Source organism: Agromyces sp. NPDC060279, from assembly GCF_042726785.1.
Lineage (GTDB): Bacteria > Actinomycetota > Actinomycetes > Actinomycetales > Microbacteriaceae > Agromyces.
Window position 1 is genome coordinate 112527 of record NZ_JBHXBK010000006.1, and the last position, 54177, is coordinate 166703.

The 54177-nt window shown below is 73.6% G+C and carries 56 protein-coding genes and 1 tRNA gene (2 of these 57 running past the window's edge); 24 read left to right on the forward strand and 33 right to left on the reverse strand.

Features of this window, described 5'->3' with window-relative positions; translation table 11 throughout:
• Positions 1 to 472, forward strand: the 3' end of a protein-coding gene (locus ACFWE1_RS15140) for a P1 family peptidase (RefSeq protein ID WP_376934236.1). Its footprint begins 671 nt before the window's first position; only the last 472 of its 1143 coding nucleotides appear in the window; its start codon lies beyond the left edge, outside the window; it ends in the stop codon at positions 470 to 472.
• Here ACFWE1_RS15140 and ACFWE1_RS15145 read toward each other — a convergent pair.
• From ACFWE1_RS15145 to ACFWE1_RS15165, 5 genes are all read right to left on the reverse strand, one after another.
• On the reverse strand, positions 469 to 1113 hold the full coding sequence (locus ACFWE1_RS15145; protein ID WP_376934237.1) for a hypothetical protein: 645 nt from the start codon (positions 1111 to 1113) through the stop codon (positions 469 to 471). The two genes, ACFWE1_RS15140 and ACFWE1_RS15145, sit on opposite strands and share 4 nt — an antisense overlap.
• Positions 1110 to 1781, reverse strand: coding sequence for a hypothetical protein (locus ACFWE1_RS15150; protein WP_376934238.1), 672 nt, complete (start codon positions 1779 to 1781; stop codon positions 1110 to 1112). The genes ACFWE1_RS15145 and ACFWE1_RS15150 overlap by 4 nt, the downstream gene beginning before the upstream one ends.
• A gap of 94 nt (positions 1782 to 1875) precedes the next feature.
• Complete coding sequence (locus ACFWE1_RS15155; protein WP_376934239.1) at positions 1876 to 2619, reverse strand: winged helix-turn-helix transcriptional regulator; 744 nt, start codon at positions 2617 to 2619, stop codon at positions 1876 to 1878.
• Between the two features lie 10 nt (positions 2620 to 2629).
• The gene (locus tag ACFWE1_RS15160; protein ID WP_376934240.1) at positions 2630 to 3067 is read right to left on the reverse strand and encodes a VOC family protein; all 438 of its coding nucleotides are present in this window, start codon (positions 3065 to 3067) and stop codon (positions 2630 to 2632) included.
• 102 nt (positions 3068 to 3169) lie between these two features.
• Positions 3170 to 4804 carry a PucR family transcriptional regulator gene (locus tag ACFWE1_RS15165; protein WP_376934241.1) on the reverse strand — a complete coding sequence of 545 codons (1635 nt, stop codon included), beginning with the start codon at positions 4802 to 4804 and terminating at the stop codon, positions 3170 to 3172.
• A gap of 104 nt (positions 4805 to 4908) precedes the next feature.
• On the opposite strand from ACFWE1_RS15165, the gene ACFWE1_RS15170 reads away from it, so the two are divergent.
• The 3 genes from ACFWE1_RS15170 (at position 4909) to ACFWE1_RS15180 (ending at position 9442) form a co-directional block, all read left to right on the forward strand.
• Positions 4909 to 6459 carry a CoA-acylating methylmalonate-semialdehyde dehydrogenase gene (locus ACFWE1_RS15170; RefSeq protein ID WP_376934242.1) on the forward strand — a complete coding sequence of 517 codons (1551 nt, stop codon included), beginning with the start codon at positions 4909 to 4911 and terminating at the stop codon, positions 6457 to 6459.
• Between the two features lie 29 nt (positions 6460 to 6488).
• Entirely contained in the window at positions 6489 to 7895 is a 1407-nt protein-coding gene (locus tag ACFWE1_RS15175; protein WP_376934243.1) for an aspartate aminotransferase family protein, read from the forward strand.
• Positions 7896 to 7999: 104 nt separating this feature from the next.
• Entirely contained in the window at positions 8000 to 9442 is a 1443-nt protein-coding gene (locus ACFWE1_RS15180) for an FAD-dependent oxidoreductase (RefSeq protein WP_376934244.1), read from the forward strand.
• On the opposite strand, the gene ACFWE1_RS15185 is transcribed toward ACFWE1_RS15180, so the two are convergent.
• The 7 genes from ACFWE1_RS15185 to ACFWE1_RS15215 form a co-directional block, all read right to left on the reverse strand.
• Positions 9339 to 10127: a Pr6Pr family membrane protein gene (locus ACFWE1_RS15185; protein WP_376934245.1), complete on the reverse strand. Its 789-nt coding sequence runs from the start codon at positions 10125 to 10127 to the stop codon at positions 9339 to 9341. The genes ACFWE1_RS15180 and ACFWE1_RS15185 overlap by 104 nt on opposite strands.
• A gap of 30 nt (positions 10128 to 10157) precedes the next feature.
• A complete protein-coding gene (locus ACFWE1_RS15190; protein WP_376934246.1) occupies positions 10158 to 10991 on the reverse strand; it encodes an amino acid ABC transporter ATP-binding protein in 834 nt (277 codons plus the stop codon).
• Positions 10978 to 11643 (reverse strand): amino acid ABC transporter permease, encoded by a 666-nt coding sequence (locus tag ACFWE1_RS15195; protein ID WP_376934247.1) that lies wholly within the window; start codon positions 11641 to 11643, stop codon positions 10978 to 10980. The genes ACFWE1_RS15190 and ACFWE1_RS15195 overlap by 14 nt, the downstream gene beginning before the upstream one ends.
• A 13-nt stretch (positions 11644 to 11656) precedes the next feature.
• A complete protein-coding gene (locus tag ACFWE1_RS15200) occupies positions 11657 to 12478 on the reverse strand; it encodes an amino acid ABC transporter substrate-binding protein (protein WP_376934248.1) in 822 nt (273 codons plus the stop codon).
• Between the two features lie 124 nt (positions 12479 to 12602).
• Positions 12603 to 14051, reverse strand: a complete 1449-nt coding sequence (locus ACFWE1_RS15205) for an aldehyde dehydrogenase (NADP(+)) (protein ID WP_376934249.1) — start codon at positions 14049 to 14051, stop codon at positions 12603 to 12605.
• Positions 14052 to 14066: 15 nt separating this feature from the next.
• A complete protein-coding gene (locus ACFWE1_RS15210; RefSeq protein WP_285464782.1) occupies positions 14067 to 15275 on the reverse strand; it encodes an acyl-CoA dehydrogenase family protein in 1209 nt (402 codons plus the stop codon).
• Positions 15272 to 16438 carry a CaiB/BaiF CoA transferase family protein gene (locus ACFWE1_RS15215; protein WP_376934250.1) on the reverse strand — a complete coding sequence of 389 codons (1167 nt, stop codon included), beginning with the start codon at positions 16436 to 16438 and terminating at the stop codon, positions 15272 to 15274. Before ACFWE1_RS15215 ends, ACFWE1_RS15210 begins: the two co-directional genes overlap by 4 nt.
• Positions 16439 to 16511: 73 nt before the next feature.
• Here ACFWE1_RS15215 and ACFWE1_RS15220 point away from each other — a divergent pair, with 73 nt between their 5' ends.
• Both ACFWE1_RS15220 and ACFWE1_RS15225 read left to right on the forward strand, forming a co-directional pair.
• The gene (locus ACFWE1_RS15220; protein WP_376934251.1) at positions 16512 to 17270 is read left to right on the forward strand and encodes a GntR family transcriptional regulator; all 759 of its coding nucleotides are present in this window, start codon (positions 16512 to 16514) and stop codon (positions 17268 to 17270) included.
• Positions 17263 to 17985, forward strand: coding sequence for a hypothetical protein (locus tag ACFWE1_RS15225; protein WP_376934252.1), 723 nt, complete (start codon positions 17263 to 17265; stop codon positions 17983 to 17985). The genes ACFWE1_RS15220 and ACFWE1_RS15225 overlap by 8 nt, the downstream gene beginning before the upstream one ends.
• 28 nt (positions 17986 to 18013) lie before the next feature.
• On the opposite strand, the gene ACFWE1_RS15230 is transcribed toward ACFWE1_RS15225, so the two are convergent.
• The gene (locus tag ACFWE1_RS15230) at positions 18014 to 18412 is read right to left on the reverse strand and encodes a TA system VapC family ribonuclease toxin (protein ID WP_376934253.1); all 399 of its coding nucleotides are present in this window, start codon (positions 18410 to 18412) and stop codon (positions 18014 to 18016) included.
• Positions 18409 to 18639: a hypothetical protein gene (locus tag ACFWE1_RS15235; protein WP_376934254.1), complete on the reverse strand. Its 231-nt coding sequence runs from the start codon at positions 18637 to 18639 to the stop codon at positions 18409 to 18411. The genes ACFWE1_RS15230 and ACFWE1_RS15235 overlap by 4 nt, the downstream gene beginning before the upstream one ends.
• 181 nt (positions 18640 to 18820) lie before the next feature.
• On the opposite strand from ACFWE1_RS15235, the gene ACFWE1_RS15240 reads away from it, so the two are divergent.
• Positions 18821 to 20185, forward strand: coding sequence for an NAD-dependent succinate-semialdehyde dehydrogenase (locus tag ACFWE1_RS15240; protein ID WP_376934255.1), 1365 nt, complete (start codon positions 18821 to 18823; stop codon positions 20183 to 20185).
• Positions 20186 to 20257: 72 nt separating this feature from the next.
• Here the strand turns inward: ACFWE1_RS15240 and ACFWE1_RS15245 are convergent, their stop codons facing one another.
• Genes ACFWE1_RS15245 through ACFWE1_RS15255 form a run of 3 tightly spaced genes read right to left on the reverse strand, consistent with a single transcriptional unit; the run spans position 20258 to position 22165 of the window.
• The gene (locus ACFWE1_RS15245; protein WP_376934256.1) at positions 20258 to 20617 is read right to left on the reverse strand and encodes an iron chaperone; all 360 of its coding nucleotides are present in this window, start codon (positions 20615 to 20617) and stop codon (positions 20258 to 20260) included.
• Between the two features lie 31 nt (positions 20618 to 20648).
• A complete protein-coding gene (locus tag ACFWE1_RS15250; protein WP_376934257.1) occupies positions 20649 to 21263 on the reverse strand; it encodes a bifunctional 4-hydroxy-2-oxoglutarate aldolase/2-dehydro-3-deoxy-phosphogluconate aldolase in 615 nt (204 codons plus the stop codon).
• Positions 21260 to 22165 (reverse strand): sugar kinase, encoded by a 906-nt coding sequence (locus ACFWE1_RS15255; protein ID WP_376934258.1) that lies wholly within the window; start codon positions 22163 to 22165, stop codon positions 21260 to 21262. Before ACFWE1_RS15255 ends, ACFWE1_RS15250 begins: the two co-directional genes overlap by 4 nt.
• 95 nt (positions 22166 to 22260) lie before the next feature.
• Between ACFWE1_RS15255 and ACFWE1_RS15260 the strand changes: the two genes are divergently transcribed.
• The 6 genes from ACFWE1_RS15260 to ACFWE1_RS15285 all read left to right on the forward strand — a co-directional run bounded on the left by ACFWE1_RS15260 (position 22261) and on the right by ACFWE1_RS15285 (position 28390).
• A complete protein-coding gene (locus tag ACFWE1_RS15260) occupies positions 22261 to 23535 on the forward strand; it encodes a hypothetical protein (protein ID WP_376934259.1) in 1275 nt (424 codons plus the stop codon).
• 13 nt (positions 23536 to 23548) lie between these two features.
• Positions 23549 to 25156, forward strand: coding sequence for an amidohydrolase family protein (locus ACFWE1_RS15265; protein WP_376934260.1), 1608 nt, complete (start codon positions 23549 to 23551; stop codon positions 25154 to 25156).
• Complete coding sequence (locus ACFWE1_RS15270; RefSeq protein ID WP_376934261.1) at positions 25156 to 25887, forward strand: IclR family transcriptional regulator; 732 nt, start codon at positions 25156 to 25158, stop codon at positions 25885 to 25887. The genes ACFWE1_RS15265 and ACFWE1_RS15270 overlap by 1 nt, the downstream gene beginning before the upstream one ends.
• 49 nt (positions 25888 to 25936) lie before the next feature.
• On the forward strand, positions 25937 to 26320 hold the full coding sequence (locus ACFWE1_RS15275; RefSeq protein ID WP_376934262.1) for a RidA family protein: 384 nt from the start codon (positions 25937 to 25939) through the stop codon (positions 26318 to 26320).
• Positions 26321 to 26458: 138 nt separating this feature from the next.
• On the forward strand, positions 26459 to 27970 hold the full coding sequence (locus ACFWE1_RS15280; protein ID WP_376934263.1) for an APC family permease: 1512 nt from the start codon (positions 26459 to 26461) through the stop codon (positions 27968 to 27970).
• Between the two features lie 126 nt (positions 27971 to 28096).
• Positions 28097 to 28390: an acylphosphatase gene (locus ACFWE1_RS15285; protein ID WP_376934264.1), complete on the forward strand. Its 294-nt coding sequence runs from the start codon at positions 28097 to 28099 to the stop codon at positions 28388 to 28390.
• Positions 28391 to 28469: 79 nt separating this feature from the next.
• Here the strand turns inward: ACFWE1_RS15285 and rplA are convergent, their stop codons facing one another.
• The 5 genes from rplA to ACFWE1_RS15310 form a co-directional block, all read right to left on the reverse strand.
• Positions 28470 to 29159 (reverse strand): 50S ribosomal protein L1, encoded by a 690-nt coding sequence (rplA, locus tag ACFWE1_RS15290; protein ID WP_376934265.1) that lies wholly within the window; start codon positions 29157 to 29159, stop codon positions 28470 to 28472.
• Between the two features lie 123 nt (positions 29160 to 29282).
• Positions 29283 to 29711, reverse strand: coding sequence for a 50S ribosomal protein L11 (gene rplK, locus ACFWE1_RS15295; protein ID WP_376934266.1), 429 nt, complete (start codon positions 29709 to 29711; stop codon positions 29283 to 29285).
• 156 nt (positions 29712 to 29867) lie between these two features.
• Positions 29868 to 30794 (reverse strand): transcription termination/antitermination protein NusG, encoded by a 927-nt coding sequence (gene nusG, locus ACFWE1_RS15300; protein ID WP_376934267.1) that lies wholly within the window; start codon positions 30792 to 30794, stop codon positions 29868 to 29870.
• A 71-nt stretch (positions 30795 to 30865) separates the two neighbouring features.
• The gene (secE, locus tag ACFWE1_RS15305; protein WP_230768106.1) at positions 30866 to 31141 is read right to left on the reverse strand and encodes a preprotein translocase subunit SecE; all 276 of its coding nucleotides are present in this window, start codon (positions 31139 to 31141) and stop codon (positions 30866 to 30868) included.
• Positions 31142 to 31180: 39 nt separating this feature from the next.
• A tRNA-Trp gene (locus tag ACFWE1_RS15310) sits at positions 31181 to 31253 on the reverse strand.
• A gap of 158 nt (positions 31254 to 31411) precedes the next feature.
• Between ACFWE1_RS15310 and dgt the strand changes: the two genes are divergently transcribed.
• Together dgt and ACFWE1_RS15320 are read left to right on the forward strand one after the other, a co-directional pair.
• Positions 31412 to 32929: a dGTP triphosphohydrolase gene (dgt, locus tag ACFWE1_RS15315; protein WP_376934268.1), complete on the forward strand. Its 1518-nt coding sequence runs from the start codon at positions 31412 to 31414 to the stop codon at positions 32927 to 32929.
• Between the two features lie 64 nt (positions 32930 to 32993).
• The gene (locus tag ACFWE1_RS15320) at positions 32994 to 34220 is read left to right on the forward strand and encodes a pyridoxal phosphate-dependent aminotransferase (protein WP_376934269.1); all 1227 of its coding nucleotides are present in this window, start codon (positions 32994 to 32996) and stop codon (positions 34218 to 34220) included.
• 27 nt (positions 34221 to 34247) lie between these two features.
• Here ACFWE1_RS15320 and ACFWE1_RS15325 read toward each other — a convergent pair whose 3' ends face one another.
• Positions 34248 to 35147, reverse strand: a complete 900-nt coding sequence (locus tag ACFWE1_RS15325) for a LysR family transcriptional regulator ArgP (RefSeq protein WP_376934270.1) — start codon at positions 35145 to 35147, stop codon at positions 34248 to 34250.
• A gap of 71 nt (positions 35148 to 35218) precedes the next feature.
• On the opposite strand from ACFWE1_RS15325, the gene ACFWE1_RS15330 reads away from it, so the two are divergent.
• Complete coding sequence (locus ACFWE1_RS15330) at positions 35219 to 35959, forward strand: LysE/ArgO family amino acid transporter (RefSeq protein ID WP_376934271.1); 741 nt, start codon at positions 35219 to 35221, stop codon at positions 35957 to 35959.
• A gap of 38 nt (positions 35960 to 35997) precedes the next feature.
• On the opposite strand, the gene ACFWE1_RS15335 is transcribed toward ACFWE1_RS15330, so the two are convergent.
• Complete coding sequence (locus ACFWE1_RS15335; protein ID WP_376934272.1) at positions 35998 to 36786, reverse strand: hypothetical protein; 789 nt, start codon at positions 36784 to 36786, stop codon at positions 35998 to 36000.
• A gap of 136 nt (positions 36787 to 36922) precedes the next feature.
• On the opposite strand from ACFWE1_RS15335, the gene ACFWE1_RS15340 reads away from it, so the two are divergent.
• The 4 genes from ACFWE1_RS15340 to ACFWE1_RS15355 are packed head-to-tail and all read left to right on the forward strand — an operon-like array spanning position 36923 to position 40553.
• Positions 36923 to 37852: an ABC transporter ATP-binding protein gene (locus ACFWE1_RS15340; protein ID WP_376934273.1), complete on the forward strand. Its 930-nt coding sequence runs from the start codon at positions 36923 to 36925 to the stop codon at positions 37850 to 37852.
• Positions 37849 to 38712 (forward strand): ABC transporter permease, encoded by an 864-nt coding sequence (locus ACFWE1_RS15345; protein ID WP_376934274.1) that lies wholly within the window; start codon positions 37849 to 37851, stop codon positions 38710 to 38712. Before ACFWE1_RS15340 ends, ACFWE1_RS15345 begins: the two co-directional genes overlap by 4 nt.
• A 21-nt stretch (positions 38713 to 38733) precedes the next feature.
• Complete coding sequence (locus ACFWE1_RS15350) at positions 38734 to 39912, forward strand: sensor histidine kinase (protein ID WP_376934275.1); 1179 nt, start codon at positions 38734 to 38736, stop codon at positions 39910 to 39912.
• The gene (locus ACFWE1_RS15355; RefSeq protein WP_376934276.1) at positions 39909 to 40553 is read left to right on the forward strand and encodes a response regulator; all 645 of its coding nucleotides are present in this window, start codon (positions 39909 to 39911) and stop codon (positions 40551 to 40553) included. Before ACFWE1_RS15350 ends, ACFWE1_RS15355 begins: the two co-directional genes overlap by 4 nt.
• Positions 40554 to 40577: 24 nt before the next feature.
• Here the strand turns inward: ACFWE1_RS15355 and ACFWE1_RS15360 are convergent, their stop codons facing one another.
• The 3 genes from ACFWE1_RS15360 to ACFWE1_RS15370 form a co-directional block, all read right to left on the reverse strand.
• Positions 40578 to 43271 (reverse strand): phosphoenolpyruvate carboxylase, encoded by a 2694-nt coding sequence (locus ACFWE1_RS15360; protein WP_376934277.1) that lies wholly within the window; start codon positions 43269 to 43271, stop codon positions 40578 to 40580.
• 126 nt (positions 43272 to 43397) lie between these two features.
• Complete coding sequence (locus tag ACFWE1_RS15365) at positions 43398 to 44069, reverse strand: LuxR C-terminal-related transcriptional regulator (RefSeq protein ID WP_376934278.1); 672 nt, start codon at positions 44067 to 44069, stop codon at positions 43398 to 43400.
• The gene (locus ACFWE1_RS15370) at positions 44062 to 45261 is read right to left on the reverse strand and encodes a PspC domain-containing protein (protein ID WP_376934279.1); all 1200 of its coding nucleotides are present in this window, start codon (positions 45259 to 45261) and stop codon (positions 44062 to 44064) included. The genes ACFWE1_RS15365 and ACFWE1_RS15370 overlap by 8 nt, the downstream gene beginning before the upstream one ends.
• A 115-nt stretch (positions 45262 to 45376) precedes the next feature.
• Between ACFWE1_RS15370 and ACFWE1_RS15375 the strand changes: the two genes are divergently transcribed.
• Positions 45377 to 47023, forward strand: coding sequence for a PspC domain-containing protein (locus tag ACFWE1_RS15375; protein ID WP_376934280.1), 1647 nt, complete (start codon positions 45377 to 45379; stop codon positions 47021 to 47023).
• Positions 47020 to 47511: a hypothetical protein gene (locus tag ACFWE1_RS15380; RefSeq protein ID WP_376934281.1), complete on the forward strand. Its 492-nt coding sequence runs from the start codon at positions 47020 to 47022 to the stop codon at positions 47509 to 47511. Before ACFWE1_RS15375 ends, ACFWE1_RS15380 begins: the two co-directional genes overlap by 4 nt.
• Here the strand turns inward: ACFWE1_RS15380 and ACFWE1_RS15385 are convergent.
• From ACFWE1_RS15385 to ACFWE1_RS15410, 6 genes are all read right to left on the reverse strand, one after another.
• Positions 47439 to 47810: a hypothetical protein gene (locus ACFWE1_RS15385; RefSeq protein ID WP_251203613.1), complete on the reverse strand. Its 372-nt coding sequence runs from the start codon at positions 47808 to 47810 to the stop codon at positions 47439 to 47441. The two genes, ACFWE1_RS15380 and ACFWE1_RS15385, sit on opposite strands and share 73 nt — an antisense overlap.
• Positions 47811 to 47862: 52 nt before the next feature.
• Positions 47863 to 49053, reverse strand: a complete 1191-nt coding sequence (locus ACFWE1_RS15390) for a UDP-N-acetylmuramate dehydrogenase (RefSeq protein ID WP_376934282.1) — start codon at positions 49051 to 49053, stop codon at positions 47863 to 47865.
• Complete coding sequence (locus ACFWE1_RS15395) at positions 49050 to 49499, reverse strand: MaoC family dehydratase (RefSeq protein WP_376934283.1); 450 nt, start codon at positions 49497 to 49499, stop codon at positions 49050 to 49052. Before ACFWE1_RS15395 ends, ACFWE1_RS15390 begins: the two co-directional genes overlap by 4 nt.
• On the reverse strand, positions 49499 to 49945 hold the full coding sequence (locus ACFWE1_RS15400; protein WP_376934284.1) for a MaoC family dehydratase N-terminal domain-containing protein: 447 nt from the start codon (positions 49943 to 49945) through the stop codon (positions 49499 to 49501). The genes ACFWE1_RS15395 and ACFWE1_RS15400 overlap by 1 nt, the downstream gene beginning before the upstream one ends.
• A gap of 34 nt (positions 49946 to 49979) precedes the next feature.
• Positions 49980 to 50606, reverse strand: coding sequence for a DUF937 domain-containing protein (locus ACFWE1_RS15405; RefSeq protein WP_376934285.1), 627 nt, complete (start codon positions 50604 to 50606; stop codon positions 49980 to 49982).
• A gap of 110 nt (positions 50607 to 50716) precedes the next feature.
• The gene (locus ACFWE1_RS15410) at positions 50717 to 51331 is read right to left on the reverse strand and encodes a TetR/AcrR family transcriptional regulator (RefSeq protein WP_376934286.1); all 615 of its coding nucleotides are present in this window, start codon (positions 51329 to 51331) and stop codon (positions 50717 to 50719) included.
• Positions 51332 to 51509: 178 nt separating this feature from the next.
• Between ACFWE1_RS15410 and ACFWE1_RS15415 the strand changes: the two genes are divergently transcribed.
• Together ACFWE1_RS15415 and ACFWE1_RS15420 are read left to right on the forward strand one after the other, a co-directional pair.
• Positions 51510 to 52787, forward strand: a complete 1278-nt coding sequence (locus ACFWE1_RS15415; RefSeq protein WP_376934287.1) for an MFS transporter — start codon at positions 51510 to 51512, stop codon at positions 52785 to 52787.
• Positions 52784 to 54177, forward strand: the 5' portion of a protein-coding gene (locus ACFWE1_RS15420) for an amidohydrolase (RefSeq protein ID WP_376934288.1). Its footprint extends 229 nt past the window's final position; 1394 of the gene's 1623 nt are visible here — the first part of the coding sequence; it begins with the start codon at positions 52784 to 52786; the stop codon falls past the right edge of the window. The genes ACFWE1_RS15415 and ACFWE1_RS15420 overlap by 4 nt, the downstream gene beginning before the upstream one ends.

Sequence of the window (54177 nt, forward strand, 5' to 3'; positions counted from 1 at the left end):
CCGGCCGCTCGGCCGGGAGTCCGCCGCCCCGAAGCCGATCGAGGACGACGACTGGTTCGTGCGGGACGGCGAGCGCACGAAAGCCGCTGCGGGCGCCGGCAGCGTCATCGTCGTGGTCGCGACGGATGCCCCGCTGCTCCCGGGGCAGTGCGAGGCCCTCGCCCGGCGGGTGCCGCTGGGCCTCGCCCGCACCGGTACGACGGGCAGCCACTTCTCGGGCGACATCTTCCTCGCGTTCTCCACCGCGAACCCCGGCGCCCTCACCTCGCAGCTCGGTCGCGGGGCGAACCAGGGGCTCGAGCGGCTCGACTTCGTGCCGTGGGGCGCGATCGACCCGCTCTACCGCGCCACGGTCGAGGCCGTCGAGGAGGCCGTCGCGAACGCCCTCGTCGCCGCCCGCGACCTCGTCGGCCGCGACGGGCATGCGAGCTACGCGCTGCCCCACGAGGAGGTGCGCCGGGCGTTCGCCTAACCGCAGAACTCCTTCGGCGCCCGGGGCTCGGCCGAGGAGCCGATGCTCGTGACGACGTCCTCGACCACGATGAAGTCGATCCAGCCGCGCTCCTCGTCGCCGACCGCGTAGCCGAAGGCCTCCGCGCTCACCTGAGCGATCTGCTGCAGCTCCGGATATGCGGCGGTGAGCTCGTCGGTGCTCGAGCCGAGGCCGATGCCCTCGGCGGTGCGCGGGGCGAGGGGCAGCGCGCCGGAGGCGTCCGGCGAGCCGGACACCCACACGTCCTCGACGGCGTCGCCCGCCTCCGAGACGATGAGCAGCAGCGCCGCGGCGTCCGACGAGTCCCCGACCGGCGAGAGCGTGGAGAGCCTCGGGCAGCCCTCGTCGACGGGCGCGAGTTCGAAGGCGGTGAGCGGCTCGGCGACGCCCGGATACGCCGCTCCGCGACTGACGGGTCCGAATCCGGCGCCGCTGATGACCCAGGTGGTGACGTCGGCGGGGTCCGGGGCCGCCACGGTGGGCGTCGGCGTCGCGGTGGGCGTCGGCGTCTCACTCCCCGTCGGGGTCGGCGTCGGCTTCGGCTCGCTCGCGCAGCCGGCGAGCAGCAGCGCCGCGATCGCGAGACCCCCGAGCGTGGCGGCACCGCCTCGCACGCTCACGCGCACAGCTCCTGCGGGACGAACTTCGTGTCTGCGGCGATGATGCTCCAGACGACGCCGTCGATGACGAGGAAATCGATCCAGCCCGCCGCGTCGTCGCCGACCGCGTACACGATCGAGCTGGGGCGATCGATCACGAGCTCCAGATCCGGATAGGCGGCTGCGAGCTCAGCCTCGGTCGATCCGAGCCTGATGCCCGCGGCGGTCGCGCCGCCGTCGTGGGGCCAGCCGGCGTCACGCGTCGAACTCGACACCGAGACCCGGTGCACCGTGGAGCCGTCGTCCGACAGGATCACAAGCAGCCCTGCCTTGTCGGGGTGCTTCAGGTACACGAGCTCCGGGCACAGCCCGGACGGCTCGACCGAGTACAGCTCAGTCAGCGAATCGATCGCCCCGGGGTAGGCCGCCCCGCGCTGGATCGGCTCGATGCCGTCGACGCTGATCAGCCAGCTCGACGGATCGGCCGGGTCCGGCGCGGCCACCGTCGGGGTGGGCGTCGGGCTCGGCGTGGGACTGGGTGACGGCGTCGGCGTGGGGATCGGCGTCTCGCTCGCCGTCGGGCGCGGCGTCGGCTCCGGCCCGCTCGCGCAGCCCGCGAGCAGCAACGCGCCGATCGTCGCGATCGCCCCCGCGATCCTGGCGCGCCCGCCCGCGCTCGTTCCCGTCATCGTCTCCCCCAAGCCGTTCAGCTGCAGTGGTCGGCTCAGCGTATCCGCACGATGCGGTCCACCGGGCGGCGCGGAGATATCGCTCCGGTAACGGCTACGCGACCGCGACGCCCGTGGACCCCGCAGCGCCGGGAGGCGGCCCGACGGGCTCGATGCGGAAGGTGCGGGTGAAGCGCTCGAGCAGTTCGGCATCGCCGGCGAACGGTGCCGCCGCCGGGCGGTCCGCCACGCCGTCGGCGAGCAGGGCGCGCAGCGCCGCGGGCGTCAGTTCGAGCTCGAGCACCGCCTCCGGCACCGGCTCGAGCGCGGAGCGCCGTCGCGGCTGGGGCAGCGCGCCGGAGCCGACGGGGACGACGTCGAGGGTGCCGGCGACCACGATCGCCGAGACCGCCACGGGCGGCTCCGCCCCGGAGAGCGTCAGCACGTACTCCGTCGGCGGGAGCGCCGCCGCGGCATCCGGCCGGAATGCCGCGGAGAGCGCGAAGCCGAGCGCATCGGCGCTCATCGTCTCGCCCTCGCCCGGATCGCCGAGGACCGACCAGCCCCAGCGCTCGAGCGCCAGGACCACGGGCTCGAGACCGCGGCCGAGCGGGGTGAGCTCATAGCCGCCGCGCACGCTCGGCACGCGGCGCACGAGGCCCGCCTCCTGCAACTCTTTGAGCCGGTCGCTCAGGATGTTCGTCGGGATCCTGGGCAGGGACGCCTTGAGGTCGCTGTACCGGCGCGCACCGCCGAGCAGGTCGCGGACGATGAGCAGCGCCCACCGTTCGCCGACCCGCTCGACAGCGCGTGCGACGCCGCTGTACTGGCCGAAGCCGCGCGCGGCGCGGGTGCCCACGGCCGCCTCGTCAGGCCTGGCCGGCGAGGTACGCGTCGGGGCCCTGCTCGGCGGCCGCCTGCTCCATGAAGAGGAACTCGAGCACGTTGCCGTCCGGGTCCTCCAGGTCGCGCGAGTACATGAAGCCGTAGTCCTGCGCCTCGCGCGGCTCGGTGCCGCCCGCGGCGAGGCCCTTGGCGAGCACCTCGTCGACGCCCTCGCGGGACTCCCGGCTGAGCGCGATGAGCGCCTGCGCGTGCGTCTTCGGGTCGATGATCTGCTTGTCGGTGAAGGTGGCGAGGTAGTCGCGGGTGAGCACCATGAAGTACACGTTCTCGTCGAGCACCACGCAGGCGGCGTTCTCGTCGGTGAAGAGCGGGTTGATGCTGAAGCCGAGCGCCTCGTAGAACGCCTTCGAGCGCTCGAGGTCGGTCGTGGGGAGGTTCACGAAGATGCTGGTGGCGGACATGGCGTGCTCCGATTTCGTCGTCGAGATGGTGCGTGGACGCTTTTAGCTTGCTCTTTGCAAGTCAACTTGTCAATAGCAAGTAAACGGATGCCTGAACCTGCTTCAGCGGCCGCCGCTGCGCCGCACGAGCAGCGCGAGATGGAGCGCCGTGAGCGTCTCGCCGTCGTCGAGGTCGGCGTCGAGGAGCTCGGCGATGAGCGCAATGCGCTGGTAGAACACCGAGCGCGATAGGTGCGAGGCGGAGGCGGCCGCCGTGCGGTTGCCCGGGTGCGCGAGCATCGCCGCGAGCACGTCGAGCAGGTCGCCGCCCCGGGCGAGGTCGTACTCGATGAGCGGCGCGAGCATGCGCTCGCCGTGCTCCTGCAGGCGGTGGTCGTCGCGCAGCGAGGTGACCAGCCGCACGAGCGGGCGGTCGTCGGCGCGCCGGACGACGGGCCCGCGCGTGCCCCGCGGCACCGGCACCCGGGCGAGGTCGCGCGCCTGCTGCACCGAGGCGAGCAGCTCGGCGAGGCCGTGCGCCGCCTGTCCCACCGAGAGCACGAGCCGTTCCCGGGCCGCCGGCTCCTCGACGAGCGAGCGGGCGAAGGCGAGCACGCCGGTCTCGTCGACCGCGAAGCGCGTCGCCTCCGGCAGTGAGACGAGCAGCACGGCGGCCGGGGCCTGCCCCTCGGTGAGCACGCCGGCGAGCGCCCGCCCGCCGAGCGCGCGCGCCGCGGCATCCGCCCGCTCGCCGGAGATCTCGGCGCCCGAGGCGACGACGCCGAACTGCACCCCGTGCGCGATCGGCAACCCGGCCGCCTCGAGCCTCGCCGCGGCGTTCGGCAGCGCGGCGAAGCGCCCCTCGAGGAGCGCGTCGACGAGCCGCTGCCGCCCGATGCGCGCCCACTCGTCGCCGCCCGCGTCGGCGAGCCGGCCGAAGGCGAGCGCCGTGGCGCCCTGCTCGAGCACCGCGTGGCGACCGGCGGGATGCTCCGGGCCGGCGAGGGCCACGAGGTGCCCCCAGCGCAGCCCGCGCGCCTCGACCGGCACGATGAGCCAGCCCTCCGCGTCACCGCGGTGCGCACGTCGGGAGCGCGCCTCCCACTGCCGCAGCAGCGGCTCCTCCTCGCTCGGCGGCACCTCGGCGCTCACGACCTCGTGCGCGAGGTTCTCGAGCACGACTCCCGAGCCGAGCGTCGCCGCGAGCTGGCGCACGATGAAGTCCGCCGGGGAGCCGCGCAGTGCGAGGCCGGTGAAGCGCTCGCGCACCTCGTCGCGGGCGACGAGCGCGGCGGTCTGGGCGGAGATGATGCGGCCGTGCACCGCCTCGGTGAGGGCGACGAACTTCACCTCGCGGTGCAGCGCGACGAGCGCGAGGCCCCGGCGCTCGGCCGCCTCGGCGACGACGGCGGGCACGTAGCGGTAGTGCACGCCGAGTTCGAGCACGAGGCCCGCGAGCCCGGCGTCGACGAGGCCGCCGATCAGCCCGGCCAGCTCCTCCGGCTCGGTCGGCCAGCCGGAGCCGGTCGTGAGCAGCAGCTCACCGCCGTCGAGGAGGCGGGCGACCCCGGCGCTGTCCGAGACGTGCGCCCAGCGCACCCGGGCGTCGAGCGCCTCGCCGCCGACGAGCACCTCGGGCACGCCCTCGGCGAGCGCAGGGAGGGCGAGGAGCTCGCGCACCGTCGGCAGTCCTGCACCGTCGGCGACCGGGCTCGGACGTTCCGTTCGGATCGACTCATCTTCGCGACGATCTGCCACCGCTTCACTCACTTCGGCTCTGCAACACTGGGAAACACAAGCTTAGCCGAGCTCCGGGCATTCTGTCCGGCCCGGCCGGTTCGACCCCCCCAGGAGGAGACGCAATGAGCACGACCGAGACCGCATCCGCCACGAGCTCGACGGCCCAGGTGCCGGTCATCGGCCACTGGGTCGACGGCGGCCACCGCGCCTCGAACTCGGGCCGCACCGCCCCCGTCTTCAACCCGGCCACGGGCGCCGTCCAGGCCGAGGTCGCCCTCGCCGACCAGGCCGAGATCGACGCGGCCATCGCCTCGGCGCAGGCCGGCTTCGAGATCTGGAGCGGCTACTCGATCGCCAAGCGCCAGAGCGTGCTCTTCGCCTTCCGCGAGCTGCTGAACGCCCGCCGGGGCGAGCTCGCCGCGATCATCACCGCCGAGCACGGCAAGGTGCTCTCCGACGCGATGGGCGAGATCCTCCGCGGCCAGGAGGTCGTCGAGCTCGCGACCGGCTTCCCCTCGCTCATCAAGGGCGCCTTCTCCGAGAGCGCCTCGACGGGCATCGACGTGTACTCGATCAAGCAGCCCCTCGGCGTCGTCGGCATCATCAGCCCCTTCAACTTCCCCGCCATGGTGCCGATGTGGTTCTTCCCCATCGCGATCGCCGCGGGCAACGCCGTCGTGCTGAAGCCGAGCGAGAAGGACCCGAGCGCCGCCCTCTGGCTCGCCGAGCTGTGGAAGGAGGCCGGCCTGCCCGACGGCGTCTTCACCGTGCTGCAGGGCGACAAGCTCGCCGTCGACGGCCTGCTCACCTCGCCGATCGTGCAGTCGATCTCCTTCGTCGGCTCCACCCCGATCGCGCAGTACATCTACGAGACCGCCTCCAAGCACGGCAAGCGCGTGCAGGCCCTCGGCGGTGCGAAGAACCACATGCTCGTGCTGCCCGACGCCGACCTCGACCTCGTCGCCGACCAGGCCATCAACGCGGGCTACGGCGCCGCGGGCGAGCGCTGCATGGCCATCTCGGTCGTGCTCGCCGTCGAGCCCGTCGCCGACGAGCTGATCGCGAAGATCACCGAGCGCATCGCGAAGCTGAAGATCGGCAACGGCGCGGGCACCGACGGGGTCGAGCCCGACATGGGTCCGCTCATCACCGCGGTGCACCGCGACAAGGTCTCCTCCTACGTCGACATCGCCGAGGCCGACGGCGCCGAGATCGTCGTCGACGGCCGCGGCTTCACGGTCGACGGCCACGAGGACGGCTTCTTCTTCGGCCCGACCCTGCTCGACAAGGTGCCCACCACCTCGCGCGCCTACACCGAGGAGATCTTCGGACCGGTGCTCTCGGTCGTCCGCGTCGCGAGCTACGACGAGGGCCTCGAGCTCATCAACTCCGGCCAGTTCGGCAACGGCACTGCGATCTTCACGAACGACGGCGGCGCGGCCCGCCGCTTCCAGAACGAGGTCCAGGTCGGCATGATCGGCATCAACGTGCCGATCCCCGTGCCGGTCGCCTACCACTCCTTCGGCGGCTGGAAGCAGTCGCTGTTCGGCGACGCGAAGGCCTACGGCGCGCACGGCTTCGACTTCTTCACCCGCGAGAAGGCGATCACGAGCCGCTGGCTCGACCCGGCCCAGCACGGCGGCATCAACCTCGGCTTCCCGCAGAACCACTGACCCGCCTCGCTGAACCGGCAAGGAGCATCATGACCGACACGCTGACCGAGACCGCCAGCTACACCGACCGCCACGGCGCGACGCACGCCCTGCCCGACGCCGCCGGCGACGCGCAGGTGCGCGCGGACGACCGCGCGCACGTGTTCCATTCCTGGAGCGCGCAGGCCCTCATCGACCCGCTGCCCGTCGCCACGGGCGAGGGCTCGACGTTCTGGGACTACCAGGGCAACGCCTACCTCGACTTCTCGAGCCAGCTGGTGAACCTGAACCTCGGCCACCAGCACCCCGACCTCGTCGCCGCGATCCAGCAGCAGGCGGGCCGGCTCGCGACGATCCAGCCGTCGATGGCCTCCGATGTGCGCGGCGAGCTCGCCCGCCGCATCGCCGAGGTCGCCCCCGGCGACCTCGACAAGGTGTTCTTCACCAACGGCGGCGCGGACGCGAACGAGTACGCGGTGCGGATGGCCCGCCAGGTCACCGGGCGCCGCAAGGTGCTCTCGATGTACCGCAGCTACCACGGCTCGACCGCCACCGCGATCTCGCTCACGGGCGACCCGCGGCGCTGGGCGAACGAGCCGAGCGACGGCAGCGTGGCGCACTTCTTCGGCCCCTACGAGTACCGCTCCGCGTGGGGCTCGACGAGCCCCGAGGAGGAGACGGCGCGCGCCCTCGCCCACCTCGAGCAGGTCATCGTGCTCGAGGGCGCCTCGACGATCGCCGCGATCATCATCGAGACCGTCGTCGGCACGAACGGCGTGCTCGTGCCGCCGCCCGGCTACCTGCAGGGCGTGCGCGAGCTCGCCGACCGCTACGGCATCGTCTACATCGCCGACGAGGTCATGGTCGGCTTCGGGCGCATCGGCGAGTGGTTCGCGGTGAACCACTTCGGCGTGACCCCCGACCTGATCACCTTCGCGAAGGGCGTGAACTCGGGCTACGTGCCGCTCGGCGGCGTCGTCATCTCGCAGCGGATCGCCGCGCACTTCGACACGGTCGCCTTCCCGGGCGGGCTCACCTACTCGGGGCACCCGCTCGCCTGCGCGGCCGGCGTGGCGACCTTCGAGGTGTTCGAGCGCGACGGCATCCTCGAGCGGGTCCGCGACCTGGGCGAGCGCGTCGTCGCCCCGCGCCTCGCCGAGCTGCAGGCGAAGCACCCCTCGGTCGGCGACGTTCGCGGCCTCGGCCTGTTCTGGGCGATCGAGCTCGTGAAGGACCGCGAGACCCGCGAGCCGCTCGTGCCGTTCAACGCCTCGGGGGCGGCCGCCGCCCCGATGGCCGCGCTCGCCGCGGCGTGCAAGCAGAACGGCGTCTCGCCCTTCGTGCACTTCAACCGCACGCACGTCGCCCCGCCGCTCGTCATCACCGAGGACGAGCTCGTGCGCGGTCTCGACGTCATCGACGAGGCCCTCACGGTGGCCGACGGCTACACCGCCTGAGCCGCAGCACGACCCCGACGATCGCCCGCGTCCGCATGGACGCGGGCGATCTCGCGTTTCCGGCTAGCCTGAGAGGCATGCGGGAGCGGGCTGACGGTGGCGGCATGAGCCGCCGAGCGCTCCTGGCCGCGGGGCTGGCGGGGGCCGCCTCGCTCGCGCTCGCGAGCTGCACGACGGGCCCGAAGCCGACCCCGAGCGGCTCGCCCGCGCCGACTCCGAGCCTCTCCCCCACTCCGACGCCGAGCGCGCCGGCCGGCATCCCGCTGCCGAGCGCCATGCGCCGCTCCACCTGGGCGACCGACCCCTTCGCCCGCGGCGCCTTCGGCTTCCAGGCCGTCGGCACGACGCCCGAGCTGCGCGAGGCGCTCGCCGAGCCCGTCGCCGACCGCGTCTGGTTCGCCGGCGAGGCCTGCTCGGCCGAGGCGCCGGGCACGCTGCAGGGCGCGCTCTCCTCCGGCCGCCTCGCCGCCCGCTCGCTCGTCGAGCGCGCCGAGCCCGGCGAGCGCGTCGCCGTCGTCGGCGCCGGCCTCGCGGGGCTCGCCGCGGCCCGCGTGCTGCAGGACGAGGGCTTCGAGGTCATCGTCGTCGAGGCGCGCACGCGCATCGGCGGGCGCATCGATTCGGTGGAGGATGCCGCGTTCGGCCGCCAGGTCGAGCTCGGCCCGCTCTTCGTGGACGACGACGAGGAGCTCACCGCCCTGCTCTCGGCGAGCGACGTCGCGACGGAGCCCTTCGCGAGCAGCACCCGGACCCGGGCCGCCGACGGCACGGTGCTCGAGGTGCCCGCCACCGGCCCCGACGCCCTCGCCCGCGCGCAGGAGTGGGCCCTGGCGCAGGACGTCGACCGCTCCCTCGCCGACGCGCTCCGCGCGAGCGGCGCGAGCGAGCTGCCGCCCGAGGGGCTCGCCTGGGTGCAGCACGCCATCCGCACGGGCGTCGAACCGCTGACCGGCGCGGGCGCCACCCTCGTCTCGGGGCGCACCGACTTCGCGGGGCTCGCCGGGGCCTCCCGCCGCCTCGTCACCGGTCGGCTCGCCGACGTCACCGACCGGCTCGCCGACGGCCTCGACGTCGCCGCGGGCAGCGCGGTCACCCGGGTCACGATCACCGATCGGCGGGTCGGCCTGCGTCTCGACTCCGGCGAGTCCGTCGCCGCCGACCGCGTGATCGTCGCCGTCCCCCTCGGGGTGCTGCAGTCCGACGCCTTCGCGTTCGAGCCGGCGCTGCCCGCCGGGCATCAGGAGGCGATCGCCGCCCTCCGCACGGGCGCCGTCGAGCTGGTCTGGCTCCGCTTCGAGGAGGCGTTCTGGCGGGATGCGACTCCGGGCGAGGGCGAGACGACGGCCGACGCGCAGGCGGCGATGCCGCAGCTGCTCACCGTCGAGACGCCCTCGCATGTCGCGGGCTGGATCGACCTCGGCGGCGAGCCCGTGCTCGTCGGCGTCATCGCGGCGTCGCAGGCACGGCTGCTCGACCGGCTCGACGATCAGACGTTCCAGAACGCCGTGCTCGTCGATCTCTCGCCGTACGCCACAGCCCGCGGTTGAGCGCGACGAGCCCGGCCGTCACGCTCACGAAGATCACGAGCACGACCGCGCAGTAGAGCGCGACGCCCCACGGGCCGCCCACCTGCGTCTCGTCGAGGAAGAAGTACGGGTACCAGCCGACGTCGGCGCCGCGGACGAGCGTGTAGCCGAGCCACAGCACCGGGTAGCCGAGCACCCACACGAGCGTCGACCACGGCACCCGCGGGTTCACCGCGAGGGCGGCGTCGACGGTCCAGGCGACGAGCGCGAGCGCGGGGACGACGAAGTGCAGCAGCGTGTCCGACCAGGGCACCTCGATGCGGTAGTCGCGGGTCGAGGCGTTCGCCACGATGAGGGCGAAGACGATGCCCGAGATCACGACGTACACGGTCACGATCGTGCGGAGCGTGCCGAGCCAGCGGGGGTCGCGCGGCGCGAGCAGGGCGTAGCCGCCCGCGAGCACGAGCGTCGCGACCGCCGCGAACGCCGACTGCACGGTGAAGTAGCTGAAGAAGTTCGCGGTGGCGAAGGCGCGGAAGCCGAGCACGTAGACGAAGTTGCCGATGAGGGCCACGACCTCGAGCGCGGCGATGCCGAGCCGGAACCAGCCGAGCGCACGGCGCTGCCGACCGGTGGCGAGCCGTCTGGCCCTCGTGAACGCCCGCGCCCGGGCCGGCGACGCGAGGCCGTCGGTGCGCGGAGTCATCCCCCAACGCTACCGCCGGGGCCGGGCCGCTCAGTCGAGCGGGCGCAGGATGCGGTCGAGGAATCGACGCGTGCGCTCCTCGCGCGGCGCGGTGAAGAGCTCCTGCGGCGTGCCGCGTTCGACGACCACGCCGCCGTCGAGGAACAGCACCTGGTCGGCGGCCTGCCTGGCGAAGGCGAGCTCGTGCGTGACGACCACCATCGTCCAGCCCTCGCGGGCGAGCTCCGCGATCACCTGCAGCACCTCGCCGACGAGCTCGGGGTCGAGCGCGCTCGTCGGCTCGTCGAAGAGCAGCAGGTCGGGCTTCAGCGCGAGCGCCCGTACGATGCCGACCCGCTGCTGCTGCCCGCCGGACAGCTCGAAGGGGTACGCGTCGCGCTTCTCGGCGAGGCCGACGCGTTCGAGCAGCGCCGTCGCCTCCGCGATCGCCCGCGCCTTCGGCACGCGCTGCACCTGCACCGGGCCCTCGATGACGTTCTCGAGCACGGTGAGGTGCGGGAACAGGTTGTGGTGCTGGAACACCATCGCCGAGCGGTCGCGCAGGGCGAGCCGCTGCTGCTTCGCCGCCTTCGCGGGGCCGAGCGTCTGCGCCGCGAAGTCGATCACGGGGCCGCCGTCGAGGTCGAGCACGCCCGCGTCGGGGGTCTCGAGCCCGTTCAGCGAGCGCAGCACGGTCGTCTTGCCCGAGCCGCTCGGGCCGATCAGCACGACGACCTCGCCGCGGCGCACCTCGAAGTCGATGCCGCGCAGCACCTCGTTCTCGCCGAAGGCCTTCCGGAGGCCCGTCGCCGTCAGCAGCGGGCGCTCAGCGGGCACGGGCTGAGCGGGCACGGGATCAGTGGGCACGGGATCAGTGGGCGACATAGCGATCGAGCCTCCGCTCCAGGGCGCTCTGCCCGCTCGACAGCGCCAGGCAGATGATCCAGTAGACGAGTGCGGCCTCGAGGTAGAGGAGCATGAACTCCTGGCTGAAGGCCGCGATCTGCTGCGACACCTTGAACAGCTCGGTCACGAGGATGAGCGAGGCGAGCGAGGTGTCCTTCACGAGCGAGATGAACGAGTTCGACAGCGGCGGCACCGACACGCGGGCCGCCTGCGGCAGGATGATCCGCCGCAGGGTCGTCGCGTGCGACATCCCGATCGTGTAGCCGGCCTCCCACTGCCCCTTCGGCACCGAGAGGATCGCCGCCCGGATGATCTCGGCGGCATAGCCGCCGACGTTCAGCGAGAACGCCGCGATCGCGCTCGGCCACGGATCGATGACGACGCCGATCGCCGGCAGCCCGTAGAAGATCACGAAGAGCTGCACGAGCAGCGGCGTGCCGCGGATGATCGAGATGTACACCCGGGCGATGCCCGAGACCACCCGGTTCCGGGAGAGCCGCATGAGCGCGACGCCCAGGGCGAGCACGAGTCCGATCGCGAAGGAGGCGAGGGCGAGCGGGATGGTCCCGCTCACCGCGCCCCAGACGATCGGCCAGAAGGAATCGAGGAAGAGCTGCCAGCCGTCGGCCATAGTCAGGACGGTACTACTGGGAGACGTCCTGGCCGAAGTACTTCTCGCCGATCTTCGCGAGCGTGCCGTCGGCCTGCAGCTTCGCGAGCGCCTCGTCGACGGCCTTCACGAGCGCGGTCTTCTGCTTGGTGAAGGCGAAGGCGCTCTGGGTCGGGTCGGTCTCGGCCGCGACGGCGAGCTTCGCGTCGGGGTGCTCCTTGACGTAGTCGAGGTAGGTCAGCTCGTCGTTGACGGTCGCGTCGACGCGACCCTGCTCGAGCAGCGCGACGGCCTGGGCCCAGCCCTCGACGGCCTGCACGTTCGCGCCCGCCTCCTCGGCGAGCGTGTAGAAGTTGCTCGTCAGCGACTGCGCGGTGGTCTTGCCCTTCAGGTCGGCGAAGCTCGTGATCGAGGTGTCGCCGTCCTTCACGACGACGACGCTCGGCGAGACGGTGTACGGGGTCGAGAGGAGGTACTTCTCCTCGCGCTCCGGGTTGATCGAGACCTGGTTCGCGATGACGTCGAAGCGGCCCGCCTCGAGGCCCGCGAAGATCGCGTCCCACTGGGTCTCCTGGAACTCGACCTTCAGCCCGAGCTCGTCGGCGACCGCCTCGGCGACCTCGACGTCGTAGCCGACGAGCTCGCCCGAGCCCTCCTCGTGGTAGGTGAACGGCCGGTAGGTGCCCTCGGTCGCGACGGTCAGCGTGCCAGGCTTCAGCAGCCCGTACTCGTCGTCCGCCGAGCCGCTCTGGGTCGCCGAGCCGGCGCCGCCGCTCGAGCAGGCGGCGAGGGCGATCACGGCGGCGAGGGATGCGGCGGCGCCGATGGCGGCGCGGAGACGGCGGGGACTGGGCATCGGTGGTGCTCCGTTTCGGAAGGCCGCGGGTGTGCGGCGCTGGTGGGACGCCCGGTAGTCCAGCACAGGGCGCCGACTTCCAGAAACCGCGTGACGCCGCGTTGCATTCCCGCCGCCGGCGGCGCTACGCCTCGAGCACCCCGTCCACCCGGCGCGGCACGCCCGCCGGGTTGCCGTCGCGCAGCTCGACCGGGAGCACCTGCTGCGGCGCGTCCTGGTACGCGACGGGGGTGAGGAAGCGCCGGATCGCGCTCGCGCCGACCGAGGTGTGCACGGACGCGGTCGAGGCGGGCCATCCGCCGCCGTGGTGCTGCGCCCAGGCGATCGCGACGCCCGTCGGCCAGCCGTTGTAGAGCACGCGGCCGGCGATGCGGGCGAGCGCGGCGCTCGCCCGCGTCACGAGTTCGTCGTCGTCGGATGCCGCGTGCCGGACGGTGCCGGTGAGGCTGCCCTCGAGCGTGGCGAGGGCCCGGTCGAGCTCCCCGCCGGGCGCGGCGTCGTCGTAGCGCACGAGGAGGGTGAGCGGGCCGAAGTGCTCCTCCTGGAACGCGGCCGGCTCGGCGAGGAACGCCGCGATGTCGGTGGCGACCACGGTCGGCCGGGACACGCCGGGCTCCGGCGAGGCGCCGCCGTCGACGAGGAGCTCGACGTCGTCGCGTGCGGCGATGCCGCTCGCCCCCTCGGCGAACGCGCTCGTCATGCCCTCGGTGAGCAGGCGCTGGCCGGGGGCCTCGGCGGCAGCCGTCGCGAGCGCGGCCTCGAAGCCGGTGCCGCGGGGCACGAACACGAGGCCCGGCTTCGTGCAGTACTGGCCGCCGTCGCGGGTGAACGAGCCGGCGAGTCCCGCGGCGAGCCCGGCCGCGTCCTCCGCGGCGGCGGCCGGCGTCACGACGACCGGGTTGATCGAACCGAGCTCGCCGTAGAACGGGATCGGCTCGGGGCGCGAGGCGGCGAGGTCGAACAGCGCGCGGCCGCCGCGGGTCGAGCCGGTGAAGCCGACCGCGCGCACGAGCGGATGGCGCACGAGCTCGATGCCGGCATCCATCCCCTCGACGAGCACGAGCGCGTCGGCCGGGCCGCCGGCCGCGGCGAGCGCCTCGCGGGCGATCGCCGCGGTGCGGCGGGACAGCTCGGGATGCCCCGGGTGCGCCTTCACGACGACGGGGTCGCCGGCGGCGAGCGCCGAGGCGGTGTCGTTGCCGAGCACCGAGAAGGCGAAGGGGAAGTTCGACGCCGCGAACACGGCGACGACCCCGAGCGGACGCAGCATGCGCCGCAGATCGGGCCGCGGCGGCAGCAGCGAGGCGTCGGGACGGTCGAGGGTCGCCTCGAGGTAGGAGCCCTCCTCGATGACCCCCGCGAAGAAGCGCAGCTGCGTCGCGGTGCGGGTGACCTCGCCGTCGAGCCGGGCCTCGGAGAGGTGGGTCTCCCGGTTCGCGAGCTCGACGAGCTCGGCGCGGTGCGCCTCGAGTGCGTCGGCGATCGCGCGGAGCCAGCCCGCCCGATCGCCGCGCTCGCTGCGCTCGAGCCCGCTGGCGGCGGCCGCGCGGACGGCCTCGTCGACAGTCGTCATCGCTGCCCCCTCTGCTCAGAACGCGTTCAGGCCGGTCAGCGCCCGGCCGAGGATGAGCTGGTGGATCTCGTCGGTGCCCTCGTAGGTGCGCACCGACTCGAGGTTCGCCGCGTGCCGCATCACCGGGAAGGCGTTGGTGATGCCGTCGCCGCCGAGGATGGTGCGCGCCTCGTGGGCGATGGCGAGCGCCTCGCGCACGCTGTTCAGCTTGCCGACCGAGATCTGGGCCGGGGTGAGCCGGCCGGCCTCCTTGCGGCGGCCGAGGTGCAGCGCGAGCAGCATGCCCTTCTCGACCTCGAGCAGCATGTCGGCGAGCTTCGCCTGGGTGAGCTGGTTCGCGCCGATCGGCTTGCCGAAGACCTCGCGGGTGATCGAGCGGTCGAGGGCGACCTCGAGGCAGGACCGCGCGGCGCCCATCGCGCCCCAGACGATGCCGTAGCGCGCCTCGTTCAGGCAGCCGAACGGCCCGGAGAGCCCCTCGGCGCCCGGCAGGATCGCGTCGGCGGGGAGCCGCACGCCGTCGAGCTCGATGTCGCACTGCACGCTCGCCCGCATCGAGAGCTTGCCGTCGATCGGGGTGGCGGTGAAGCCCGGGGTCGTCGTCGGCACGAGGAAGCCGCGCACGGCCTTGCCGCCCTGGTTCCCCGAGCCCGTCGAGGGGAGCGAGTCGTCCTCGACCCGGGCCCAGACGACGGCGACATCGGCGAGCGAGGCGAGCCCGATCCAGCGCTTCGCGCCGTCGAGCACCCAGCCGTCGCCATCGCGGCGGGCGACGGTCGTCATCGCGGCGGGGTCGCTGCCGCCCTGCGGCTCGGTGAGCGCGAAGCAGCCGATCAGCTCGCCCTTGGCCATGCCGGGCAGCCACTGCTGCTTCTGCTCCTCCGAGCCGTACTTGTGGATGGCGCTCATCGCGAGCGAGCCCTGCACGGAGACGAAGGTGCGCCAGCCCGAGTCGGCGGCCTCGAGCTCGAGGCAGACGAGGCCGTAGCTCACCGCGCCGGCGCCCGCGCAGCCGTAGCCGCTCAGGTGCATGCCGAGGAAGCCCGCGGCGCCGAGCTCGGGGATGAGCTCCTTGCGGAAGTGCTTCTGCTCGAAGTCGTCCTCGATGATCGGCAGGATGCGGTCCTGCGCGAACGCACGGGCCCGCTGCTGCCAGCCGCGCTCCTCCTCGCTCAGCAGCTCGTCGAAGTCGAAGACCTGGTCGATGCGGGGTGCGGTGGTCATCGGGATTCCTTTCCTTGGCCGGTCGAGGCGTCGTTCCAGTCGGCGCCCGCGTGCTGGTCGAGTGCGGGCGGCGGGGTGCGGTAGGCGGGGGCGGACTCGGAGAGCCCGATCGGGTTCGCGACGGTGCGGCTCTGCGCGATCTCGGCGACGGGCTCGAGCCCGAGGGATTCGGCGAAGGCGATGGCCTCGGCGACGTCGTTGACGAGGCCGGCCGGCACGCCGCGCTCGGCGAAACGAGCGACCCACGCTGCGGCGGGAGCGGCGGCGAGCGCGGCCTCGAGCTCGGCCCGCAGGTGGTCGCGGTGGGCGACGCGCGCCTCGTTCGTCGCGTAGCGTTCGTCGTCGGCGAGGCCGGGGATGCCGAGCTCGGCCGTGAGCGCCCGGAACTGCTTGTCGTTGCCGACGGCGATGACGAGGTCGCGGTCGGCGGCGGGGAACACGGCGTAGGGCGCGATGGAGGGGTGCTGGTTGCCGAGGCGGCGCGGCGCCCGCCCGGTCACGAGCGTCGACGCGGCCTGGTTCGTGAGCGCGGCGAGCAGGCTCTGCAGCAGGTTCACCTCGACGAGCTGACCGCGGCCGGTGCGCTCGCGCTCGCGGAGGGCGAGCAGGATGCCGGCGACGGCGTTCTGGCCGCAGAGCACGTCGACGAGGGCGACGCCCGCCTTCGCCGGTTCGCCCTCGGGCTCGCCGGTGATCGACATGAGCCCGCCGACGGCCTGCACGAGCAGGTCGTAGCCGGCGAGCGCGGCCCCCTCCCCGGTGCCGAAGCCCGTGATGGAGCAGTAGACCGCGCGCGGGTTCAGCTCCCGCACCTCGTCGTACGAGAGCCCGAAGCGGGCCATCACCCCGGGGCGGAAGTTCTCGATCACGACGTCGGCGCTCGCGGCGAGGCGCTTGGCCTCGGCGAGGCCGGCCTCGCTCGTGAGGTCGAGCGCGACGGAGCGCTTGTTGCGGTTCACGCTGCCGAAGTAGGTGGCGTTGCCGGCGGGGTCGACGGGCGGTTTCCAGTGCCGGGTGTCGTCGCCTGCGGGCGATTCGATCTTGATCACGTCGGCGCCGAAGTCGGCGAGCGTCATGGTGGCGTAGGGGCCGGCGAGGACGCGGGAGAAGTCGGCGACGCGGAGCCCCGCGAGCACGCCCGGCCGCTCGGTCTCACTCGTCATCGCTCGCCTCCATCACCGTCGATCTTCATTCATCCTATAGTGAATCTTTAACTCCTGTGAAAAGCTGTGCGCTATGGGATCGAGGGTGGGCCCGGGAGCGCGCGAGGCCGTGTTCGCGCAGCTGTCGGACGCCGGCCGTGCCGAGCAGGTCGCGCAGCGGCTCACCGACGGCATCGTGCTCGGGGTGCTGCACCCCGGGGAACGCCTGCCGAGCGAGCCCGAGCTCGCCCGACGCTTCGGCGTCGCGCTCATCACCGTGCGCGAGGGGCTCGGCATCCTCCGCGACGCCGGCCTCGTCGAGACCCGGCGCGGCCGCGAGGGCGGCAGCTTCGTCGTGCACGACGACGCCGAGCACCGCGCGCTGCTCACGGCGAGGCTGCGCGCGCTCGCCCAGGTCGAGCTCAGCGACATGGCCGTCTACTTCGGCGCGATCCTCGCGGGCATCGCCGAGCGCGCCGCCGAGCGCGCCGCCGAGCCCGAGGCCGTCCGCCTCGCCGAGTGGCTCGACGCGGCCGACTTCGGCACCGCGGCATCCGCCCGCACGAACCAGGGCGGGTTCTTCCTCGAGCTCGCCGTGCTCAGCCAGTCGGCGCGCCTCGTGCGCGAGCAGATCCGGCTGCAGGCCGACGCGGGGCCGCTGCTGCTGGTCGGCCTCGACGAGGCGGACGAGCGCGCGAGCGCCGCCGAGACCGACCGACGCATCGTCGCCGCGGTGGCCGCGCATCGCCCCGCCGAGGCCCGCGCCGCCGCCGGCGCCCTCGTCGCGAGCCTCGCCGAACGGCTGCTCGCCGCAAAGGCCCGCGTCGAACGAGGGGGTGGGATCGATGACTGAGCCCGCGCTGCCCGCCGGCGCCGAGGCGGCCGCCGAGGCCGTGTCCCGGCTGTTCACGGGCGTCTTCGAGCAGCTCGCCGCGTGGCGCGCACCGATCGAACGGGCGATCGCGCCCGGCGTGAAGCCACTCGCCCTCGACCAGCTCGTGTCGGAGCTCGTCATCCCCCGGCTCGTCGAGCCCGACGCCCTGCTCGTCGGCGCCGGCTTCATCGCCGACGGCGAGATCGTGCACGGCCGCGACGTGCACTTCGCCTGGTGGCTCGGCCCGCTCGACGACAACCCCGTGCTCGGCTCGACCGACGGCCCCACCCGGCTCGACCTCTCCACCCGGGGCTACACGGAGTACCTGCGGGACTTCCGCGCCCTCGAGTGGTACCGCATCCCCGCGACGACGCGGCACGCGCACGTCACCGGGCCGTTCGTCGACCACCTCTGCACCTGCGACTACATCCTCACTCTGACGATGCCCGCGCACGCCGCCGACGGCGAGCGGATGGTCGGGGTCGTCGGCGCCGACGTCGCCGTGCGCCGGCTCGAGCGGGAGCTGCTCGCCGGCTTCCTCGCGGTCGACGCGCCGCTCGCCCTCGTGAACGCCGACGGCCGCGTCGTGCTCTCGACCGAGCCCTCGCTCCAGGTCGGACAGCTCGCGAGCTCCTCCGCCGCCGCGCTCGACTGCGCCTCGACGCCGTTCCGCGTGCTCGTCGCCCCGGCCTGAGCTTTCTTCGTGACTCGGTGCCGCCGGATCAGCGCGGCACGAGCAGCGTGGACTCCGGCAGCGCCGCGTGCAGCGCCTCATCGAGGGTCGCCAGCCGCCCCCGATGGTGCCGCGCGAGCGCCGCGAGATAGGCGTCGGTCACTTGGCGGTGCCCGGTCACGTGCCCGAACTCGACCTCGGTGTACGACAGCGACTCGGACCAGAAGTCGATGCGGGGATCATCGTGCAGCGCCAGCAGCATGGCGCGGACGGAGCTCGGCGGCACCCCGAGTCGCACGAGGAATCGCAGCAGCGCACCCTCGACGATCGGGCAGACCGCGGCCTGCTCGACCCCGGCGAACCAGGCACTCGCACGCTCGTGGTGCACGTGCTCGGCGACAGTGAGCGCGATGAGCACGTTCGCATCGAGCAGGAAGCGGGTCGTCATTCGTCGTCGAGCGCGTCGGCCACCTCGGCGTCGCCGACGGCTCGGCCGAGACTCAGCACCGGCAGGCCGGACTGCGGATCGCGGGTGTACTCGACCTCGACCTGCAGGCCGGCGAGCCCCGTCATGGTCAGGTCGGCGATCACGCGGGACATCGACTGGTGCCGTGAGGCGGCGAGCTCGCGCACGCGATGGTGCACGGCCGGCGGGAGATCGACGGTGGTGCGCATGCGACCAGGCTACCGCATCATGAATGATGCAGCACTGATGCACGAGCAATCGCGCCAGTTCCAGCTGTGCATCCGCAGAGACCAGTCCCGATCAATCATCCGCTGCTATATCTTTGAAGGACGAGCGTATGCACCGCGGCAGACGGACTCTGGCGTGCGTGCACCCGAGAAGGAGAACCCCATGCCCTATGCCGTGACCAACCCCGCCACCGGCGAGGTCGTCAAGAGCTACGACACGATCACCGACGAGGCGCTGCAGGCCGCGATCGCCAAGGCCACCGAGGCGCACCGCACCTGGTCGAAGAACTCCACCGTCGCCGAGCGCGCCGCCCTCGTCCGCCGCGTCGCCGAGCTGCACACCGAGCGCATCGACGAGCTGGCCGACATCATCGTCCGCGAGATGGGCAAGCCCCGCGAGCAGGCCGTCGGCGAGGTCGAGTTCTCGGCCGCGATCTACGAGTACTACGCCGACAACGCCGAGTCGCTCCTCGCCGACGAGGAGATCGAGCTGCTCGCGGGCGAGGGCTCGGCGCTCATCCGCCGCTCCTCGCTCGGGCCGCTGCTCGGCATCATGCCGTGGAACTTCCCCTACTACCAGGTGGCCCGCTTCGCCGGCCCGAACCTCATCATCGGCAACACCATCCTGCTGAAGCACGCCGAGCAGTGCCCCGAGTCGGCCGCCGCGATCGAGCGCATCTTCCTCGACGCCGGCTTCCCCGAGGGCGCCTACGTCAACATCTACGCCTCGCACGAGCAGATCGAGACCGTCATCGCCGACCCGCGCGTGCAGGGCGTCTCGCTCACCGGCTCGGAGCGCGCCGGCGCGAAGGTCGCCGAGATCGCCGGCCGCCACCTGAAGAAGGTCGTGCTCGAGCTCGGCGGCTCCGACCCCTTCATCCTGCTCTCGACCGACGACCTCGACGCGACCGTCGAGGCGGCCGTCATGGCCCGCGTCGACAACAACGGCCAGGCCTGCAACGCGGCCAAGCGCTTCATCGTCGCCGAGGAGCTCTACGAGCCCTTCCTCGAGAAGTTCACTGCCGCGATGAACGCCGTCGAGGAGGGCGACCCGGCCAAGGACGGCACCGCGCTCGGCCCGCTGTCCTCGGCGAAGGCCGCCGACACCCTGCAGGAGCAGGTCGACCGCGCCGTCGCCCAGGGCGCCACCCTGCACTCGGGCGGCACCCGCAGCGACAACTACTACTCCGCCACGATCCTCACCGACGTGAAGCCCGGCTCGGACGCCTTCCACGAGGAGTTCTTCGGCCCGGTCGCGCAGGTGTTCAAGGTCGCCGACGAGGACGCCGCCGTCGAGCTCGCGAACGACACCCCGTTCGGCCTCGGCTCCTACGTCTTCACCACCGACCGCGAGCAGGCCCTCCGCGTCGCCGACAAGATCGAGGCCGGCATGGTCTTCGTGAACGTCGTCGGCGCCGACGGCGCCGAGCTGCCCTTCGGCGGCATCAAGCGCTCGGGCTCGGGCCGCGAGCTCGGCCGCTTCGGCGCCGACGAGTTCGTCAACAAGAAGATGATCCGCATCGGCTGATCCAGCCGGTCACCACGGCGGATGCCGCAGGCGCAGGCCTGCGGCATCCGCCGTCTTCGCGTCCGGCCCGGCTCAGCGACCGTCGAGGCGCGCGTCGATCTCGGCGATGCGAGCACGCAGGATGCGGCGCAGCAGTTCGTCGGGCAGCTGGTGCTCGGCGCTGAACTGCACCGTGCCCTTCGACCAGGCGAAGCCCGCGAGCTCGTCCGCGAAGCCCTCGAGCACCGTGCCGCTGAACGGGTAGAAGCCGAGGTGGTGCTTCGCCTGCATCGCCGAGACGAGGCCCTTGCCCCGGTGCAGCAGGGCCGGCATGCCGTAGCTCTCCCCCTCGCTCGCGTCCGGCGCGAGTTCGCGCGCGATGCGGATGACCCGCTCGAGCGCGGCCCGTTCGGGCCCGCTGCGCGCGTCGAGGTACTCGGTGACGGTTCCCATGGCGGCATCCTGCCAGCCCGAACCGGCCCTGTCAGCCCCGTCGCAGCAGCTCGGCGAGACGCGCGAGCTGCGACTCGTCCTCGAGCGCCGAGCCGACCGCCACCGAGCGTACCCCGGCGGCGAGGAAGTCGCCGGCGTTCCCGGCGTCGAGGCCGCCCGTCGCGACGAAGCGCACCGCGGGGAACGGGCCGCGCATCGCCCGGAACCAGCGCGGCCCGAGCGAGGCGGCGGGGAAAGCCTTCAGCCAGCTGAGGCCGAGCGCCGCGGCCCGCTGCACCTCGGTGGCCGTCGCGACGCCCGGCAGGGGCGGCAGCCCGGCCGCCGCGGAGGCGCGCACCACGGCCTCGTCGAAACCGGGGCTCACGGTGAACGCGGCGCCCGCGCGGGCGGCGAGCTCCACCTGCTCGGCGCTCACCACCGTGCCGGCCCCGACGACGCGAGTGGTGCCGCGGGCGGCCTCGGCGACGAGGCGCAGCGCCTCGACGTCCTCGGCGGACTGGATCGGCAGTTCGACCGCGTCGATGCCGAGCTCCCACGCGCGCTCCGCGAGCTCCAGGCTGCGGCGCGCACCGAGCCCGCGGAAGATCGCCATCACGGGCGCACCCCCGAGCAGCTCGGCGAACTCGGCGTTCTCGATCCGGGTCATCCTTCGTTCCTCTCCTCGCGGGGCACGTCGCTCGTGCCCGCGATGGTCAACACGGCGCGCGCGTGGCCGGCGGAGAGCCGCGCCTCGGCGTCCGCGCCGTCGAGCCACGCGGCGATCCAGCCCGCGGCGAAGGCGTCGCCCGCGCCCACCACCTCGACGGCGGTCGTGCGGATCGCCGGCACGTGCGCGGGCGGGGCGCCGTCGGCGAATGCGCTCGCGCCGACCGCGCCGTCCTTCACGATCAGCTGCGCGGGTTCCGGCAGCAGTTCGCGCACCGATTCGGGGGTGCTCGTGCCCCAGAGCGCCTCGGCCTCGTCACGGCCGACGAAGACGAAGCGGGCGCGGCGGGCGAGCTCGAGCAGCCGTTCGGCGGCAGCGGCCCGCGACGGCCACAGCGCCGGCCGGTGGTTCACATCGAAGCTCACGGGCACGCCGGCCGCGGCGGCGGCGTCGAACAGCGCGTCGACGAGCTCGTCGCAGCTCACGGAGAGCGCGGGCGTGATGCCGCTCAGGTGCAGGAGGCGCGCGCCGGCCACGGGCAGTCCGGCCACGGCGTCCGCACCGAGCCGGGAAGCGGCGGAGCCGGCCCGGTAGTAGTGCACCCCGTCGCCGGGGTCCTTGAAGTAGACGCCGGTGGGCGCGGTGGCGTCGGACCGCGCCCAGGCCGTGTCCACGCCGAGCGCGTCGAGCTGGGCCAGCAGCCGCCGGCCGAGCGGGTCGTCGCCGACTGCGCCCGCCCAGGCGGCCCGCCGCCCGAGTGCGGCGAGGTGCGCGGCGACGTTCGACTCCGCGCCGCCCGGCTCGACGCGGAAGTCGAGCGCGGACTCGAGCGGTTCGGCGCGGGCGGGCACGACGAGCGCCATCGTCTCGCCGACGGTGAGGACTTCGGGGATGGGCGGCACGGCCCTATGCTGACTGGTGTGCAGATGCCGCGCAAGCTGGTTGCAGTATCTGCACACCATCCGTCCGACCGATCACGCCACCGGCGAGGAGACGCATGACGCTCGCGCTCGACCGACTGCACGACGAGCTGCTGACGCCCGCCGACACGGGCCTGCCGGCCCGCGCGGCCGGGCTCACCGCCCGCGCCTTCCTGGCCACGGCGCCGACGCTCGACGAGTTCTGGACGCCCCTCACGGTGCTCGACCGGGCAGCCCTGGAGCACAACGCGACCACCGTGCAGCGCTGGGCGAGCGAGGCCGGGCTCGAGCTCATGCCGCACGGCAAGACCACGATGGCCCCGCAGCTCTGGGCGCTGCAGCTCGACCGCGGCGCGAGCGGGCTCACCCTCGCGACCCCGGGCCAGCTCCGCACGGCGCGCGCCTTCGGCGCCGACCGGCTCATGCTCGCGAACGCGCTCGTCGCCCCGGCGGCGCTCGCCTGGCTCACGGGCGAGCTCGCCGACCCCGAATTCCACTTCCACTGCTGGGTCGACTCGATCGAGACCGTCGAGGCGATGGAACGCGGCCTGGCCCCGCTGTCGCCGATCCCTCGCCCGATCGAGGTGCTCGTCGAGCTCGGCGGCGCCGGCGGGCGCACGGGCGCCCGCTCCGTCGCCGACGCCCTCGCGCTCGCTCGCCGGGTCGCCGCCTCGCCCGTGCTGCGCCTGGCCGGGGTCGCCGGCTACGAGGGCGCGCTGGCCCACGACCGCAGCGCCGCCGGCCTCGCCGCCGTGCGCCACTACCTCGCGGCGATGCTCGAGCTGCGCGGCGGCCTCGCCGAACTCGTCGACGACGCCGCTCCGCTCATCGTCACCGCCGGCGGCAGCGCCTACCCCGACCTCGTCGCCGAGGTCTTCGCCCCGGCGATCGCCGCGGCGACGGCGTCGGGGCAGCCCGGGCGCTGGATCCTCCGCTCGGGCGCCTCGCTCGTGCACGACGACGGCTTCTACCACGGCATCTCGCCCCTCGACGCGGAGCTCGTGCCCGCGATGCGGGGCTACGCGCGCGTCGTCTCCCACCCCGAGCCGGGGCTCGCCCTGCTCGACGGCGGGCGGCGCGACTTCCCCTTCGACGAGGGGCTGCCGCGGCCGCTCTCGGTCTCCGCCGAGCTCGGCGACGCGGCCACCCGACCGCTGCCCGACGCCGAGGTCACGGCGGTGAACGACCAGCACGCCTTCCTCCGCGGCGAGACGCTGCCCGTCGGCATCGGCGAGGTCGTCGCGCTCGGCCTCTCGCACCCGTGCACGGCGTTCGACAAGCGCCGGTGGCTGCCCGTCGTCGAGCACGCGGGCAGCACGCGGGTGGTCGACCTCGTCCGGACCTTCTTCTGAGCGGACGACGAGCATGAGCGATTCCCGAACCGTCATCCGCGAGGTCCGGCTCGATCCCGCCGCCGAGCCCGTCGACCTCGTCCTCGACGGCGAGCGCATCGCCGCGGTGCAGCCCCCCAGCGACCGCGACGCGTCCGGTGTGCGATCCGCCGAGCGGTCGATCGCGGGCGAGGGACGGCTGGTGCTCCCCGGCTTCATCGACGCGCACTCGCACGCCGACGCCCGCGTCTTCGACCCCGAGGTGCAGCTCGCGCTGCTGCGGCAGGGCGTCACGAGCGTCATCGGCGGGCAGGACGGCGTCGGCTTCGCGCCGGGCGACGGGCGGTACGGCGACGAGTACTTCGCCGCCGTCAACGGCCGGCACCCGGGCCCCGGCGGCAGGGTCGCCGAGCTGCTCGCGGGCTACGACGGCCGCACCCCGCTCAACGTCGGCGTGCTCGTGCCGGCCGGCACCGTGCGCCACGAGGTGCTGGGCCGCTCCCCGGCTCCGGCGACGAGCGAGGAGCTCACCGCGATGCGCGCCCTCGTCGCCGCCGGGCTCGACGACGGCGCCCTGGGCCTGTCGAGCGGTCTCGACTACGTGCCCGGCATCTTCGCCGACGTCGCCGAGCTCGCCGGGCTCGCCGCCGACCTCGGCGAGCGCGGCGGCGTCTACGTCTCGCACCTCCGCGGCGGCTACGAGGCGAATTCCGCGGCCGGCATCGCCGAGCTCGCCGAGATCGGCCGCCGGGCCGGCGCGCCCGTGCACGTCTCGCACTTCCACGCCGAGCCGGCGATCGTGCACGGGCTCATGGCCGAGCTCGCCGAGGCCGGCCTCGACGCGAGCTTCGACGCCTACCCGTACGGGCGCGGCTGCTCCCTGCTCGCGATGCCGCTGCTGCCGCCGGAGCTCGGAGTGCGTCCCGCCGAGGAGCTCGTCGGGCTGCTCGCCGACGAGCGGGTGCGGGCGGAGCTCGTGCGCGACTGGTTCCCAGGCATCGCCGATTACCCGAGCCTCGGCCCGGCCTGGCCGGAGATGCTCGTGTTCGGCCACCTCGCGGCGCCCGAACTCGACTGGGCGCACGGGCTGACGCTCGCCCAGGCCGCCGCCCGCGTCGACCGCAGCCCGGCCGAGTTCGCCCTCGACGCCCTCGTCGTCAGCCGCCTCGAGGTCAACGTCGTGATGGCCGTGCAGCGGGAGCGGACCGCGGCGGAGCTCGCCGGCATCCTCGCCCACCCGCGGGCCATGGGCGGCTCCGACGGCATCTTCGTGGGCCGGCATCCGCACCCGCGGGCGCGCGGCAGCTTCGCCCGCTATCCGCGCGAGCTCGTGCTCGAGCATGGCGTGCTCGACTGGGCCGGACTCGCCGCCTTCGCCTCGACGCGGGCCGTGGACCGCTTCGGCCTCGGCCGGCGCGGCCGCGTCGAGGCCGGAGCCGTCGCCGATCTCGTGCTGCTCGACCCCGCCGCCGTTCGCGACACCGCCACGTACGCTGCACCGCTCGGGCTCGCCGAGGGGATCGACGACGTGCTCGTCGCGGGCGTCCCCGTGCTCGCCGGTGGCCGGCTCACCGGGGAGACGCCGGGCTGGGGCCTGCGCCGCGCCGGTTCGCCCGCCGCCGCGATCGAGGGGAGCCGCTGATGTCGCAGAGCGTGGAGCGGGCCGCCCGCATCATCGACGCCGTCGCCGAGTCGCCGCGCACCGTGGCCGAGCTCGCCGAGGCCTTCGGGCTGCACCGCTCGACCATGTTCCGCGAGCTGCAGTCGCTCGAGCAGGTCGGCTGGGTGCGCCGGCGCAGCTCCGGCCGCTACGCGCTCGGCCCGCGGCTCGCCGCGCTCTCCCGGGAGGCGCTCGAGTCCCTCGACCTGCGCGAGGCCGGGAGCGAGCATGTGCGCCGGCTGCACCGCCGCACCGGCAACACGGTGCACCTCGCGGCGCTCCTCGACGGCTCGATCGTCTACGTCGACAAGGTGGAGGATGCCTCGGGCGTGCGCATGTATTCCCGGATCGGCAAGGCCGTGATCCCCTACTGCTCGGGCGTCGGCAAGGCCATCCTCGCCGAGCTGCCGGAGACCGAGCGGGACGCCGTGCTCGCCGACGTCGACTGGGCACCGTTCACCGAGCGCACGATCACCGACCGGGCCCGCTTCGACGCCGAGCTCGACCGGGTGGCCGCCGCCGGCTACGCCGCCGACGACCGCGAGTTCGAACCCTTCGTGAATTGTCTGGCCGTGCCGGTGGTGTCGAGCATGGGCGTCGTCGGCGCCGTGTCCGTCACCGCCATCCGCATGGTCGCCGACCTCGACGCGCTGAAGCAGCACCTGCCCGCCCTCCGCGCGACGGCGGCGGCGATCGCCGCCGAGCTCGGCTGAGACTCCACCACCCGTCCACCCACCCCACCCAACGAATCAGGAGCATCCCATGCCGAAGACCGCCGTCACCCTCTCGAACGCACCGAAGCCCGCCGGGCCCTACAGCCACGGCGTCGTCGCGAACGGTTTCCTCTACACCGCGGGCTTCGGCCCGCAGGACCCGGCGACGGGCCTCGTCGTCGAGGGCGGCGTGCAGGAGCAGACCCGCCAGGTGCTCCGCAACATCGGCGCCGTGCTCGCCGAGTACGGCCTGGGCTTCGACGACGTCGTCAAGGTGACCGCGCACCTCGAGGACCTCGCCGACTTCGCGGCGTACAACGAGGCCTACGCGGAGTTCTTCCAGGAGCCGTACCCCGTGCGCACGACGGTCGGCTCGCGCCTCGCGAACATCCTCGTCGAGATCGACGTCGTGGCGGCCGTGCCGCAGGACTGATCGCCCGGGGTCCCCTCGAATCATCCGGTTCTATAGCTTTACCCTCGGAGGTATGGCTATGCTGGCGCTCGACCCGCGCGACCGGCCCACGCGACCGGCCCTCGTGACGCGAGATCAACGACGATCGAAGGGACCCCCATGCCTGCAGAACCCGAGGTCACCCACCTCGACGACGCCGAGCACCTCCAGGTGCTCGGCTACGACGACTCGTTCAACCGCTCGATGAGCCTGTGGGCGAACTTCGCCCTCGGCTTCACCTACCTCTCGCCGCTCGTCGGCGTGTACTCGCTGTTCGCCGTCGCGCTCACGATCGGCGGCCCGCCGTCGATCTGGTGGATCGTCATCGTCGGCTGCGGGCAGCTGCTCGTCTCCCTCGTGTTCGGCGAGATCGTCTCCCAGTACCCGATCCACGGCGGCATCTACCCCTGGGCGCGTCGGCTCTGGGGCCGGCGCTACGCGTGGATGGCGGCCTGGGTGTACATCTGGGCGATGATCGTGACGATCACCGCGGTCGCCGAGTTCGGCTCCGGCTTCGTCGCGAGCCTGTTCGACCTCGAGCTCACCCCCGGGGTGAACCTGGCGATCACGCTCGGCCTGCTGCTGCTCGCCTTCGTGTTCAACTTCTCGGGCACGAAGACGCTCGCCCGCGTCGCCCAGATCGGCCTCGCCGCCGAGCTCATCGGCGTCATCGGCCTCGGCCTCTACCTGCTGATCTTCCAGCGCAAGCACGACTTCGGCATCTTCTTCGACACGATGGGCGTCGAGGGCGACGGCAGCTACGCGGTGGCGTTCCTCGGCGCCGCACTCGCCGGGCTCTTCCTCTTCTACGGCTTCGAGGCCTGCGGCGACGTCGCCGAGGAGGTCTCGAACCCCGCGAAGCGCATCCCCCGGGCGATGATGATGACGATCCTCGTCGGCGGCGTCTCCGCGCTGTTCTCCTTCGGCGGCTACGTGCTCGCCGCCCCGAACCTCGAAGCGATCGTCTCGGGCGAGGACGCGGACCCGATCCCCGGCATCCTGGCCGACACCCTCGGCCCGGTCGGCGCGAAGATCTTCCTCGTCGTCGCGATCACCGCGTTCATCTCCTGCGTGCTGAGCCTGCAGGCGGCGGCGAGCCGGCTGCTGTTCTCCTTCGCCCGCGACGGGATGATCCCGGGGCACACCTGGCTCGCGAAGGTCTCGCCGCGCAACAAGGTGCCCACGAACGCGCTCATCGTCGCGTGCACGGTGCCCGCGATCATCAGCGTGCTGATCTTCCTCAACGGCAACCTGCTCGTGCCGATCACCTCCTTCGCGGTGCTCGGCATCTACCTCGCGTTCCAGATGGTCGTGCTCGCCTCGCTCCGGCAGCGGGCGAAGGGCTGGCGCCCGGCCGGACCGTTCTCACTGCGCGGCGCGGGCGTCGTAGTGAACATCCTCGCGCTCGCGTACGGCGTCTTCGCGATCGTGCTCATCGCGCGGCCCGGAGAGTCCGGCGACGTGTTCGCCGACTGGGTCGTGCTGATCGGCCTCGGCATCGTGCTCGTCACGGGGCTCGCGTACCTGTTCATCGCCCGCCCCGACCGCAAGTCGAGCGCCCCCGAGGGCGACGCCATCGCCGTGGCCGAGGCCATCCGCACCCGCACCGGCGCGACCCCCGTCCGGCGGTAACCCGCCCTCCCACCACGAGGGGGTCGAATTCCGACGGATGCGGCATCGCACACGGATTCGGATGTCGCAGAACGACCCCCTCGGTGGTGCGGGGCGGTGCGCGAGGGGGTGGGATAGCGTGGCGGGGTGATCCGCCGCCACGTCCTCGTCTCCGGCCACGTCCAAGGGGTCGGCTACCGCTACCTCGCCCGCAAGCACGCCGATCGGCTCGGCCTCGCGGGCTGGGTGCGGAACCTCCCCGACGGGCGCGTCGAGGCCGAGATCGAGGGCGAGCCCGCGGCGGTCGAGACCATGCTGCGGCGGCTCGAGGCCGGTCCGCCCGGATCCCGGGTGACCGGCCTCGAGGTCGCCGAGCGTCCGCTCGCCGAGCCGGGCGAGGACCCCGACGAGCGCGGCGGCCGGTTCCGCATCCTGCGCTGACGGCGCCGAGCGCGGACCGCCCCGAGACGCAGAACGGCCCGCCGGATCACCGGCGGGCCGTTCTGGTGTCTGAGCGGACTCAGATGGCGTTGACGTCCAGCGGGATGCCGGGACCGAAGGTGGTCGACACGGCGCCCTTCTGGATGTAGCGGCCCTTCGAGCTCGACGGCTTGAGGCGCAGGACCTCTTCGAGCGCAGCCTTGGCGTTCTCCTCGAGCTGCTCGGCCGAGAAGGAGGCCTTGCCGACGACGAAGTGCACGTTGGCGTGCTTGTCGACGCGGAACTCGATCTTGCCGCCCTTGATGTCGGAGACGGCCTGGCCGACGTTCGGGGTCACGGTGCCGGTCTTCGGGTTCGGCATGAGGCCGCGCGGACCGAGCACCTTGCCGAGACGGCCGACCTGGCCCATGAGCTCGGGCGTCGAGACGGCCGAGTCGAAGGCGGTGTAGCCCGCGGCGACCTTCTCGATGAGCTCGGCGCCGCCGACCTCGTCGGCGCCGGCCGCGATCGCGGCCTCGGCGGCGGGGCCGGTCGCGAACACGATGACGCGGGCGGTCTTGCCGGTGCCGTGCGGGAGGATGACGGTGCCGCGCACCATCTGGTCGGCCTTGCGGGGGTCGACGCCGAGCTTCAGCGCGACCTCGACGGTCGAGTCGAACTTCGCCGAGCCGGTCTCCTTGGCGAGGGCGACGGCCTCGCTCGGGGTGTAGTACTTGCCGGCCTCGATCTTCTCGGCCGCGGCCCGGTAGGCCTTGGACTTCTGTGCCATGTTGCTTCTCCTTGCGAGAATGTGGTCATCGCGCCTGGCGGGCGCTGCCACGAGTGAGAGTTCTGAAGGCGGATGCCTCGAGGCATCCATCCGACGGGCTCAGCGCGTGAGCCCGCGAGGCGATTACTCGACCGTGATGCCCATCGACCGGGCGGTGCCGGCGATGATCTTCGACGCGGCCTCGAGGTCGTTCGCGTTCAGGTCGGACATCTTCTGCTCGGCGATCGCACGAACCTGGTCGGGGCTGATCTTGCCGACCTTGGTGGTGTGCGGGACGCCGGAACCCTTGGCGACGCCGGCGGCCTTCTTGATGAGCTCCGCGGCGGGCGGGGTCTTCAGGATGAAGGTGAAGCTGCGGTCCTCGTAGACGGTGATCTCGACGGGGATCACGTTGCCGCGCTGCGACTCGGTGGCCGCGTTGTAGGCCTTGCAGAACTCCATGATGTTCACGCCGTGCTGACCCAGCGCCGGACCGATCGGCGGGGCGGGGTTGGCGGCGCCGGCGTTGATCTGAAGCTTGATCAGACCAGTGACCTTCTTCTTCGGTGCCATGATTTCTCTCTTTCTGTTCGAACGCCCCGGCGGGGCACTCTCCCGTCACTCCGGCGGTTCCGGGTGGCGGTGGATCGTGTGGTTCGGGCTGGCCCGAACGCAGCACAACCCTCCGAGTATACCGGAGGGTCGGCTGGACGCGCGGTGGGAAGCCTGCTAGAGCTTCGTGACCTGGTCGAAGCTGAGCTCGACCGGGGTCTCACGCTCGAAGAGCGAGACGAGGACCGTGAGCTTGCCGCTCTCGGGCTTGATCTCGCTGATCGTGCCGGGCAGGCCGGCGAAGGAGCCGTCCTTGATGGTGATGGTCTCGCCGACCTCGAAGTCGACCTCGGCCTGCACCTGACGAGCGGCGCCGGAGGCCGCGGCGGCCTTCGAGCCCTTCGCGGAGGGCACGTCGGCGGGGGCGACGAGGCTCTTCAGCATGCCGAAGGCCTCCTCGAAGCGCAGCGGCGTCGGGTTGTGGGCGTTGCCCACGAAGCCGGTGACGCCCGGGGTGTGGCGGATGACCGACCACGAGTCCTCGTTGAGCTCCATGCGCACGAGCACGTAGCCGGGGATGCGCACGCGAGTGACCATCTTGCGCTGGCCGTTCTTGATCTCGACGACGTCTTCCATCGGCACTTCGACCTGGTAGATGTAGTCGGCCATCGCCATCGACTCGCGGCGCTGCTCGATGTTCGCCTTCACGCGGCGCTCGAAGCCCGCGTAGGAGTGGATGACGTACCACTTGCCCGGCAGGAAGCGCAGCTCGGCCCGGAACTCCTCGTACGGGTCGAACTCGTCTTCGGCCTCTTCTTCGACGGCCTCCGCGGCCGCCTCGGCCTCGTCGGCGGAGTCGATCTCGAGGGCGTCGTCGACGACCGCGTCGGCCTCGGGGTCGCTCGCCTCGGCGAGGGAGTCGAGGACGGCGTCGAGGTCGACCTCGTTGCCCTCGTCGTCCACCACGTGGACGGCGACGTGCTCGGCCGCCTCGGAGGAGTCCTCCTCGTGCTGGTTGACGTTGCCCGTCTGCGCCTCGTCGTCCTCGGCCGACTGCTCGGCAGCCGTGGCCCAGTCGACGTCGTCGCGCTCAGTCCTTGACACTTCTGATCCTTACTTCGTGAGTCCCGACCGGCACTCGGCGAGTCTCGGTCGACGTGGGCCCGAAGCCCCGATCAGACTCCCGGTTGCCCGAAGACGTACACCACCAGCAGACCGAACAGCTGGTCGAGGCCCCAGACGAGCGCCATCATGATGATGACGAAGACGAGCACGACGATCGTGAAATTGACGAGCTCCTTGCGGGTCGGGGTGACGACCTTCTTCAGTTCTGCGATGACCTGACGGATGAACAGGGCGATCCGGGCGAACGGATTCCGACGCGCAGCGCGGTCGCGCTTGGCGTTGGCGACGACATCCTCGCTGGGTTCGTCGATGATCTTCCGGGCCACCTGTACACCTTTCGTGGGCCGGCATTCACTGCCGGCTCGCAGGGCGGACAGGACTCGAACCTGCAACCTGCGGTTTTGGAGACCGCTGCTCTACCAATTGAGCCACCGCCCTAGGCCCCCGTTGCTGGGGCCGAGGAGGCTGCCCGCCTCGCCGCAGCCGACCGCGTCCGAAACGGATTTCGGGCGCAGTGAAGCATTGCCGGAACAAGCAACCTCACCCAGTCTATGCGACGCGAGCGGCTCGCGCGAACCGACGCCTACATTGGGACCATGACCCCGGACCGCGCCGCCCGCCGCACGCCCGAACCGAGCTCGAGCGTCGAGGTCACCGGCGAGCACTCCCAGTTCCGCCTCGACCTCGAGCGGATCCGCTTCTCGCCCTACTTCTCGCGCCTGTCCGCCGTGACCCAGGTCATCGCGCAGCCCGGCGCCGGGCCGCTCATCCACAACCGGCTCACCCACTCGATCAAGGTGACCGCCGTGGCCCGCGCGATCGCCGTCGGCTTCGCCGACCCCGCCTCGCCGGCGAACGCCCTCGCCCGCGAGCACGGCTGCGACGCCGTCGTCGTGCAGGCCGCCGCGAGCGCGCACGACCTCGGCCACCCGCCCTTCGGCCACCTCGGCGAGCGCGTGCTCGACCGGCTCGCCCGCGAGACGCTCGGCCTCGCCGACGGCTTCGAGGGCAACGCGCAGAGCTACCGCATCCTCGCCACCCTCGACGTGAGCGCCGTCGCCCCGCACGGCCTGAACCTCACCTCCGCGGTGCGGGCCGCCGTCGCGAAGTACCCATGGACGCGGTTCGCCCGTCCCGTGCCGTTCCCCGACGGCGGCCTGCCGCGCGGGCTCCGGCTCGTCGACGGCGCCGTCGAGGCCGGCAAGTTCTCGGCGTACGACCTCGACGCCGCCGACCTCGCCGCCGCGCGCACCGGGCTGCCGCCCATGGCGCAGTCGCTCGAGTGCTCGATCATGGACACCGCCGACGACATCGCCTACTCCATCCACGATGTCGACGACTTCTACCGGGCCGGGCTGCTCAGCCAGGGCGCCGTGGCGCGGGAGTTCCGCGGCTGGACGCAGGCCGCGACCGAGCTGCGCGAACTCGCCGACGAGGAGCTCGCCGCCCGGACCGCACCGCCGGGCTCCGCCCTCGAGGCGCTCCGCCGCAAGCTCCGCCGCTCCGACGACTGGATCGCCGACGACGACGCCTTCGCCGCCGCGGTCGGCGTCGTCGCCGACGACCTCGTCGACGGGCTGCTCGCCTCCCCCTTCGACGGCTCGATCGCATCCGAGCGGGCGCTGTCCTCCTTCACGAACGGCTGGATCGGGCACCTGCAGACCTCCGTCGTGCCCGCACCGCCCGGCGTCGCCCGCACGGGCCTCGTCACGCTCGACCGCGGGGCCTGGCACGAGGTGGAGATCCTGAAGTTCGTGCACCGGCACTTCATCCTCGACCGGGCGGACATCGCGATGTACCAGCGCGGGCTCAGCCGGGTGCTGACCCGCGCCGTCAAGGGGCTCACCGCGTGGGCGAGCGACGAGTACGACCGGCACCGGGTGCCGCAGCGGCTGCGCGAGCTCATCGAGATCGCGACCGACGGCTACGCCCTGCTGCGGCGCACCCGCCCGGAGGGCGTGCCGGTGCCCGAGGTCGGCGAGCTCGCCCGCCTCGGCGTCGGTCGCGGCGTCGTCGACTACGTCGCCTCGCTCTCGGACGACCAGGCGCTCGCGGTGTCCGAGGCGATCGACGGACGGCCGGACCGGCTCTGGGACATCGGTCAGAACCTCTGATTCCAGGGCGGATGCCGGTCGGATCGACGGTCCGGCGGAGGCAGTCGCTCGGTAGACTCGCGGTGTGACCGAGAAGCCGCGCCTGTCCGCCCGCATCGCCGCCATCGCCGAGTCCGCGACCCTGAAGGTCGACGCGAAGGCGAAGGCCCTCCAGGCCGAGGGGCGCCCGGTCATCTCCTACGCGGCCGGCGAGCCCGACTTCGCGACGCCGGAGCACATCGTCGAGGCGGCGCTCGCCGCCACGCATGACCCCAAGAACTACCGTTACACGCCGGCCGCCGGGCTGCCCGAGCTCCGCGAAGCGATCGCCGACAAGACGCGGCGCGACTCCGGGCTCGAGGTGCCCGCCTCTCAGGTCGTCGTCACGAACGGCGGCAAGCAGGCGGTCTACCAGGCGTTCCAGGTGCTGCTCGACGAGGGCGACGAGGTGCTCGTGCCGACGCCCTACTGGACCACCTACCCCGAGGCGATCAAGCTCGCCGGCGGGCGGCAGGTCGACGTCTTCGCCGGCAGCGAGCAGGGCTACCTCGTCACGGTCGAGCAGCTCGAGGCCGCCCGCACCGAGCGCACCAAGGCGCTGCTCTTCGTCTCGCCCTCGAACCCGACGGGCGCGGTGTACCCGCCCGAGCAGGTGCGGGCGATCGGCGAGTGGGCACTCGAGCACGGCATCTGGGTGATCGCCGACGAGATCTACCAGAACCTCACGTACGCGGGCCTCGACACCGAGGCGGGCGCGCCCGCGCCGCGCGCGCTGTCGATCGTCGAGGCCGTGCCCGGGCTCGCCGAGCAGGCGATCCTCGTGAACGGCGTCGCGAAGACCTACGCGATGACCGGGTGGCGGCTCGGCTGGATGGTCGGCCCCGCCGACGTCATCAAGGGCGCCGCGAACCTGCAGTCGCACCTCACCTCGAACGTGTCGAACATCTCGCAGCGGGCCGCGATCGCCGCGCTGACCGGCCCGCAGCAGCCCGTGGAGCAGATGCGCCGCGCCTTCGACCGCCGCCGCCGCACGATCGTCGGCGAGCTGTCGAAGATCGAGGGCCTGCGCGTGCCGGTGCCCGAGGGCGCGTTCTACGTCTACCCCGACGTGACCGGCCTCCTCGGCCGCGAGTGGGGCGGCGTCACGCCGACCACCTCGCTCGAGCTCGCCGACCTCATCCTCGAGCGCGCCGAGGTCGCCGCGGTGCCCGGCGAGGCGTTCGGGCCGAGCGGCTTCCTGCGCTTCAGCTACGCGCTCGGCGACGAGCCGCTGCTCGAGGGCGTGCAGCGCCTGCAGCGCCTCTTCGGCTGAGCCTGACGGTTCCCCCGCCCGGCCGGGTCAGCTGAACGCGCGGCGGGCCTCCGCCACGACGGCGTCGGCGATCGTGTCGAGCAGCGGCGAGCGCAGGTTCCACTGCTGCCAGTGCAGCGGCACGTCGATCGGCGGGCCGCCGAGCGGCACGAGCCGCCCGTCGGCGAGCTCCTCGTCGCTCTGGAAGCCGGGCAGCATGCCCCAGCCGAGCCCGAGCTTCACGGCGACGGCGAAGTCGTTCGACGCGGGCACGTAGTGCCTGGGCGGCGCGGCGTCGTCGGCCCCGACGAAGCGCAGGAAGCCCGTCTGCAGGTCGTCGCGCCGGTCGAAGTCCACGAGCGGCGCGCCCGACAGCGCCGCGGGCGTCATGCCCCCGGGCAGCCAGCGCGCCACGTACTCCGGCGTCGCGACGGCGCGGTAGCGCATCACGCCGAGCGGCCTGGCGACGCAGCCGGCGACCGGCGTCGCCTGCGAGGTGATCGCCGCCATGACGGTGCCCGACTCGAGCAGCTCGGCGGTGAAGTCCTGGTCGTCGCGGTGCAGGTCGAAGACGACGGGATACCTCGCCGCGAGCCCGGCGAGGGTGGGCAGGATCCAGGTGCCGAGCGTGTCGGCGTTCACCGCGAGCGGGACGGCGATGGGGCGGCGGTCGACCTCGCCATCCGTCCGACCGAGCGCGAAGCCCGCGAGCGCGTCGTGCTCGAGCAGCGCGAGCTGCCGCGCGTAGCGCACCACCGCCTGCCCGGCCTCGGTCGCGCGCACCGGCTTCTGCCGCACGAGGAGCACGCGGCCGAGGTGCTGCTCGAGCGCTTTGATGCGCTGCGACACGGCCGAGGGCGTGATCTGCAGCGCCCGGGAGGCGGCGTCGAAGGTGCCCTCGGCGACGACGGTCGCGAGGGTGCGGGCGAGTTCGGCCGGGATCTCCATCTGTAGCCATGCTAATGCTGATGAAGAATCCTGAACTGTACTTCAGGCATCCGGCGACCTAGCGTCAAGGCGTGGATCTCAGCTCGACCCTCGCCGGCCTCGGCCTCGGCCTCTCGCTCATCGTCGCCATCGGCGCGCAGAACGTGTTCGTGCTGCGCCAGGGCATCCGCCGCGAGCACGTCTTCGCGGTCGCGGCGGTCTGCGCGGTCTCGGACGCCGTGCTCATCCTCGCCGGGGTGTCGGGCATCGGGGCCGTGCTCACCGCGGTGCCGTGGCTCGTCGACGTCGTGCGCTGGGCGGGCGCCGCGTTCCTCGCGGGCTACGCCGTGCTCGCTGCGAAGCGGGCGATCCGCCCGAGCGGTGCGACGCTCGGCTCCGGCGCATCAACGGCGGCGCCGTCCGACGGGACACCGGACGGCGCCGCACCCTCCGCCAGCGGCCCGGCCGCCACGACCGCGACGGCCGGCACGCTCACCGCCGCGCCCGCCCGGCCGACGCACGACACCGCCACTGGCACCCGCACGACCCTCCTCGCGACGCTCGGTACCTGCCTCGCGCTCACCTGGCTGAACCCGCACGTCTATCTCGACACCGTGTTCCTGCTCGGCTCGGTCGCCAACGGGCACGGCGAGGGCCGCTGGTGGTTCGCGCTCGGGGCCGCGCTCGGCTCGCTGCTGTGGTTCTTCGGCCTCGCCTACGGGGCCCGGCTGCTCGGCCGGGTGCTCTCGACCCCGCGGGCCTGGCGGATCCTCGACGGCGTCATCGCGGTCGTGATGCTCGCCCTCGCGGTGTCGCTCGTGCTGCCGCGCTGAGCGACGCCGCGCCGAGCGACACGGCGCCGAACCGGCGGTCAGTCGTAGTCGAGCACGAAGTCGCGGGTGACCGACGCCGCAGGGGTGACCTCGTCCCCGGGCGTGATCTCGCAATCGACGAGGATCGCCGCGTAGCCGCCCTCGCCGTCGATGTCCTTCCTGGCGAAGGAGGTGACGACATGCTCGACCCCGCGATCCGTGTAGCCGCCCTCGCGCTGCGCGAACTCGATCGCGTCGTCGCTGTGCCAGGCGGCGATCGCGATCGCACCGCTCGCTGGCACGTTCTCCGTGCGGGTGGTCTCGGAGGCCGACACACGGCCCGTGAAGTACGCCACGATCATCGCCTCGGCGAGCGCCGCGCTGGCGCCGCGACGACCGTTGCCGAGGTCGGCGGCGGTGATCGCGCTCTTCGGATTCGCGTGGAGCTGCACCTCGCAGTTCGCAGAGGACGAAGCGTACGTCTCGTTCCCGCGGAAATCGGGGATCTGCTCCCAATCGCCCTCGAGCGACCACACCGGCCCCGCCCCGAAGTCGACCGCATCGTCGAGGCCGATCATGCTGCTCGGCTCGAACGGCTCCGGCTCCGGCTCCGCTTCCGGCTCGGCCTCCGGCTCCGGCCAGCCCTCCGTGCCGGTGAACCCCGCGCCCGCACCGGCCCGGATCTCGTCCGCCCTGGCGCTCACCGTCGCCGAGACCGCCGCGAGCGACAGCACCCCGATCATGCTCAGCAGCAGCGCGAGCGGCGCCGCGATGGCGAGCACCACCCAGCCCGCGGCGGGCAGGGCCGGATGCCTCGGGCGAGACGCGAACGGGTCCTCGTGCGACACGGTGCTCCGATCCGATCGGGGCGCGCCCCGTCGGCGCGCCGCCTCAGACTAGCGGGCGGCATCCACCGATCGGGGGATGCCGGAATCGCCAGTTCGGGGGTGCCCGCGGCCCCCTCGGACGCGGGAGCATCGCAGCATGGACCAGATTCAGAGCCCCGCCGTGCGGGTGCGCGGCCTGCGCAAGACGTACGGCCAGGTGACCGCCGTCGACGGGATCGACCTCGACATCGCCCGCGGCGAGACGCTCGCCCTGCTCGGACCCAACGGCGCGGGCAAGTCGACCACGATCGAGATCCTCGAGGGCTACCGCCGGCGCAGCTCGGGCGAGGTGTCGGTGCTCGGCGCCGACCCGGCGACGGGCGGCCGCGCGTGGCGCTCCGAGCTCGGCATCGTGCTGCAGTCCGCCGCCGAGACCGGGCTGTACACGGTCCGCGAGCAGCTGCGCCAGTTCGCCGGGTACTACCCGAACCCGCGTGACGTCGACGAGGTCATCGCCGCGGTCGGCCTCGAGCAGAAGGCCGGCACCCGCATCTCGAAGCTCTCCGGCGGACAGCGTCGTCGCGTCGACGTGGCGCTCGGCATCATCGGTCGGCCGCAGTTGCTGTTCCTGGACGAGCCGACCACGGGCTTCGACCCCGAGGCGCGGCGCGAGTTCTGGGGGCTCATCGAACGGCTGAAGGCCGAGGGCACCACGATCCTGCTCACCACCCACTACCTCGACGAGGCGGCGCAGCTCGGCGACCGCGCCGCGGTGATCCTGGGCGGCCGGATCGTCGCCGAGGGCGCCATCGCCGAGCTCGGCGGCCCGGCCGCCAGAGTGCCGATCGTGCGCTGGCGGGATGCCTCGGGCGTGCGCCGCGAGCAGCGCACCGAGCGTCCAGCCGAACTCGTCGCGGCCCTCGCGGCCGAAGCCGCGACCTCGACCGCCGAGGGGCGCGGCGGCGAGCCCGCCGAGCTCGAGGTCATCCGCCCGAGCCTCGAGGACGTCTACCTCGAGCTCGTGAGCGCCGCCGAGGCATCCACCGTCTCCCCCACCGTCGCGATCCCCGAGGAGGCCCGCGCATGAGCGCCGTCACCACTCCGTCCGCCGCCGGCCGTGCCGGCTCCGTCCGTCTGCCGGGCGTGCTCGCCTCGGGGCTCAGCCGGATCGGGTACGAGGTGCGCGGCTACTTCCGCAGCCCGGACACGGTGTTCTTCACCTTCCTGTTCCCGCTCATCATGCTCGGCATCTTCACCGCCGCGTTCAGCTCCTCCGGGGACATCGCGCCCGGGCCGGGCACCGCGGGCGTCAGCGTCGGCGCGTACTACCTGCCCGGCATGCTCGCGGCGGGCGTGCTGCTCTCGGGCGTGCAGAACCTCGCGGTCGACATCGCCGGCGAGAAGGGCGACGGCACGCTGAAGCGGCTCGGCGGCACGCCGCTGTCGCCCGTGTCGTACTTCATCGGCAAGCTCGGGCAGGTCTTCACGACCGGCGTGCTGCAGGCGGGGCTGCTGCTGCTCGTCGCGGCCACCGTCTTCGGCGTCGAGCTGCCGACGAGCGGCGAGGCCTGGCTGACCTTCGCCTGGGTCTTCGTGCTCGGCACGGTCGCCTCGGCCCTGCTCGGCATCGCGCTCTCCGCAGTGCCGCGCAGCGCCCGCTCGGCCACCGCCGTCGTCGTGCCGATCGTGCTCGTGCTGCAGTTCATCTCGGGCGTGTACCTGCAGTTCTCCGCCCTGCCGGAGTGGATGCAGAACCTCGCGAGCCTGTTCCCCCTGAAGTGGATGGCGCAGGGCATGCGCGCCGCGTTCCTGCCGGAGGACTTCGCCGTCATGGAGCAGCACGGCAGCTGGGACCTCGGCTGGGTCGCGCTGTGGCTGCTCGTCTGGCTCGTGATCGGGCTCGTCGCGAGCCGGCTCACGTTCCGCTGGATCCGGCGCGACGCCTGAGCCACGTGAGAGCATGACGGAATGCTGAACCGCCGCTGGTGGGACCTCGCCGCCGTCGCGGTGTCGGCCGTCGTCGTCACCTTCGGCCTCGTCTTCCCGCCGTACGGCCCGCGGGACTGGGGCACCTGGGCGGTCGTCGCGGGATTCCTCCTCGTCTATGCCGGCTACCTCAGGTGGCGGATCGGCTCGGAGGACCCGCGGCACCACGTCGCGATCACCGCCGTCCTCGTGACCGTGGTCTTCGCCGGCACGGCGTTCGACTCCGGCGCCGCGACGCTGCAGGCCTTCGCCTACCCGTTCCTGTGGATCACCGCGCCGTCGACGAAGCGCGCGATCATCGCCAACGTGCTGCTCGGGATCGCGGTCGCCGCCGGCTACGCGGTGGGGCTGGGACCGACGGGCGTGCTCGCGGGCCTCGGTGTCGGCGCGCTCTCGCTGGCGTTCAGCCTCGCCCTCGGCCTGTGGATCACCCGCATCGCCGAGGTCGGCGAGGAGCGGGCGCGGCTGCTCGCCGAGCTGCAGGCCGCCCAGGGGCAGCTCGCGGCGATGCACCGCGAGACGGGCGTGACCGAGGAGCGCGCGCGGCTCGCGCGGGAGATCCACGACACCATCGCGCAGAGCCTCACCGGCCTCGTCATGCTCGCCCAGCGCGCGGAGCGGCGGCTCGACGCCGCGTCGCCCGACGTTCCGGCCGCCCGCGCCGACCTCGGCCTCATCGAGGAGATGGCGCGCGAGGCGCTGACCGAGGCGCGCGGGCTCGTCGCCGCGGTCTCCCCCATCGCGCTCGACACGAGCCTCGCCGACGCGCTCGGCCGACTCGCCGCCGGCTTCGAGCGGGAGACCGGCGTCGCCGTCGCGCTCGACGTGCGCGCACCCGGCCTCGACCGGGAGCTCGAGGTCGTGCTGCTGCGCGCCTCCCAGGAGGGCCTCGCGAACGTGCGGAAGCACGCGCGGGCGGCGACCGCGGCCCTCACCGTCGAGGCGGCGGGCGGGATGGCCCGGCTCGTCGTGCGCGACGACGGCGTCGGCCCGGGCCCCGAGGACGCGCCCGGATTCGGGCTCGCTGGCCTGCGCGACCGGGTCGCCCTCGCCGGCGGGCGGGTCGAATTCGGCGCGGCCCCGGGCGGCGGGGCCGAACTCCGCGTCGAACTGCCCGTCGAGGCATCCGACCGCGTTCCGAGCGAAGGGAGCACCGCATGACCGCTCCGATCCGCGTCGTCGTCGCCGACGACCACCCCATCGTGCGCGCCGGCATCGTCGGCCTGCTCGAGAGCGCCGAGGGCATTGAGGTGGTCGGCGTCGCGGCCGATGGGCTCGAGGCCGTCGCGCTCGCGGCCGAGCTGTCGCCCGCGCTCGTGCTCATGGACCTGCGCATGCCCGGCCTCGACGGCGCCCGGGCGACCGCGCGCATCCTCGCCGAGGGCGGCGGCGTGCGGGTGCTCGTGCTCACCACCTACGACACCGACGAGCACATCGTCGAGGCGATCGAGGCGGGCGCCGCCGGGTACCTGCTGAAGGCGGCGCCGCAGGACGAGATCCTCGCCGGCATCCGCGCCGTCGTCGCGGGCGAGACGGTGCTCGCGCCCTCGGTCGCGGCCCAGCTCGTGCGGCGGATGCGGGCGGATGCCGGCGGCGCGACGGCCCCGCCGCAGGCCCTCTCGCCGCGGGAGCTCGAGGTGCTGCGGCTCGTCGCGGCCGGCAGCTCGAACCCCGAGATCGCCCGCACGCTCGTGATCGGCGAGGCGACGGTGAAGACGCACCTCACGCACGTCTTCGAGAAGCTCGGCGTGAACGACCGCACCCGGGCCGTGACCCGCGCGATGGAGCTCGGGCTGCTCTGAGCCCGAGCTCCCGCGGGCGCCGGGTCAGCCCGTGTTCTGCAGGCCGGCGGCGATCCCGTTGACGGCGAGCAGCAGCAGCCGCAGCTCGTGCTCGTCGGGCGTCGCGCCGGCGCTCTGCTCCTCGCGGACCGCACGGAGCGCCCGCAGCTGCAGCAGGGACAGCGCGTCGACGTAGGGGCTCCGCAGCCGCACCGCGCGCTGCAGCACCGGCTGCTCGGCGAGCAGCTCGTCATGCCCGCTCGCCCGCAGCACCCACTCGCGGGTGAGGGCGAGCTCGTCGAGCACGAGGGCGGCGAGGTCCTCGTGGTCGCCGAGGGCGAGGTAGCGCTCGGCGAGCCGGTCGTCGGCCTTCGCGAGCGACATCTCGACGTTGTCGATCATCGAGGCGAACAGCGGCCACTCCCGGTACGCCCGGCGCAGCAGCTCCTCGTCGCCGACCGCGGCGAGCGCGGTGCCGAGCCCGAACCAGCCGGTGAGGTTGATCCGCGCCTGCGTCCAGGCGAACACCCACGGGATGGCCCGCAGGTCCTCGAGCGAGGACACCGAGAGCCCGCGGCGGGCGGGCCGGGAGCCGAGGGCGAGCAGTCCGACCTCCTCCATCGGCGTGACCCGGGCGAACCAGGGCGCGAAGCCCTCCGCCTTGACGAGCGCGAAGAAGCGGGCGCGGGAGGCCTCGTCGAGCCGCGCCGCGAGCCCGGCGAAGCGCGCGGCGGCCTCGCGGTTGCGCTGCTCGTTCTCGGGGCTGCCGGCGAGCAGCGTGGCCGCGGCCATCTGCTCGAGGTGGCGGGCGGCGATGTCGGGGTCGCCGTAGCGGGCGAAGATGACCTCGCCCTGCTCGGTCACCTTGAAGCGGCCGTCGACGGAGCCCGGCGGCTGCGCGAGCACGGCCTCGTTCGTGCGCCCGCCGCCGCGGCCGAGCGCGCCGCCGCGACCGTGGAAGAGGGTGAGCTCGATGTCGTTGCGCTCGGCCCAGGCGGCGATGCGCGCCTGCGCGGCGTCGAGGGCGAGTGTCGCGGCCACGGGGCCGACGTCCTTCGAGGAGTCGGAGTAGCCGAGCATGACCTCGACCGCGCGGCCCGTCTCGGCGAGGCGGCGCTGCACCTGGGGCAGCTGCAGCATCCCGTCGAGGATGTCGGTGGACGCCTCGAGGTCGGCGAAGGTCTCGAACAGCGGGATGACGTCGAGCACCGGGGCCTCGTCACCGAGCGCGGCCTCGGCGAGCCGGAACACGTTCGCGAGGTCGTCGGCGCTCTGCGTGAAGGAGACGATGTAGCGGCGGGCGGCGCGCAGCCCGCCGCGGCGCTGCAGCTCGGCGATCGTGCGGAACACGGCGAGCACCTCGGTGGCGAGCTCGCTGCGCTCGGCGTCGGGCCCCGCCTCGGCGAGCTCGGCGAGCACCCGGCGGTGAACCTCGGAGTGCTGGCGCACCTCGAGCTCGGCGAGGTGGAAGCCGAAGGTCTCCACCTGCCAGACGAGCCCCTGCAGCTCGCCGTTCGCGCTGCGGTGGGCGCCGGCCGCGGCGAGCGAGGCCTGCACGAGGCGGAGCTCGGTGAGCAGCTCCTCGGGCGAGCCGTAGGCGAGGCTCGCGTCGCCCTCGCGGGTGGCGCGGAGTCGCGCGGCGATGACGAGCAGCACGCGGCGGTGCGGCTCGTCGGGCGCGCGCGTGCCGATGCCGGCGGTCACCTCGGGGGCGAGCCGCTGCTGGGCGGCCCAGAGCTCCTGGACCTCGGGCGAGGCGGGCGTGCCGTCCTCGGCGAGGGTGAGGCTGCGGCCGACCCGGGTGGCGGCGCGCTCCAGCCCGAGCAGCACGTGCTCCGCGGCGATCCCGGCGGCGGCGGCGGTCGTCTCGGCGGTGACGAAGGGGTTGCCGTCGCGGTCGCCCGCGATCCAGCTGCCGAGGCGCACGAACGCGGGGGCGACGGCGGGGGCGAGCCCGGCCTCGCGGCCCTGCAGGCGGTCGTCGAGCTGGCGGTACACGCGCGGCACGACCTCGAACAGGGTCTGGTCGAAGACGTTCATGGCGCTGCGCACCTCGTCGAGCGGGGTGGGCCGGGTGGTGCGGATCGGCGAGGTGCGCCAGAGCACGTCGATCTGCTCGGCGAGGCGGCGGTCGAGCTCGGCGGGGTCGGCGGCCGGGGCGAGCCGGAGCAGCTCCTCGCGCTCGGCGAGCAGCTCGCCGACGCGGCGGATCGCGGAAGCGACGGCGCGGCGCCGGGCCTCGGTGGGGTGGGCCGTGAGCACGGGGTGGAAGCGCAGCCGGCGCAGGCGTTCGGCCGCGGCATCCTCGCCGATCTCGGCGACGAGGTGGTCGTAGGCCGCGCCGAGCGACTCGGCCGGGGCGTCGCGGTCGCCGCCGTCGCGGGCGCGGAGCACGCGCACGCGGTGGTGCTCCTCGGCGAGGTTCGCGAGGTGGAAGTACACCGTGAACGCGCGCGCCACCTCCTCGGCGCGCGCGGGCGTGAAGGCGGCCACGAGGGCCTCGGCGTCCTCGAGGGAGGCGCCCTCGCCCTCGTACGCGGCGATCGTGAGCGCGCGGAGGCGTTCGACGTCGTCGAGGAGGGCGGGGCCGCCGGCCTCGGCGAGCACCGTGCCGAGGAGGCTGCCGAGCAGGCGCACCTCGGCGCGGAGCTCGTGGTCGATGCGGTCGCTGACGGCCTCACGGGCGCTGGGGTCGTGGTGGGCTGCGGCGGGCTCTGATGGGAAGGCGGAGCTGGTCACCCTGCGACCGTACCCGGATTCGCGTGACGGTCACATTTCGTCACGTCACATTCCGCGACCCGCGGGCCGCGATCCCGAGTTGCCCGACTTTCATGAAAGTTGGGCAAGTCGGGGTGGGGGGGGGAGTCAGAGCAGGCGGCGGGCGGTCGCCCAGGCGGTGAGCTCGTGCCGGCTCGAGAGCTGCAGCTTGCGGAGCACCGCCGAGACGTGCGTCTCCACCGTCTTCACCGAGATGAAGAGCTCGGCGGCAACCTCCTTGTACGCGTAGCCGCGGGCGATGAGCCGCATCACCTCCTGCTCGCGCGCCGAGAGCCGGTCGAGCTCGTCGCCCGCGACCGCCGTCTCGCCGACCGCCGCGCCGAAGGCGTCGAGCACGAAGCCCGCGAGCTTCGGCGAGAAGACCGCGTCGCCGGTGGCCACGGCGTGTACCGCCCGGCTCACCTCGCCACCGGAGGAGCCCTTCGTGATGTAGCCGCGGGCGCCGGCGCGGATGACGCCGACGACGTCCTCCGCCTTGTCCGAGACGCTGAGGGCGAGGAAGCGCGTCGCGGGCAGCTCGGGCGCGGCCCGCCGGATCACCTCGGCGCCGCCGGTGCTGCCGGCGGGCACCGCGAGCCCGGGCAGGTGCACGTCGAGCAGCACGACGTCGGGCGCGGTCTCGACGACGACGGCGAGCGCCGACTCGACGTCGTGCGCCTCGCCGACGACGTCGATCGAGGCGTCGAGGTCGGCCTTCAGCCCGGAGCGGAAGATCGAGTGGTCGTCGACGACGACGACCCGAACGGATGCCTCAACCACGCGTTCCCCCTTCGCCCGGCGCCGCCGCCGGCATCCGCAGTCGCACCTGGGTGCCGACGCCACCGACGCCCGGGCCCACCTCGGCCTCGCCGCCCGCGCGGCGCATCCGGCCCACGATCGACTGCCGCACGCCGAGCCGGTCGGCGGGCACGTCCTCGAGCGAGAAGCCCTCGCCGCGGTCGCGGACGAAGACCTCGACGGCGTCCGGGCGGCCCTCGACGTAGACGGAGACCTCGCCGCCCGCGTGCCGCGCCGCGTTCAGCATCGCCTCGCGGCTCGCGGCGGCGAGCTCCCCGGAGGCGCGTTCGCGCTGCTCGCCGACGACGACCACGTCGACGCTCACGGGGTACTCGATCTCGAGCACGGCGGCGACTTCGCGCAGCTCCGCGCCCAGGTCGCGGTCGGGCACGGCGTCGCCGGCGAAGAGCCACTCGCGCAGCTCCCGCTCCTGCGCCCTGGCGATGCGGGCGACCTCGCTCGTCGCGCCGGCCCGGTTCTGGATGAGGGCGAGCGTCTGCAGCACGGAGTCGTGCAGGTGCGCGGCGATCTCGCTGCGCTGCTCCTCGCGGATGCGGCGGGTGCGCTCCTCGCTCAGCTCCCGGAACCGGGTCACGAGCGTCGGCGCGTAGACGAGGGCGATGCCCGCCACCGCGGCGAGGGCGACGGCGAAGACGGGCCGCGGCGCCTCGCCGGCTGCGGGCCCGAAGACGATCACGACGGCGACGAGGGCGAGGGCGACCGTCGCGACGATCCGCACGGCGAACTCGTGCCGCGGCCCCCGGTCGGGATCGGGCCGGTCGAGGAAGCCCGCCCACGCGGCTGCCGCCACGATGAGCCCGACGCCCGCGAGCGCGGGCCAGAACCAGGCGGGCCCGCCCGTGGGCGGTCCGCCGGAGACGGCGGCGAGGCCGAGCGGCACGGCGGCGGCCGCGAGCAGGATCCAGGCGACGGGCGCGCGACGCTTCGGCGCCTGCTCGCCCGGCTGCCAGGGCGTGAGCGCCCAGAGCCAGAGGTAGAGCTGCAGGCCCGCCCCGCCGACGAGACTCGTCAGCGCGAAGCCGAGCCGCACGAGCGCGACGGGCCAGCCGAGGTGCTCGGCGAGGCCCGCGGCGACGCCCGTCGCCACGCAGTCGCGCGGGCGGGCGAGGCGGGGGACGACGCGGTCGTCGCCCGCCGCGGGGGCGGTGCTCATGCTGCAATCCAAGCAGACCGTGGCGTCGGCTCGACCGCCCCCGGAGCCTCGTTCAGGGTCGAATCAGGGGTTCACCCCATCGCGGGCGGCGGACCGGGTACGCGAGCATCGAGGCATGGAGACGAATCGCACCGCTCCCCACGACGCCGAGACGCCGCGGGACGAGCAGGGGGAACGCACGACCGGCGGCCGGGGCAGCGGTGGCGGAGCGGGCGGTTCGGCTCCGAACGGCGGCCCGGGCAGCGGCTTCTTCGCCGATCTGCGCCGGGCCGGGGTGCCGCGCCGCGAGGGCTGGATCGGCGGCGTCTGCGCCGGCGTGGCCGCCCGGATCGGCCTCGACCCGATCCTCGTGCGCGGCATCGTCGTCGTGCTGGCCGTGCTCGGCGCGCCGTTCCTCCTGATCTACGCGGCCGCCTGGCTGCTGCTGCCCGACCTCGAGGGGCGCATCCACCTCGAGCAGCTCTTCCGCGGGGTCGTCGACCCGGCTCTCGCCGGCATCGCCGTGCTGACCGTCGTCGGGATCATCCCGCTCGTGCAGGGCGGCTGGCTCGGCTGGCGCTGGTGGCCCGATCTGCCGTCGCTGCCCGACCCGCTGTTCGGCTTCGACCTCTCGGTGCCGCTGCGGCTGTTCTGGGTGCTGCTGCTGCTCGGCGGGCTCGCCGCGCTCGTGGTGTGGCTCGTCCGGCGCGCGAGCGCCACCGGCGGGGTGGATGCCTCGGCCCGGGCGGCCTCGGCGCCAGCCGCTCCCGCCGACACCGGCGCCGGGTCCTCGGCCGCCCCGGCTGCAGCCGAGGCATCCGTCGCGCCCGAGGCATCCGCTGCCGCGGCGACGAGCGCCGCGTTCGCCGGGGAGGCGCCGCCCGCGCCCGCGCCGCCGCCCGCTCCCCCGCTCGAGCCCAGCCCGGACGCCTCCGGCGAGGAGCTCGGCGCCTGGCGGCAGCGCCACGACGCCTGGCGCGCCGAGCACGCCGAGTGGCGCGCCGGCCAGGCCGAGGCCGACCGCCGCGCCCGCGCCGCCGCCGCCGAGGAGAACCGCGCGCAGGCCCGTGAGCTCATGGCGCGCGCCGACGCCGCCCGCGCCGCCCGGCGGGCGAGCCGCCCGCGCGCGAGCGCCGCGTTCGTGTTCACCGCGCTCGGCCTCGCGATCGTGGGCGGCGCGGTGGCCGCGATCGCCGCGATGTCGAGCACGAACACCGACGGCTTCGCCGTGCCGCTCGCGCTCGCGACCGCCGTCTGCGTGTTCGCCGCGGCGATGGTGATCGCCGCGCTGCGCCGCCGTCGGAGCGGCTGGCTCGCCTTCTTCGCCTCGGCCACGACCCTCGTCATGCTCGCCGCGACCGCGATCGCGGCGGTGCTGCCCGAGGGCCGGCTGATCGGGCCGAACGCCTCGATCTCGCTCTCGACGCCGCAGCGCCTCGTGCAGCCGGTCGGCGACGCCTACCTGAGCCTGTACACCCCGCTGGGGGCGCCCGATTCCGCTCCGGTCGTCGAGCTCTCGCAGGGCATCGGGCAGGCGTGGGTGTCGATCGACGAGAGCGACCGGCTGCTGCTCGACACCGCCCGGGCCGGTGGGCTCAGCATCTGGGTCACGGACGGACAGGGCGAGCTCGTGACGCTCGGCCCGGACACGAGCGGCGGCCCCATCGTCGTCGGCGGGCCGGGCGGCGTGGCGGACGACGACGCCCCCATCGACGCGAAGCTCGTGCTGCACCAGTGGACGGGGTCCGTGTACGTGGACATCCGATCGGAGATGCAGGAATGACGAAGCCGACCCCGGACCGCGAGTCCGAGACGACCGCCGAGCCGGAGGAGACCGCCGTGACCGAGGTGCTCGCGCCCGCGGAGACCGCGGAGACCGTGGAAACGCTGGTCCTCGCGCCCGAGACGCCCGCAGCGCCCGAACCGGCCGTCGCCGAGCCGGCCGACGCTGCCCCGGCTCCCGTCGAGGGGCCCACGATCCGCTGGGGCGCGCTCGTCTGGGCGCTGCTCTTCCTGACGATCTCCGGCACGACGATCTGGCTGCTCGTCTCGCCCGAGCGGCGCGACGCCGTGGGCGACTGGCTCGCTTCGGTGCATCCGCTCGTGCTCGTGCTCTCCGGCGTCATCGCCGTCGGCGTCGTGATCGCGCTCTTCGGCGTCGTCGGGCTGATCCGCCGCGGCGAGCGCGCCCGGCGCGGTCACCAGGCGGCGGGCAGCTCCCGGTCGCCGAGCGGCGTGAGCTCCGGCGGCATCGGCCACGCCAGCTCGTAGCGCACGAGCGGGGCATCGATCGCGCCGAAGTCGTCCTTCTTCACGACGATCCCGCGGGTGCTCACCTCGGTGATCCGCACGCGCAGCTCGGTGCCGTTCTCGAGGCGCAGCACGTACGGGTCGGCGAGGTAGCGGATGCCGAGCTCCTCGAGCAGCGTCTCACCGTCGAGCCAATCGACGGCGCCGCCGTGCTCGCGCCCGAGCAGGTCGACGGGAACGAAGCCCTCGCCCTCGGGGCGCAGCCAGCCGACGAGCTCGCCGTCCGGGCGGCGGTGTTCGATGAAGTCGCTGCGGTCCACCCGCCGAGCCTAACCCGCCTGAGTTCGCAGTTCCGCGCCGCGGACGAGACCGCTAGATCTCGACGCCGACGAGCACGGGCTCCGGGTGCAGCACGATGCCGAACTCGGCCTGCACGCGGTGGCGCACGTAGCGCGCGAGCTCGGCGAGCTCGGCGGCCGTGGCCCCGCCGCGGTTCGTGAGCGCGAGGGTGTGCTTCGAGGACACCGCGGCGCGCGAGCCGGGCAGGGCGAAGCCGCGGCGGATGCCGGACTGCTCGATCAGCCACGCGGCCGAGAGCTTCACGAGCGGCTCGGCCGGCTCGGTGTCGGCGCCCGGCTCCTCGTCGGCGGCGGCGAGCTCGGCCTGCAGCTCGAGGAAGGCGTCGAGCGGCGAGTGCGAAGCGAGCCGCGACAGCGGCACGACCTCGTCGGGCTCATCGGGCTCCAGGTACCAGCGCGGGGCGTCGGCGGGCAGCGTGCGCGCCACCTTCTCGGTCACGATCGGGTTCGTGAAGAAGGAGCCGGCGCTCACCGAGTCGGGGTCGTCGGGATCGAGCACCATGCCCTTCGAGCCGCGCAGGGCCAGCACGGTCTCGCGCACCTTCGCGACCGGCGCGCGGTCGCCCGGCTGCACGCCGAGCGCTGCGGCGAGCTGGGCGTAGGCGATGGGCCGGCCGATCGCCTCGCCGAGCACGGCGCGCTCGGCGGCCGTGTCGTGCAGCTGCACCTCGACGGCGACGACGACGCCGGCGAGCCCCTGCTTCAGCACCGAGGTGCGGTAGCCGAGCTCGAGTTCCTCGGCCGGCATCCAGCGCGGGGCGTCCGCGCCCTCGTCGAGGAACCAGACCCCGAGCAGTGCCTCCGACAGCTCCTGACCGTAGGCGCCGATGTTCTGCACGGGGGCGGCGCCGACGGAGCCGGGGATGCCCGAGAGCGCCTCGAGCCCCGAGTAGCCCTGCGCGACGGTCCACGCGATGAAGCCGTCCCAGTTCTCGCCGGCCTGCACGCGCAGCCGCACCGAGCCCTCCGGGGCGCCGGGCAGCACCTCGATGCCGCTCGTCGCGATGCGCACCACCGTGCCGTCGAAGCCCTCGTCGCCCGCGACGAGGTTCGAACCGCCGCCCAGCACGAGCCAGGGCTCACCCGAACCCCAGACGCCGTGCAGCAGGTCGACGAGGTCGCGCTGCGTGGTCGCCGTCACGAGCCGGGCGATCGGCCCGCCGAGGCGCAGCGTCGTGAGCTCGGCGAAGCTTCCGCCCGTCATCGTCCGCCGCGGTCGCCGAGCTCGACGCGCACCTGCGCCTTGCCGAGCACCGTCTCCTCGCCCACCTTCACGGTGAGGTCGATGCGGGCGACGGCGGCCTCGGCATCCAGCTGGCCGACCTTCGCGACCACCTGCACGACGGCGCCCAGCTCGGGGTCGACGACCACGGGCCGGGTGAAGCGCACCTGGTAGTCGACGACGCGGCCGGGGTCGACCGCCCAGTCGACGACCGGCTGCACGGCGAAGCCCATGGTGAGCATGCCGTGCGCGAGGACGCCCGGCAGGCCGACCGCCTTGGCGACGTCGTCGCGGTAGTGGATCGGGTTGAAGTCGCCCGAGGCGCCCGCGTAGCGGACGAGGGTGTCGCGGGTGAGCGCGAAGCTCTGCTCGGCGACGACGTCGCCGACCGCGAGCGAGGCGAACTCCGGGGTCTGCAGCGCGGCCATCAGTCCTCCCCTCGCACGACGAGCGTCGAGATCGCGGTGACGACGTGCGCGCCGTCGGGATCGGTGATCGTGGACTCGGCGGTCACCATCGCGTGCGCGCCGAGCGACTTCACGCTCGTGACGGCGAGCGTGGCGGTCAGCAGGTCGCCGGCGACGATCGGCCGGCTCTGCACGAACTGCTGGCTGCCGTGCACGACGCGGCTGAAGTCGATGCCCGCGTCGGGCTCGGCGAGCAGCTGCGCGAGCGTCTGCTCCTGGATGACGACCGCGAAGGTCGGCGGGGCGACGACGTCGGCGTAGCCGGCCGCCCGGGCGGCCTCGGGGTCGAGCGAGATCGGCGTGGAGGCGAGCACGGCGCGGGCGAACTCGCGCACCTTCTCGCGGCCGACGAGGTACGGCGCGGTCGGCGGGAACTCCCGGCCGACGAGTTCGGGATTCACGGACACCCCGCCAGTCTAGACGGGCGGGGTGTCCGGAGACTCAGCGCTTGCCGCCGCCGAGCAGCCCGCCGAGACCGCCGAGCAGGTCGCCCAGGCCGCCGCCCTGCGCTTGCGAGCCACCGCCCGAGCCGCCGCCGAACAGGCCGCCCAGGAGGCCCCCGAGGTCGACGCCGCCGGCCGAACCGCCGGAGCCGGAACCGCCGCCGCCGAGCAGCCCGCCGAGCAGGTCGCCGATGCCGCCGCCCTGCGTCTCGCCACCCGCGGACTTCTTGGTGAACTGCTGCGCGAGGAAGCTCAGCACGATCGGGGCGAGGATCGGCAGCAGCTTGCCGATGAGGTCGCCGGCGCCGCCGCCCTGCTTCTGGTCGAGGGCCTGCACGACCTGGTCGGTGTTCTGGCCGAAGACGTTCTTCACGATCTTCTTGCCGTCCTCCTCGTCGACGTCGTCGAGGTTCACGCCGCCCTCGACGAGCGAGGGGTCGTGCTTCTGGACGGCCTTCTGCAGCGAGGCGGCGCCCGCCTGGTCCTGCGCGTTCGCGCCCATGCCGGCGAGGAGGGCGGGGAGCGCCTGCTCGACCGCCTGGCTCGCGGTCGCCTCGTCGACGCCGAGCTTCTTCGCGATGTCGCCGATGGGAAGGCTGCTCATGAGCTCGTCGAGTGCTGCCATTGGTGCGTCTCCTTCTGGCGCCCCCGGGCGGGGCGTCCCGCGTTCACGCTAGCCGGACGGATGCCCCGGGCGGAAGAGCCGCCGCCGCACGGGATACCTCAGGCGCGGCGTCAGCGCGCGGCGAGGCGGGCGAGGCGCACGTGCAGGGAGTCCATCAGCAGCTCCAGCCCGACGTCGAACACCCGGTCGCTGCGTTCGGCGCCCGTCGGCCCGGCGTCGACCAGGCGGCCGAGGGTGCGCGTGGGCTGCTGCGGCAGCCAGACCACCTCGGGCCCGGCGAGGTCGAGGCCGAAGCCGAGGGCGAAGCCGTCGAGCACGGCGACGATCGTGAGCACCTCGTCCTCGGGGAAGCCCGCCTCGAGGAGGGCGGTCGCCACCCGGTCGTAGGAGGCGATCACCCGGTCGGAGGTGATCGTCTTGCCGACGAGCAGCGGCACGATGAGGGGGTGCGCGGCGTACATGCGGCGCTGGGCCCGCATGACCGAGACGACGACCGTCTCCCAGTCGCCCTCGGGGGGCTCGGCGAGGTAGCGCACCGTGAGCCGGTCGCGGACCAGCTCGATGATCGCGTCCTTGCCGTCGACGTGGTTGTAGAGCGACGAGGGGGTCACCCCGAGCCGGCGGGCGAGCGCGTTCACCCCGAAGCCGTCGCCCGAGTCGATGAGCTCGATCGCGGCGTCGGCGATGCGGTCCTCGGACAGCAGCGGCACTCTGGGGCGCGGCATCCGCCCCTCCTTTCGGCGTCGCGGACGATCCGAACGAGGCTACACGCTCGGATCGCGGACTCCCTCTTCCCAAGCTGGACGTCCGTCTGCATAATAAACGAACGCCATTCATTTATGGTCGCGGCCGAGCCGCTCCCCCGCCCCGCACACCGCCGTGCCAGACTCCCCCGGAGACCCAATGTCGAACTCCGATCTCGCCTCGCGAGTCCCGCTCCGCCTTCCCAGCGCGAGCGCGACCTTCGCCATCGCCATCGCCGGCTACCTCGGCGTGAACCTCTCGCCCTACATGATCGGCGCGCTGCAGAGCTCGCTCGGCGCCGACGTGCTCACCGCGAGCTGGATCGTCACCGGCGCCCTGCTCGCCACCGCGATCGTCGGCCTCGCCATCGCCCCGCTCTGCGCGGGCCCGCGCCGGCGGCTCGTCGCACGCGCCGGGCTCGCGCTCGGGGTCGTCGGATTCGGCGCCGCCGCGCTGCTCCCCCTCCCGGGCGTCGTCGTCGGCGGGCTCCTGCTCGGCGGCGCGGGCGCCGGCGGGGCGGTCGCCGCGGCCGGCGCGGCCCTCGCCGCCTTCCGCAACCCCGACCGGGTCGCCGGCTTCAACGGCCTCGCGAACCGCGGCATCATCACCGTCGTGTTGGCCGTGCTGCCGGTGATCGGCCTCGCGCCGCTCGAGGTGTTCGGTGCGCTCGCGCTGTTCTCGCTCATCGGCCTCCTGCTGAGCGCCTGGCTCCCCGCCGCACCGGTGCACGGGCCGCAGGCGGGGGCCGCCGTCGCCGAGGCCGTACCGGTGGAGATCCCACCGACCGGGCACATCCGTCAGATCCCGGTGCGCAGCGCCGCGACCACGCGCGCGGTCACCATCGCCGGCTTCACCCTGCTCGTCACCTTCGCGCTCTGGGCGGCGAGCGAAGACTCGCTCTGGGCGATGGCCGGCGTCATGGGCACCGAGCAGGCCGGCCTGACCCCCGAGGGCCTCGGCATCGCGCTGAGCGGCGCGACCACCGGGGGGCTCCTCGGCTCGCTCGTGCTCACGATCGTCGGCGACCGCCTCGGCCGCGCGGCCCCCCTCGGCATCCTGCTCGTCGCCGGCGGCGCGCTGAAGATCGCCGAGGGCTTCGCCGCCGACCCGACGACGTTCATCGTGCTCTTCGTCGCCTGGAACACGATCTACGCGCTCGCCTTCATGTACTTCGTCTCGACCTCCGCCGCGCTCGACGCCGACGGCCGCTGGTCGGGCCCGCTGCTGGCCGTCTACCTCGTCGGCTCGAGCCTCACGCCCGTGATCGGGGCCGCGCTCGTCGAGGTGCTCGGCTTCCAGGGCTTCGCGATCGCGCTCGGCATCGCGAGCTTCGTGCTCGCCGTGCCGACCGTCGCCGTCGCCCGTCTGTCCACCCGGCTGCAGCGCGAGGAGCGCGCCGCCGAATCATCCACCACCACCGAGGAGGTCCCCGCGTGACCCGCACGCTCTACACCAACGGCCGCATCTTCACCGCCGCGGACGGCGGCCCCACCTGGGCCGAGGCCATCGTCGTCGAGGGCGACACCATCGCCTACGTCGGCGACACCGAGACCGCGGCGGCGGAGGCCGGTGACGCCGCGACGCGCATCGACCTCGGCGGCGGCCTCGTCGTGCCCGGCTTCGTCGACGCGCACACCCACCTCGTCATGATGGGCGACGCGCTCGGTCGGGTCGGCCTCACCGACGCCCGGAGCGTCGCGAGCATCCAGGAGCGGCTGCGCGCCGCCCGCGCCGCGGCCCCCGACGCACCGCGCCTGCTCGGCCGCGGCTGGCTGTTCGACTCCGTGCCCGACGGCAAGCCGACCGCCGCGATGATCGACGCCGCCGTCGCCGAGGTGCCCGTCTACCTCGACGCGAACGACTACCACTCGTGCTGGGTGAACAGCGCCGCGCTCGCCGAGCTCGGCATCACCCGCGACACCCCCGACCCGATCGGCGGGCGCATCGGCCGCGACGCCGACGGCGAGCCCAACGGCATGCTCTACGAGACGGCCGCGCAGCAGCACGTCTGGTCGTTCCTCGCCGAGGCCACGACGGACGCCGACCGCGACGCCGCCGTCGAGCGCACGATCGCCGCCTACCTCGCCGCCGGCGTCACCTCCGTCGTCGACATGGCCTTCGACGAGCTCGGCCTCGCCGCGTTCGAGCGCGCGGCCGCCCGCCGCGGCGGTACCCTCCCCCTCACCGTCATCGGGCACTGGTTCATCGAGAACACCGGCGACGACGAGCAGAACCTCGCCCAGGTGGCCCGCGCCGCCGAGCTCGCGGCCCGGCCGTCGAACCCGACGCTGCGGGTCGGCGGCATCAAGCTCGTGCTCGACGGGGTTATCGACGCGTGCACGGCGGCGCTGCGCCTCCCCTACGCCGACGGCTCGAACGCCGAGCCGATCTGGCCGCTCGAGCGGGCGAAGCCCGTCGTCGCCGCCGCGGACGCCGCCGGCCTGCAGATCGCGCTGCACGCGATCGGGGATGCCGCGAGCGACCTCGCCCTCGACGCGATCGAGCACGCCGTCGCCGTGAACGGCGAGCGCCCGCGCCGGCACCGCATCGAGCACCTGGAGTACGCCGCGCCCGAGACGCCCGCACGGATGGCCCGCCTCGGCGTGACCGCCTCGATGCAGCCCGTGCACACCGACCCGGCGATCTGGGACAACTGGGCGGCGATGCTCGGCGACGAGCGCGCCGACCGCGGCTGCGCCTGGCCCGAGTACACCGAGGCCGGCGTGCGCCTGGCGTTCTCGACCGACGCGCCGACCGCGCCGTACGAGGCGCTGCCGAACATGTTCATCGCGGCGACCCGGCGCTCGGCCCTCGACGACTCGTTCCC

Coding starts and splice junctions, on each gene's coding strand:
- ACFWE1_RS15230 (WP_376934253.1), bottom strand. CDS start 18,412: ATGACGACCCGCTTCCTGCTCGATGCGAACGTGCTCATCGCGCTCACT.
- ACFWE1_RS15240 (WP_376934255.1), top strand. CDS start 18,821: ATGCCCTATGCCGTGACCAACCCCGCCACCGGCGAGGTCGTCAAGAGC.
- ACFWE1_RS15170 (WP_376934242.1), top strand. CDS start 4,909: ATGAGCACGACCGAGACCGCATCCGCCACGAGCTCGACGGCCCAGGTG.
- ACFWE1_RS15175 (WP_376934243.1), top strand. CDS start 6,489: ATGACCGACACGCTGACCGAGACCGCCAGCTACACCGACCGCCACGGC.
- ACFWE1_RS15265 (WP_376934260.1), top strand. CDS start 23,549: ATGAGCGATTCCCGAACCGTCATCCGCGAGGTCCGGCTCGATCCCGCC.
- ACFWE1_RS15150 (WP_376934238.1), bottom strand. CDS start 1,781: ATGACGGGAACGAGCGCGGGCGGGCGCGCCAGGATCGCGGGGGCGATC.
- ACFWE1_RS15195 (WP_376934247.1), bottom strand. CDS start 11,643: ATGGCCGACGGCTGGCAGCTCTTCCTCGATTCCTTCTGGCCGATCGTC.
- ACFWE1_RS15210 (WP_285464782.1), bottom strand. CDS start 15,275: ATGACCACCGCACCCCGCATCGACCAGGTCTTCGACTTCGACGAGCTG.
- ACFWE1_RS15190 (WP_376934246.1), bottom strand. CDS start 10,991: ATGTCGCCCACTGATCCCGTGCCCACTGATCCCGTGCCCGCTCAGCCC.
- ACFWE1_RS15355 (WP_376934276.1), top strand. CDS start 39,909: ATGACCGCTCCGATCCGCGTCGTCGTCGCCGACGACCACCCCATCGTG.
- rplK (WP_376934266.1), bottom strand. CDS start 29,711: ATGGCACCGAAGAAGAAGGTCACTGGTCTGATCAAGCTTCAGATCAAC.
- ACFWE1_RS15415 (WP_376934287.1), top strand. CDS start 51,510: ATGTCGAACTCCGATCTCGCCTCGCGAGTCCCGCTCCGCCTTCCCAGC.
- ACFWE1_RS15260 (WP_376934259.1), top strand. CDS start 22,261: ATGACGCTCGCGCTCGACCGACTGCACGACGAGCTGCTGACGCCCGCC.
- ACFWE1_RS15395 (WP_376934283.1), bottom strand. CDS start 49,499: ATGGCCGCGCTGCAGACCCCGGAGTTCGCCTCGCTCGCGGTCGGCGAC.
- ACFWE1_RS15410 (WP_376934286.1), bottom strand. CDS start 51,331: ATGCCGCGCCCCAGAGTGCCGCTGCTGTCCGAGGACCGCATCGCCGAC.
- ACFWE1_RS15350 (WP_376934275.1), top strand. CDS start 38,734: ATGCTGAACCGCCGCTGGTGGGACCTCGCCGCCGTCGCGGTGTCGGCC.
- ACFWE1_RS15380 (WP_376934281.1), top strand. CDS start 47,020: ATGACGAAGCCGACCCCGGACCGCGAGTCCGAGACGACCGCCGAGCCG.
- rplA (WP_376934265.1), bottom strand. CDS start 29,159: ATGGCACAGAAGTCCAAGGCCTACCGGGCCGCGGCCGAGAAGATCGAG.
- ACFWE1_RS15245 (WP_376934256.1), bottom strand. CDS start 20,617: ATGGGAACCGTCACCGAGTACCTCGACGCGCGCAGCGGGCCCGAACGG.
- ACFWE1_RS15215 (WP_376934250.1), bottom strand. CDS start 16,438: ATGACGAGTGAGACCGAGCGGCCGGGCGTGCTCGCGGGGCTCCGCGTC.
- dgt (WP_376934268.1), top strand. CDS start 31,412: ATGACCCCGGACCGCGCCGCCCGCCGCACGCCCGAACCGAGCTCGAGC.
- ACFWE1_RS15270 (WP_376934261.1), top strand. CDS start 25,156: ATGTCGCAGAGCGTGGAGCGGGCCGCCCGCATCATCGACGCCGTCGCC.
- ACFWE1_RS15405 (WP_376934285.1), bottom strand. CDS start 50,606: ATGGCAGCACTCGACGAGCTCATGAGCAGCCTTCCCATCGGCGACATC.
- ACFWE1_RS15235 (WP_376934254.1), bottom strand. CDS start 18,639: ATGCGCACCACCGTCGATCTCCCGCCGGCCGTGCACCATCGCGTGCGC.
- ACFWE1_RS15160 (WP_376934240.1), bottom strand. CDS start 3,067: ATGTCCGCCACCAGCATCTTCGTGAACCTCCCCACGACCGACCTCGAG.
- ACFWE1_RS15370 (WP_376934279.1), bottom strand. CDS start 45,261: ATGAGCACCGCCCCCGCGGCGGGCGACGACCGCGTCGTCCCCCGCCTC.
- ACFWE1_RS15200 (WP_376934248.1), bottom strand. CDS start 12,478: ATGCCCAGTCCCCGCCGTCTCCGCGCCGCCATCGGCGCCGCCGCATCC.
- ACFWE1_RS15205 (WP_376934249.1), bottom strand. CDS start 14,051: ATGACGACTGTCGACGAGGCCGTCCGCGCGGCCGCCGCCAGCGGGCTC.
- ACFWE1_RS15185 (WP_376934245.1), bottom strand. CDS start 10,127: ATGACTCCGCGCACCGACGGCCTCGCGTCGCCGGCCCGGGCGCGGGCG.
- ACFWE1_RS15340 (WP_376934273.1), top strand. CDS start 36,923: ATGGACCAGATTCAGAGCCCCGCCGTGCGGGTGCGCGGCCTGCGCAAG.
- ACFWE1_RS15275 (WP_376934262.1), top strand. CDS start 25,937: ATGCCGAAGACCGCCGTCACCCTCTCGAACGCACCGAAGCCCGCCGGG.
- ACFWE1_RS15345 (WP_376934274.1), top strand. CDS start 37,849: ATGAGCGCCGTCACCACTCCGTCCGCCGCCGGCCGTGCCGGCTCCGTC.
- ACFWE1_RS15250 (WP_376934257.1), bottom strand. CDS start 21,263: ATGACCCGGATCGAGAACGCCGAGTTCGCCGAGCTGCTCGGGGGTGCG.
- ACFWE1_RS15180 (WP_376934244.1), top strand. CDS start 8,000: ATGAGCCGCCGAGCGCTCCTGGCCGCGGGGCTGGCGGGGGCCGCCTCG.
- ACFWE1_RS15225 (WP_376934252.1), top strand. CDS start 17,263: ATGACTGAGCCCGCGCTGCCCGCCGGCGCCGAGGCGGCCGCCGAGGCC.
- ACFWE1_RS15375 (WP_376934280.1), top strand. CDS start 45,377: ATGGAGACGAATCGCACCGCTCCCCACGACGCCGAGACGCCGCGGGAC.
- ACFWE1_RS15390 (WP_376934282.1), bottom strand. CDS start 49,053: ATGACGGGCGGAAGCTTCGCCGAGCTCACGACGCTGCGCCTCGGCGGG.
- ACFWE1_RS15325 (WP_376934270.1), bottom strand. CDS start 35,147: ATGGAGATCCCGGCCGAACTCGCCCGCACCCTCGCGACCGTCGTCGCC.
- ACFWE1_RS15280 (WP_376934263.1), top strand. CDS start 26,459: ATGCCTGCAGAACCCGAGGTCACCCACCTCGACGACGCCGAGCACCTC.
- ACFWE1_RS15220 (WP_376934251.1), top strand. CDS start 16,512: ATGGGATCGAGGGTGGGCCCGGGAGCGCGCGAGGCCGTGTTCGCGCAG.